Here is a 57671-nt window from a genome sequence, read left to right as displayed (position 1 = left end):
TGACAGCCACTCTGTCAGCCGTTTCGGCAACTACTCCCAAATCATGAGTAATCAAAATGATACCAGACTCTGTCTCTTCTTGAATCTCATTCAGTAAATCAAGAATTTGCGCCTGAATCGTTACGTCAAGTGCAGTCGTTGGTTCATCGGCAATAATAATAGGAGGTTTACAAGAAAGAGCAATAGCAATCACAACCCGTTGACGCATACCTCCAGATAACTCATGAGGAAATTGTTTATAGGTTCTTTGTGGATTAGGGATACCAACCTGTGTCAGTAGTTCTAAGACACGGTCTCTTCTTTCAGATTCATTTAATTGTGTATGATAAACAAGAGCCTCATCAATTTGAGCACCAATTGTCATCAAAGGGTTCAACGATGCCAATGGGTCTTGGAAGATCATCCCAATATCGTTTCCACGAATACGATTATAAAGAGCCTCATTCAGATCATTCAGATTAAGGTCCTTATAAAGGATTTCTCCTTGGATTTTTGTATTTAATTTATTGTGTAAGCCCATAATGGTTGTTGCTAGTGTGGATTTTCCACAACCAGATTCTCCTACGATTGCTAGAATTTCATTTTTCTCTAAGGTCAATGAAACACCATCAACAGCGTCATAGAAGTCATCCCCAATACGAAAACCTACGTGTAAGTCATTAATCTCTAACAGCGGTTTTTCAGTAGCCAAACGTGTTCCTCCTCTTCCTATAATCTAATAAGACTAAGACAAACTTAACCATATCGATTTATAAATGTACTATTTAGTATATGTTTTTTCCTTAATGAATGCAAATTTCTCTTACTATTTTCTTGCATACATGAAGATATTTTACCATGAATTGCAAGTAATTCCTAGAATTAAATCACGATTCTTTTACGTTATCTTCATCTTTTTTTAATAAAAAATAGACCGAACGAAATTCGTCGGCCTATTTTTTATCATCTTCTATAATCGTTTAACTAATAAATTAGTTTGTTGCAGCTTGACCTTTGTCAGCTGTTAATTCTAAATTGTGTAAACTGCTCTTTTCGCTACCAAGGATAGTGTCATAGTATTTCACACGTTTGTTAACAGCTGTCACAGAGTCACCTGTTATTGTTGGAATAGCAAAAGCTTCATCAAAAGCATATTGTTGCCATTCTTTGTAGAATTCTTTGTTTTTCTTTTCGTCAAAGGCTTCTAGTGAAGCAATTTGGTTTAGAAGTCTTGTATTTTCATCACTTACGAAACGAGTCATGTTGAATTGAGCTTCTTCACCATATAAACCAGAAGGATTTGGATCGTAACCTGTAGACCAACCACCTGCATACATATCAATTTCTGGGTCATCAGCTTCAAGTTTGTCATAGAAAGAATTGAATTCTAGAGTTCTACCAGTATAGAGTTTAACATCTAGACCGATTGCTTTCCACCATTCCAAATATTGTTGTACTAGAGCTTCATTAGCATCGTCACGAGTTCTTGCTGCGAAGTTGATAGATAGTTTTTCACCTTTTGGATTTTCACGTAGGCCATCACCATCTACATCTTTATAGCCAGCTTCGTCTAAGATTTTTTTAGCTTCATCTGGTTTATAGCTATAACCCGCTAATTCGGTATCCGTTACATCTTTAAAGAAAGGAATAATTAGAGAGTTGGCATTACGCATTAAACCATTATATAAGGCTTCTCCTACTTGGTCGATATCTAAAGCATATCCCATAGCTTGTCTTAGGCTCTTATCAGCCATCTTGCTGTTTGGATCATAGATATTTTTTCCACTTGCTTTGTCAAACTTACCTAAGTGGAAAGCAACATATTCATATGAACTTGCCAACGCTCCAGCTAATGAGAAGTTATCTGCATCAGCATAAGTTGTGTATTGAGAAGCTGGCATAGAAGCGATATCGTAGTTACCAGCCTTCATCTCACTAACAATGTTCTGTGGTGAAACTACTTCAATGACAGCCCCATCTAACTTAGCAGCACCTTTGTAGTAATATTCATTTCTTTCTACCGTTACAGCTTCACCTGGTGTGATAGCTTTAACTTTGAAGGCACCTAAGCCAACATGTTTAGTTCCACGAACGTACTCACTTGATTCCCATTCTGTAATTGGGATTGATTCAAAAATATGTTTTGGCATAATGTAAGCTGACAAAGCACCACCAGCAAGCTGCATTGAAGGGGTCATTTCTTTATAAGAAATGACAACAGTATAGTCGTCCACTTTCTTCATCCCAGAGATGCTTTCAGCAGTTCCTGCATGGTACTCTTCCATCCCTACAATATTTCTATAATCATCATCATAACGAACACCCGGGTAATCTTTATTCCCAATAGCATGCGTTGCAAAGATATAATCGTCAATGGTTACAGGTTGTCCGTCAGACCACTTGTAATCTTCTTTATTTAATTTTACAGTAATAGTTTTAGCATCAACGTCAATATCAAGAGAAGCTAAACCAGTGTTGACGAGTTTTCGGTTTTCATCCCATTCAAACATAGATTCATCAATGAAGCCAATAACTGCTGAATCTCCAGTATCTTGAGATAGTTCATCGATTAAAACACCTTTATTTGGTGAAGAAGCTACGATAGCATATTTTAATGTCCCCCCAGGGATGACTGTTCCTTCATGTTCAATAACCTCAGGATTCTTTGTTTCGACTTTTGTTTCTGTTTGGTTGCCGCCACAAGCAGCTAACGTTACACTAACTGCTAACGTTGATAGTAATAACCAAGATTTCTTTTTCATAAAAGCCCTCCATTTTTTTCTGTTTCTAATTATTTATCAAATTGTCTGACAAATAACTGATAAGGTTAGTTTAACAGAATTTTCAACAATTGCAATAAAAAAACAATATTATTTAATCTTTTTCTCATGAAAAAATCACAAAATAGACATTTTCTTGAATTTTATAGGATTATCTATTAAAAATAGCCACTCAGTAGTTTCCTAGGGAGTGGCTATCATTTTATTCTTTGCTTAGAATTATTTTATCAAATCGTTCTCAATGTTAAGCCCATTGACGCTAGTTACCTTGTTCAAAATAAATTCTAAAATAGTGCTCTAAGTGACTTATCTCATCTTTTACTCAATTACTGTTTTTTTACCAGCTTTACCATATACTCTTTTTTCATTGATATCCATTTTCTTTAATACTTCTTCCCCCAAATCAACATGGAGCATCTCCGAAATCCCCAAAAGAAAAATCGCGATATCGGCTAACTCTTCTCCCATATTAGCCTCGTCCTTTTTCAAGTACGCTAGAAACAATTCATTCACTTCTCCATATAATAAAAGTAGTTCTACTTTAATGTCAGTAGTATTAAAGCCATGATTTTTTTTATTATCTAAAATACGTTTCTGTAAGCTGTTCAAGTCTAACTCCAAGTTACTTCCTCCTTTAAATCAATAAGTCCATTATACACTAATTCTTCTGCAGAGAATGAATGGGCACGGCAGAAACAATGGAAAACCATGAAAAAGGTCAAAAATCCCACTTTCCGATCTTATGAAAAAAATCATAAAACGACTATTTTTTAGGAGTATAGATCAAAAATAGCCACTCAGTAGTTTCCTAGAGAGTGGCTATCGTTTTTTAGGCTTCTGTTAATTGGGATTCAATATAATCTACTGCGTCTCCAACTGTGATAATTTTTTCCGCATCTTCATCAGAGATTTGCGTACCAAATTCGTCTTCAAGTTCCATCACTAATTCAACAACATCTAAGGAATCTGCTCCCAGATCTGCTTGGAAAGTTAGGTCACGAGTCACTTTATCTTCATCAATTCCAAAACGACTAGCAATCATCTTTGATACTTTTGCTAAGGTTTCTTCTTTAGGCAAAGTAATCTCCTCCTTCTTATCATTTTTATCTTATGCGTCATAAGACTGCTTAATCATTTTACAGAACTTATGCTAAGAAGTCCATTTTTTTATTCTAAAAAATGTAAATGCTTTATTTTAGAATGTACTTGCAACTTGTTTTAAGCGCTCAGCTTCTTGTGGGTTACAGTAAACAAAATGGTTAGGCGTGATTTCTCTTAAGGCGCTATCTGGACTGTCTACTTGCCATTGGTAATGGATTCTCTTGCGTTGTCTTTCGTAATCTGGGTCAGGCAAAGGAATAGCAGACAATAAACTCTTGGTATAGGCATGAAGTGGACGGTTGTAAACATCTTCTGATGTACCTAATTCAACGATTTTACCATGGAACATTACAGCAATGCGATCACTGATATACTTGACCATGGACAAGTCATGGGCAATAAAAAGATAGGTTAGTTTCTTTTCTACTTGCAATTCTTTTAAGAGGTTAACTACTTGGGCTTGAATTGAAACGTCTAAAGCCGATATAGGTTCATCACAGACAATAAACTTAGGATCAACTGCTAGAGCACGGGCGATACCAATCCGTTGTCTTTGTCCACCTGAAAACTCATGAGGGTATCGACTGGAATGGTCTGGGTTTAGCCCTACTGTTTTTAGAAGTTCATCCACCTTATGATTTCTTTCAGCTTTGGAAGACACGAGATGGTGAATGTCCATCCCTTCTGCGATAATATCTTGCACCTTCATCCGCCCATTCAAAGAAGCATAGGGATCTTGGAAAATCATCTGTGCGTCTTTACGAAAGGCTAGCATTTCAGCACCGTTTTTAATTTGGCTAACATCCTTGTCTTCAAAGAGAATTTGCCCTTCTTTTGGGTTGTAAAGTCTTAGCAAGGCACGACCGGTTGTTGATTTTCCGGAACCGGATTCTCCTACCAAGCCAAATGTTTCACCCTCATAGATATCAAAACTGATATCATCAACGGCTCTAACTTCATTCTTAGAGTCTGATGAAAAGTAAACTTTTAAGTTCTTTACCTGAACTAGCTTTTTTGACTCTTCATTGATTAGCATCTACTCTTCACCTCGCTCTTGTAACTTTCTTTTTGCAAACTCTTCTTGTCTGGCTTGAATGGCAGCTGGTGGTACTACTTTTGGTGCTTGTGGATCTAGTAACCAAGTAGCGGCTACATGTGTTGGGCTAACTTGGAAAAGAGGTGGTGCTTTCATCGTATCAATCTTCATAGCATATTGGCTTCGAGGTGCGAATGCGTCTCCTTTTGGTGGGTCTAATAGATCTGGTGGTGTACCGGGGATGGCATAAAGGCTACCATGAGACTCTAAACTTGGCATGGAGCTCAAAAGTCCCCAAGTATAAGGGTGTTGTGGATTGTAAAAGACTTCGTCTACTAATCCCATTTCCACTATTCTACCCGCATACATCACCGCTACCCTATCTGCCACGTTGGCAACCACGCCTAGGTCATGGGTAATGAAGATAATAGACGTATCGACTTGTTTTTGGATATCCTTCATTAATTCTAGAATCTGTGCTTGAATGGTCACATCCAAGGCAGTTGTTGGTTCATCAGCGATTAGGATTTCTGGATTACATCCTAAAGCAATGGCAATAACAATCCGTTGTCTTTGCCCACCAGAAAATTGGTGCGGGTATTGGTTCATCCTAGTTTTAGGGTCAGGAATACCAACCAATTCCAAGAGTTCTTCTACTCGTTTATAGGCTTGAGCCTTGGATAACCCTTGATGCTTTAGAATAGGCTCAGCGATTTGTTTGCCAATTTTCATAGTTGGGTTCAAGGAAGTCATTGGGTCTTGGAAAATCATGGCAATTTCTTTTCCACGAATTTTTTGCATTTGACGGTCTGATTTGTTGACCAAGTCTTCTCCATTAAATAGGATAGAGCCACCATCAATAGAGGCATTATTGGATAAGAGTCGCATGATACTTCTAGTGGTAACCGATTTTCCTGAACCTGATTCACCTACTATGGCAAGTGTTTCTCCCTTTTTCAATTGGAAATCCACTCCACGGATAGCTTGAACTTGTCCAGCGTAGGTTTTAAATGAAATGTGTAAATCTTTGACATCTAATATGACTTCATTCATCAGTTAAAACCTCCTTAATCTTTCATTTTTGGATCAAGTGCATCACGCAATCCATCAGCTAATAGGTTAAACGAAATCATCAAAATACATAGGACTAAGGCTGGGAACCACATCAAATGTGGTAAGAAACGGAAAGTCTTATACCCATCATTAATCAAAGAACCCAGTGAAGCGTTAGGGATTGGAACCCCTATTCCAAGAAAACTTAGAAAGGCTTCAAAGAAAATAGCTGATGGGATAGAAAACATGGTTTGAATAATAACAATCCCAGCTAAGTTTGGTAGTAAATGTTTGATGGAGATGTTTCTAAAGTTTTGTCCTAAGGCTCTGGCAGCTAGAATATACTCTTGGTTTTTTAACTTCATGGTTTGTGCCCGAACGACACGAGCCATGGTCAACCAACCAGTAAATCCTAAAGCTAAGATAATAGAAGAAATCCCTGGGCGTAAGAAGAGTAACATCAACACTAGAATAACTAAGTTAGGAATCCCTGACATAATCTCTAAAATACGTTGCATAACGTTATCCACACGTCCTCCAAACCAACCGGAAACAATCCCATAAGTAACACCAATGGTTAAGTCAAATAGGGCTGCTGCAAAGGCAATTAGTAGAGATAAACGAGTTCCATAAAGAATACGAGATAAAAGGTCACGACCCAAACCATCTGTACCTAAATAGTAATAGGTACCTTCTGGAACTTTAGAAAGGGCATATTGGTCTTGCCCAGCACGGAATCCATTAAACCCGTCAATCGTCCATCCGGGAATTTTTGGCGGTAAGTTAGCAAAGGCTACATTTTGGGTAAATGGGTTATGTGGTGCCAAGACTGGTGCCAATATAGCAATAGTTATCATGATTAAAATAATCACTAATGACACAACAGCTCCCTTATTCTTTTTCAAACGTCTAAAGGAATCTTGTAAGAAACTGAGAGAAGGTGCGGCAATTTTTTCATTATCTTGCATTTCTTCTGTTTGGGCTGGCTCAAACAATGATGGGTCCAACCATTCAACGTCTGTTTTGCTCATTACCCCTCACCTCCTTGTTCCGTTACACGAATACGTGGGTCAATAATTCCATAAAGAATATCTACCACTAAAATAATCACTACCAACATGAAGGAGTAAAGCATAGTAACCCCCATAATCGTAGGATAGTCATTTGTAAAGATTGATTTGACAAACTGTTCACCGATACCTGGGATAGCATAGATATTTTCAATAACCATGGACCCAGTCATCAAACCAACTAACATTGGTCCCATAATAGTAATTAATGGGATAATGGCATTTCGAATCCCATGTTTAAAGGCTACTTCCCATCGGCTAAGTCCCTTAGCTCTGGCTAACTCAATGTAGTCACTACCTAAAACATCGACCATCTCAGTCCGAACGAATCTGGCCGAATCAGCAATTGGAGAAATGGATAAAGCTAGCGTTGGTAAAATAGATGAACGAAAACCTTGGTTCCAAAGCGCTATCGGTAAAATAGGGAAAATTACTCCAAATACCAACTGCAAAACAACCGCAAACACGAAACTAGGTACAGAACGCCCAATAATCGCCACAAAGGTTGCTAGGGTATCCACCCAAGTGTTTTGTTTCATAGCTGCCACAATTCCTAAAATGGTTCCTACTAGGGTACCAAAAACCATGGCTTGTATTCCTAATTGGAAGGATGGCCCAATTCGAGAAGCTAATAATTTGGCAACGGAAGAATTGTATTGAAAACTCATTCCCAAGTCCCCTCGTAATAAACCACCTAAGTAGATTAAATATTGCATGAAGACAGGTTTGTCCAATCCATACCGTGCATTCATAATTTGAAGTTGCGCTTCTGTTAATTTTTCTTCATTGGCATATGGCGACCCTGGCAATAATTTCATTAAAAAGAATGAAATACTTGCAATTAAGAATAAGGTGACCAACATGTAAAATACACGTTTACCAATATACTTCATGTAACTCTTCAAATGATTTCACCTCCACTATTCTATCAAACTGTAAAATTAGCTTGAACTTCTTTCAATTCTTAGTTACATTAGTAAAGACCCTAAAAGAAAGTTGGATACTAATGACTAATAAACTTAAAGAAGTTCTTCTAATAAGCAGTTCAACATGTATACTTGTATTACTTTATCACTTCTTGGCCTTTTCGTCACTCAACAAAACTCAGATTGCAGACACTTTATTTCTAGCGGCGCTCTTCTTTTTAATTCTAGGATTAATTCTTTTTGTTTTATCATCTGGTTTTTTTGACTTCTTCCACTACAGTAGTCTTTATCTGACCGCTTTGCTCAGAAAAAAAGAGCCTAAAACAAAAGCATTCAATCCTAATAAAGGATTATCAAGTGGTTTTGGAAAAAGATATCAAATCTTCCTATTCACTAGCCTTATCCTTGCAGGCATCTCAATAGCTTTGTCATTTCTATAAACAATTTTAGAACTCTACTTAGAAACAGACTGAGAACCGGTTTTGGGTTCCCAGTCTATTTTTTTGTTGTTTATAAAGAATTATTGTGCTGCTTTTGTGAGGTACTTGTAATCATAGTCAGGTCCAACAAGGTATACTGGTAAGGTTCCAATAGATTTGCTCATTAGAGCTGCACGAGCACGTTGGTAAAGCGGTGCGATGCCAGCTTCTTCCATCAAGATTTTTTCTGCTGCTAGTAAGTCAGCCCAACGTTTGTCTAAGTCTTTTGTTTCTTTACGAGCTGCTGCAATGAGAGCATCGTATTCTGCGTTAGAGAATTTACTATCGTTGTTACCGTTTGTAGTTTCAAACAACTCTAGATAGTTGATTGGGTCAGCAAAGTCTGCACTCCAACCTGATAATACCAAGTCAAAATCTTGCTCTTTAGATTTTTGCAAGCGAACTTTGAATGGGACATTTTCTAAGTTAATAGTTAAACCAGGAAGATTATCTTGAAGTTGTGCTTGGATAAATTCAGAAGAACGTTTAGCATTTTCTGAGTCATCTGATAAGAAACGTAAGGTTAAACCAGTAATTCCTAATTCTTTTAGCCCGGTTTCCCAATAGGTTTTTGCTTGAGCTGCATCAAATTTGAGTAAATCTCCATTTTCAGCTCGGAAGTCTTCTTTTGTTTTTGGATTAGCCGCTAAGTTTGCTGGCACTAAACCGTTAGCAACAAATGAACCGTTTTGTAAAACATTTTCAGTATACAAAGTCTTATCGATAGACATTGCCAAGGCTTTACGGATATTTTTGTTTTTAAGTGCTTCGATTGCTCGGTCAGAAACATTTTGACGGATAAAGAAGACTGCAGATGTTCCTTCAGTTACAAAATTTGGGTCTGCTTTACGTTGAACAACATATTCACCAGTCAAGACAACACGTTCAAGAGCACCAGTATCAAATAAGTTCAAACCGGTTGATACTTCTTTGACAACTTGAACATTGATTTCGTCTGCTTTAACAACATCTGCATCCCAGTAATCAGGGTTCTTAACGTAAGTCCAAGATAGACCTGTTCCATCCCACTTGGTTAATAAATAAGGACCGATATAAAGAAGGTGGTCACTATCAGAAGCGTATTTATCACCTTGTTCTTCTACGTAAGCTTTATTAAGTGGGTATAGTGGTGCCATAGCCAATAAACTTTCTAGATATGGAACACTGGTTTCAAGTTTTACTTCTAAAGTTTTATCATCAATCGCTTTTACGCCCAACTCACTTGGCTGTTTTTCGCCTTTAATGATGGCATCTGCGTTTTCAATAACTCCACCAATTAGATAGCTGTACTCAGCTGCGGTTGCTGGATCTACTAAACGTTGCCAAGCATAGACAAAGTCATTGGCTGTTAATGGATCTCCATTAGACCATTTTGTATCACGTAACTTGTATGTGACAGTCAAGCCATCTTCACTAACGGTTGGTTTTTCAGCTGCTAAGGCTACGTCATAGCCTTTTCCATCAGGTGCATTACGATACAATCCTTCTGCGGTTGACCCTAGTGCTTGGAATCCTTCTACGTCTGTTACTTTAGTAGAGTCCATCGTTGGAATTTCAGCCCCCGCTGGTAAATTGAAAACGACCTTCTCTCCTGCTGGGGTTGATTCTGTAGATGATGAAGAACTTTCCCCACCATTACCACATGCAACCAAGGCAACAACTGCTGACAGTGTCACTAATCCTACTTTAATCTTTTTCCAATCCATACTACCCCTCCTGTTTTATCAATTTCCTGCATTTCTTACTAATTCTATAGTGATAATCTTTTTTCATTATTCACTGAAGAACTAGAAAGTTGAGTTTTTAAGTTACCATCTCTTAAAAGTTAAGAATACGATAATTTATACTTAGAATGCTATCATGGAATTTTAAATAAATCAAACTAAATTCTCATTTTTATCATTAAAAATTTAAAAAACAGCATTATCTGACTTTTTTTAGACAAATTTAAGACTGTTTAAAGAGTTGAATAAGAGGTCATTCGAGTAAAACAAAAGAGTTTCCGAGAAATATATTCGAAATAACGGTGCAAAGCATAGCTGCCGCACAGTGGATGTTTCGGCTTCAGCCGATTACAGCCACGTAGACAGCTAAGCCAGTGAGACCTTGGCTCACGGCGGTGCCACCGTTTCAATTTCGGATATATTTCTCGGAAACTCTTTTGTTTTATTAAGTTAGAAGGTCTTTTGCCCTATCCTATTTAATGACTTGCTTCATTAGAATTTTGTTCAGTAGTTTCAAAATAGGTAACTAAATCCTTAATAACTGATGAAGACACAATCGTTTCTATTTGTTTTAAGGCATGATAAACACTGGTTTTATCAGAAGAACCATGTGCTTTGACAAGAGGTGCCTTTAGCCCAAAGAGTACAGCTCCACCAAACTGAGAATAATCTAAGGTATTTCTAAGTCCCTTAAAGGTATTCTTAAGCAGTAATGCTCCGATTTTTCCAGAAAGTCCTTGTGCTAAAATATTAGTTTTTAATAACTTTAAAAGTGTACCAGCTGTTCCCTCAATTGTTTTTAAGACAGCATTACCAGTAAATCCATCCGTTACAATTACGTCGCTAACACCATTTAATATATCACGAGCTTCGACATTACCTGTAAAATTTAGACTAGTATCCTCTTCTAATAAAGGATAGACAGCTTTCATCAGTTCGTTCCCTTTTGTCGCTTCAGTCCCGTTGTTCAAAAGGCCAACAGTTGGTTGGTCGATATGGAGAACATACTTGGCATAGTAAGAGCCTAAAATAGCAAACTGGTGAATATTTTTTGGTTTACAGTCAGCATTGGCACCGACATCCATCAAGATGAATTGGCGATTTTCTTGACCGATAACAGGTAAAATTGGCATTAACCCTGGGCGGTCAATCCCTTTAATCCTGCCAATAATCAAGAGCCCTGCTGTTAGAAGTCCACCTGTATTCCCCGCAGAAAATAAAGCATCAGCCTTCCCTTCTTTCACAGCTTTAGCTGCAACAACCATTGAGGCATCTTTCTTTTGTCTAATGGCTTTTACTGGTTCATCATCCGACTCAATCTTTTCCGATGTGTGAATGACCACTATATTATCTATGTCTTCTGTTAGGCATGCCTTGACTTTTTCTTGGTCTCCATAAAGTTGGAATTGTACTTGTGAATTTTCTTTAGCAGCTTGGATAACACCTTCTACAATGGCTTGTGGTGCATTATCTCCACCCATTGCATCTACAGCTATTTTAATCATTTCAAATCCTCCATTACACTTGTTTAATTGCTAGTCTGCTGATACTTGTGCGTGTGCTCCATAAAATCATGGAGCGGCAAATAATCAGGATTGCTCTCAAAATCTTCTTGTGCGACTAGGTATATGGCATCTTGATTGGCCATTTCTAGTATATCATAATCTCGAATAATATCGGCTACGGCAAACTCAGGTAAACCAGATTGCTTGGTTCCAAAAATATCTCCGGACCCTCTTAGCTCCAAATCTCTTTGGCTTAGATAAAAGCCATCTGTTGACTCAACCATGGTTTGCATGCGTAAGATACCATTTTCTGTTCTAGGTGATGCGATTAGAATACAGGTTGAAGCGTGAGCTCCCCGCCCTACTCGTCCTCTTAGCTGATGAAGTTGTGCTAACCCAAAGCGGTCAGCATCCAAGATAACCATAACGGTGGCATTAGGCACATCTACCCCTACTTCTATAACAGTTGTAGATACCAAGACTTGAATGTCGTTAGTTTTAAAAGCTTGCATCACGGCTTCTTTGTCGTCATTTTTCATACGTCCATGTAGGAGTCCAACTTGGATATTGTCCTTAAAGCGTTGACTAACCATGGCATAGACCTCTTGAGCATTTTGAACATCGAGATTTTCAGACTCCTCAATCAAAGGAGAGATGATATAGGCTTGTCGGCCTGATTTAACTTGATGTTTTACATAATCAAATACCTTATCCAGTTCTGACTCCTTGACCCATCTAGTCTTGATGGGGATTCGTCCCATAGGCGCTTGACTGATGATGGATGTATCCATCTCGCCAAATGTGGTAATGGCTAGTGTTCTTGGAATTGGTGTAGCCGTCATGTGTAGAACATTGATCCCTTGACCTTTTTCAACTAGTTTTCTGCGTTGATTGACCCCAAAACGGTGTTGTTCATCAATAACAGCTAACCCTAGTTGCTTAAAGATAACATCTTCTTGCAAGAGTGCATGTGTTCCAATGAGAATATCGATTTCTTGATTGGCTAACTGTTCCAGCAGTTGATTTCTAGCTTTTGTCGGCATGGCACCTGTTAATAGAGCAACTTCGACACCACTTTGTTCCATCATGCCAGAAATAGTTTGATAATGTTGCTGGGCTAGGAGCTCAGTCGGCACCATCAAGGCCCCTTGATAACCAGCCAGTGCTGTCGCCATAAGGGCTATGGTCGCCACCACCGTTTTCCCACTACCAACATCTCCTTGCAGCAGACGGTTCATTTCATAGGGGGCTAGTAGGTCATAACAAATCTCATTAACAACCTTTTTCTGCGAGTCAGTTAGCTCGAATGGTAGACTGCCAATATATTCCCTTAACCGTTGATTGTCATACTTAATAGATGGTGCGATTTTATTGGAACGCCTTTTTTTACGTAAGGTTTGCAAGCGAACTTGATACGTAAACAATTCCTGATAGATAATCTCCTGCCTAGCTTGATGGCTCAAGTCATGATTGGTGGGAAAATGCATTTGCTCAACGGCTTGCGGATGGCTTACTAAGTGTCGCTTGGTTCTTAAAAATTCAGGTATAGGATTAGGAATGAGTGACTTGTACCTATCAAGTGCTTGCTTAATCAAGGTCAAAAGTGTGGCTTGCTTGATGGATTTAGACACATGGTAGACCGCTTCAAAATTCTGCTCATCATTTAAGGAAGATGACCCTAATATCTTCATCCCTAAGAGTGCCTGACGTTTGGCATCCCATTTGCCGAAAAAGGCCATCTCATCTCCTAGAATAATCTTCTGCTTGAGATAAGCTTGATTAAAGAATGACACGGAAATAACTTGTTCTCCGCTTGCCAATCGAAAAGAAAGGCGGCTTTTTTTATAGCCATAATGGCTGACTAAAGGTTCTGTAACAACCGTTCCCTTAATCGAAACTTTCTCTTGGTCTTGAATTTCTGTTAAGTCTCTGACTTGGATGTCTTCATAGCGAAATGGAAAATGGGTCAAGAGTTGGTAGATATTTTGAATACCCAAGTCTTGTAAAGCTTGTAGACGTTTGGGACCAACGTGCTCCAAAACTGCAACATCATCCCAAATTGACAGGTTAGGTACCAACTCTTCTTTCACTTTAGCCAATCAAATTCCCTCCCTTCTCAAAAAAATAACCATAACCCTCAGCATTGGCACCAATAGACGATTGGGCATAGACTATAAGGGCTATGGTTCTTAATCTTTTATTCTGCAGAAAGTAAGTAAGCATAGACTGGTTGCTTACCATCGTGCAATTCAATATCAATATCTGGGTACTTCTCTTCTACCAAATCAACCAAGGTTTGAGCTTGATCTTCTTTGACATCCTCACCAAAGATAATGGTGATAATTTCAGTTTCGTCGGTAGCCATTTTACTGATAGTATCTAGGACAGTTTCTTGAAGGTCCGGTTTGCTAACAACAATCTTGCCAGAAACAATGCCCATGAAGTCATCTTTTTTAATGTCTACTCCGTCGATAGCTGTATCACGCACGGCGTTAGTAATCTGACCACTGGTAACCAAGCCCATTTCCTCAGACATGGCTTCTTGGTTTTCTTCTATCGTAGCATCTGCATTAAAAGCTAAAAGTGCGGTTAATCCTTCTGAAATGGTAGCACTAGCAACAACAGCTACTTGAGCATCTTCACAGACCTCAGCGGCTTGGTTTGCTGCCATGAAGATATTTTTGTTGTTTGGCAATACGATAACATGATCAGCATTGGTTTCTTTAATGGCAGCCAAAATGTCTTCTGTACTTGGGTTCATGGTTTGTCCACCATTGATAATGGTTGTAACCCCTAGACTCTTAAACAATTCATGAATTCCTTGACCTGCACAAACCGCTACAATACCATATTTTTCTCGTTTAGTAGGACTAGCTGCTGCAGCTACTTTAGCAGTGTAGTCGTTCTTTAAGACTTCTTCGTGCTGCATACGCATGTTGTCTACTTTGATTTTCATTAAAGACCCGAATTTTTGACCATAATCCAATACGTGTCCTGGGTATTCGGTATGCACGTGAACCTTAATAATTTCGTCATCGGCAACTACTAGTAGAGAATCACCTAATTCGTTTAGATAGTTACGGAATGTTTCATAATCGAATTCATCCGTAACTGTTTCTCCTTGACCTATAGCAACCATGATTTCCGTACAATAGCCAAATTCGATATTACCAGTAGAGACATGTTCTAAGTCAATTTGGTTGTCATAGTGAGCTAATGAAGACAAATCTGCAAATGAATCAGCTAGAGTAGAAGTTGGAACAGCTTCGCCTGTTAGGGCTTCGTAGAAACCTTCATAGATATAAACCAAGCCTTGACCGCCTGAGTCAACCACACCGACCTCTTTTAAAACAGGCAATAATTCTGGTGTGATGGCTAATGATTTTTGTGAACCACGCAAAACAGAACCCATCACTTCAATAATATCAGTTGATTTGTTGAGTTTACGCACACCACGTTTAGCAGATTCACGAGAAACGGTCAGGATAGTCCCTTCAACTGGCTTCATAACGGCATTATAAGCAGTTTCTACTCCTTTTGAAAAGGCATGGGCCAATTCAGTGCCATCGATTGTTTCCTTGCCCTCTACAGCTTTAGAAAAGCCACGGAATAATTGTGACAGGATAACTCCTGAATTTCCACGAGCACCCATTAATAAGCCCTTAGCTAAATCAGTAGCCAATTCACCTACAGTTTGTGCCTTTGAATTTGCAACTCGTTGTGCACCCGATTTGAATGACAGGCTCATATTCGTTCCGGTATCGCCATCTGGTACTGGGAAAACATTTAATGAGTTCACATATTCTGCGTGGTCACTAAGACGTTTTTCTCCGATTTCTACCATTGCACGAAAATCTTGTGCATCTATAAAACTTTTATTCGTTACCATTGATATCCTCCCTGAATGGACAAGCTTCTGGCTTATGCCCCTATAACTTTCACACCTTGAACATACACATTAACTGTATTGGCAGAAAAGCCCAGCATAGATTCAAGATTGTATTTGACTTGTTCTTGCACGTTACGACATATAGCAGAAATCTTTGTTCCATAACCTACTACAATGTAGACATCAACAGCAATTCCTTGGTTCTCTTGGCGCACAACGACGCCACGAGAAAAGTTTTCTCTTTTCAAAATATCATTTAAATTATCACGAATTTGATTACGACTAGCCATTCCTACGACTCCGTAATTATCTGTTGCGGCTCCACCAACTACAGTTGCGATAACTTCATTACTTAATTCAATCATTCCATTGTCAGTTTGAATTTTTACAGTCATTTAAAAGCCTCCTTAAAATTTCTCGTTTCGATGAAAGAGTTTTCTTGACTACCTCTTTTATATCCATTGTCTATCATAGCATATTCTAGCTTATTCACCTAGTTTTTTCAAACTTTCCAACAGATTTTTATAAATTATCTTGCATTCTATTAGTAACTGTGTTAAATTATTCAAGTATATGATTTGATATTAATAGGTTGAACTTAATTGATTTTTCTTTCAGCTCTATTCGTCATTTTCATGAAAAGGAGGAAAGAATTCATGGCTAAAGTATGTTATTTTACTGGTCGTCGTGCTGAAACAGGTAACGCTCGTTCTCACGCGATGAATGCTTCTCGTCGTACTTGGAAACCAAACTTACAAAAAGTACGCGTTTTAATCGACGGAAAACCTAAAAAAGTATGGGTGTCAACTCGTGCTCTAAAATCTGGGAAAATTGAACGTGTTTAATTGACCCACCCTAACCTCGGACTCTGTGTTCGAGGTTTTTTTGTTTTCGCATACTATATCCGACTCTCCAAGTCATCTACCAGAGAGCAGAGAGGCTGGGCAAAAAGGCCAAATGGGAACCAAATAAAATAGTTCCCCAAAAATCTATCAGAAATGGGAACGGTGGCACCGCCGTGAGCCAAGGTCTCACCGGCTTAGCTGTCTACGTGGCTGTATATCGACTAAAGCCGAAACATCCACTGTTCGTCAGCTATGCTTTAAACCATTATTTCTGATAGATTTTTGGGGAACTATTTTATGATTTAGAATGCTTTTATTTTATTACAGACTTTTTGACCAGCTCCTATTTTTGACATATGGGCTAGAGACTCAATTTATCAAATAAAAAAACTTACATACTGCTCCAACACTAATCCTTAGTTTGCGCCACCATCAGTAACCCCTCTTCAAAAGACACTTTCATAGTGGTCTGCCCTGCTTTGAATTCATTACTAATTAAGGCAATTGGATAGGCGTAATCTACTCTATTTAGAGGATATTTTACCCCCTCCAAGGTTAATGCTTTGATGGAACTATAGGAAATGAAAGACAAATAGTTTGCACCTTTCAGTTTATCAATTTCATAGGAAGCTGGGCTTAAAAATCGACAGTCATTCTTAGCATTCTCTATGATTAGATAAGGGATAAGGTCCTTAAAGGTTGGGTTCAATATCAACCAGACATTGGACAACTGATGGTCTATTCGTCCACCAAAAGCACCGATAAGATGTACCCTCTCCTTAGGATAATGTTTCATCACCCATTTCAATGCGGCTTCTGTATCAGTATCATCTTTTTCTGCTTGCAACTCAATCATTTGTTTGGCTAGTTGACGAATCATTTCTTTTTCGGATACATTAATGGAATCAAAGTCACCAATAGCCAGTTCAATCGGCAAAGAGGCATCAAGTAGTTGCAGGCAGCCACCATCGACTCCGATAAAGATTTGTTGGTTGCGATTCATTTGCGCATATTTGTTTTCAAGAATTTCTCTCAACTGGGGTTCTGGCCCACCAAGTACTACGAAAATATCCATTATCAAGCCCTTTTAATTGATTGGATAGCTTTTTCAATGTCGCTTGAATTATAAACATAGGATCCTGCCACAGCAACATCTACGCCAACCGCAGCACATTCAGCAGCAGTCTGTTCATTGATACCACCATCCACTTCAATCAGATAATGGTAGTCATGTTTTTCTCTCAAAGCAGCCAATTCTTTCATTTTTCCTAAAGTAGAAGGAATGAATTTTTGTCCGCCAAAACCTGGATTAACTGTCATAACCAATACCAAATCAACCATGTCTAAAACCGGTTCGATGGCTGAAACAGGTGTCCCTGGATTAATCACAACCCCTGCCTTGACACCCAACTCCTTGATTTGTTGGATTAGACGGTGAATGTGTTGTGTCGCTTCAACATGAACAGAAATGTAGTCCGCCCCTGCAGTTGCGAAAGCTTCTACCAAGTTTTCAGGGTCTTTGACCATCAAATGACAATCCAAGGGTAATTTAGTCACCGGTCTTAATGCACTAACGATATTGGCTCCCAAGGTTAAGTTTGGCACGAATTGGCCGTCCATAGCATCGATATGAATCCAATCTGCTCCTAGTGATTCCACTAATTTAACATCTCTTTCTAAATTGGCAAAGTCTGCGCTCAAAATTGATGGTGCTACTTTCATGTGTTTTCCTCCGCTCTTATGATTTTCTTTGGTATTTTGGTTTACGGTCAATAATCTCATCCATAAATTGACAGTAGTGATCATAGCGACTTTGATAAATCTTCCCCTCTACTAAAGCCGCTTTAACAGCACAATCAGGCTCGTGTCGGTGAGAACACTCCCTAAATTTACAATTAGGACTATACTTTCTAAACTCTGGGAATAGATAGGGCAAGTCTTCTTTTTCAATTTGGTCCAATTCAACCGAGCTAAACCCCGGCGTATCAGCAATTAAAGCCTGTTTAACTTGATGCAAAGCAACATGACGAGTTGTATGCTTCCCACGTCCCAAAGACTTGGAAATGGCAGCCGTCTCTAGATCTAAGCTGGGTAAGAGTTGATTTAAGAGTGTTGATTTTCCTACGCCAGATTGCCCCATAAATAGAACAACTTGATTGGCTAGGCTATCTATAAAGTCACTAGAGTCAACATCCCCTTCTTGGCTCAACCAGACGGGATAGCCAATGGATTGGTACATGGTTTGGTAGGCCTTTATTTGTGCCGTCTCCACTTCATTCAATAAATCCATTTTTGTAATATAAATAACGGGCTTAATATCTTTAGCTTCTAAATAAACTAGGAAACGATCGACTAAAAGAGTTGAAAACGAAGGTTCAAGAGCTGACATGACTAAAACGGCACTGTCGATATTGGCCATTGGTGGTCTGATTAATTCATTTTTTCGTTTCTCAATCTTAGTCAAGACGCCTTCTTGTAAGGTTTGACTTTCAAATTCAACGTAGTCGCCTACTAAAGGAGACTGCCCTCTCTTGCGAAAAATTCCTCTTGCTCGTGTCTGATAAACTTTATTGTCTGAAGCTATATAATAAAATCCACTCAAAGCTTTGATGATTTGTCCTTTTGACATAAGTCCCTCCTTTTGGTCAATTTATTCTTGTCAATAAAGTAAGGCTCTGAGAAAAATATTGGTAACTAATAACGTTAGTTTCTGAAATACAAAAAAATCTCCAACTCATCTGTTCGAAATAACAGTGAAAAGCATAGCTAACCTACAGTGGCTTTTCAACCACCTAGGCAGCTAATTCATAAGACCAAAGCTTACGAAGTTGCCACCGCTTTTATTTCTGATGGATGAGTTGGAGACTCAGATACAGGCAAAAAACTTTTTTCTAGCCCTACTCAATCAATAAACAGTAGCCTCCTCAATTGTCACACCATCTCGAACAATTTTGTATTTTCCAACCTTGTCTCCTTGTAGGGTGAAGGTCAAGTCAACTGTTGTGGTTTCTGTAATCTGCATGGTGCGATATGCTGAATTGAAAGTTGATTTAGAATCTTCTACATAAATTTCAATATTATTAGGTTTTGGTGCTGAGCTTACCTGAGATGAGCTTGAACTACTTGAGCCACTTGATGATGAGTGACTTGATGAATTAGATTCAGCTGCTAAATAAGGAATGGTCACCTCTCTTGTTTCAACTCTTTGGTTGATACCTGTTGATAAAACAACAGAGAAACTTCCGCCACGCTCAATAGTGGTTCCTGCAACTGGTGTTTGGCTAATGAGGTTGCCTGGTTCTACTGAACTAGAAGCTTCTTCAGTAAAATGAACCGTTAATCCATTATCCTTAGCATAATCTTGAATAGCACTTCTATTGTAACCAGATAAGTCTTTCAAGGTGATTGGTCCTAGGCCTTTGCTGACTGTCAACTTAATCGTTTGTTTAGCTGGGTCAACCGATTGTCCTGCTGCTATACTTTGAGAAATAATCTTACCACTAGTAATGGTTTGGCTAAACTCTTCAGCTTTTTCCACTGTAAAGCCTAAATCTCTTAATTGGTCACGAACCGCTTCATAATCCTTGTTGCTATAGTCCTCAAGTTTGACTAACTTAGTGCCAGTACTTATCTTCAAGCTCACCGTGGCTCCCTCTTTGACTTTAGCTCCAGCTTTTGGGTCTGTCTCAATAACTTTCCCTTTTTCAACGGTATCCGATTCAGTAAGAATGGAATCCCCAACAGTTAGTTTCACATCTTTTAACCGACTACTAGCGTCTGCTTCTATCAAAGTAGATACATCTGGTACTATTATCTCCTTAGGTGTGGTCATATATAAAGCCCCAACAATACCTACTAAAGCTAGCAGTAATAACAAAAGAATCCATGGCCATTTACGTTTTTTCTTAGGCTTAGGTTTTTCTTTTTTATTTTTAGGGGTAACTGGTGGTGGTTCTAAGTCACTCTCATCAATTTGAACGTAAGGGACATCTGTTACCTTAGGAACTTCTCGTTTAAGTGGTGGTCGTTTGCTAGTGATTGGTTGTAGAACTTTTGTCTCACCGGTAAAACTTTGTGGGATGAATTTTGCTTCTTGTAGCCTTTCAGGGTTTAAAGCTGTTGACAAATCCTCTTGCATCTCTTGACAGCTTGCATAGCGAACGAGTGGTTCTTTGGCAGTAGCTTTCAAGACGATATTTTCTAGACTTTGTGGAATAGTCGGCATAATCTTTGTCAGTTCAGGCAAAGGCTCTTGGAAATGTTTTAAAGCGATGGACACAGCAGATTCGCCATCAAACGGAACATGTCCCGTCAATAATTCAAAAAACACTACTCCAAGGGCATAAATATCCGAACGAATGGTTGCCATCCCCCCACGAGCTTGTTCTGGAGACAAATAATGTACTGAGCCCAATAAGGTGTTGGTCTGTGTCAAAGAAGTTTCTGATAAGGCAACAGCGATTCCAAAGTCGGTAATTTTAACGACACCATTTTGGTCAATCAAAATATTTTGCGGTTTAATATCCCGGTGAATAATGCGATTTCGATGGGCAATATCAATGGCCGACAGAATTTGCTGCATGATAACAACTGATTCTCTAGGCGAAATAGGCCCTTTTTGTTGAATGTATTCTTTTAAATCAGTGCCTTTGACATATTCCATAACAATATAATTGGAGCCATTTTCTTCTCCAACATCATAGACACCTACAATATTTGGGTGTGTTAGTTGCGTTGCAGATAAGGCTTCTCGTTGGAAACGTCTCATAGCATCCGTATTCTCATGAAAATCATATCGTAGAACTTTTACGGCAACATCGCGTTCAAGAATTAAATCACGTGCTAAATAGACAGTCGCCATCCCACCACTACCTAGTAAGGACAGGATTTTATAACGTTCTCCTAATTTTTTCCCTATTTCAATCATTGTTATTGTCCTCCTGACTAATTGGCAAGGCTATCTTAGCCAAGGCTATTGTGATATTATCTCTGCCGCCTGCCTGATTAGCAGCATTAATGGCTTCTTGAGCTTGTTGTTCTAGTCCTGAAACATTTGTAAGAATGGTTTGGATTTCTTCAATGGAGAGCATATTAGAAAGTCCATCTGAACATAATAGTACAATATCTTGGTCTTTTAAAGTCACTCGTAAGAAATCAATATTGACATCAAAAGATACCCCCACTGACCTTGTGACATAGTTGCGTTTTGGATGATTCTGAGCCTCATCAGGCGTAATTTCACCACTTTTTATGAGCTCATTGACTAAAGAATGGTCTTCGGTCAGTTGTTTCAAATGGTAAGCTCTATAAAGGTAGGCTCTACTATCACCTACATTAGCCACAAGAAGTTGATCTCCTATAATGACAGAAGCCACTAAGGTTGTGCCCATGCCATCCAAATCACGGAATGTTCTGGCTTTTTCATAGATACGGTCATTTTCTTGACGAATATGGTCCACTAACCAGAGATGGATATCTGAGAATTGCGTTAGTGATGATTTTTCCCAATCGGCACCTAGGTGAGAAACGGCCATTGAACTAGCCACATCACCAGCATTATGCCCACCAATCCCATCGCATACTATCAGCAAAGGTATTTGAGCTTGGTTATAAAAATATCCAACAGAATCTTCATTCAAGTTCCGACGAAGACCTTGATCACTATTCACTGCTATTTTCATCAATTCACCTCTATTTCAATCTATTGAGTTCCGACTAGTCACGTCGTTTTAAGCGACAAATGTAGAATCCATCCGTACCAAAATCTTGCGGTAATAACTGGATACTTCCATCTGCTTGAATACATTTTTCTAAATGCGGCCATTCAATGATTGGCTCTATTGTAAAGTCTGGATGAGCTTGTAGAAATCGTGAAACCGTTCTACTATTCTCTTCACTTGTTAGTGTACACGTTGAGTAGATTAGTCGTCCACCTTTTTTTACCAAATCAGCAAGAGAATTTAAAATTTCTACTTGAATGTCTTGTAGTTTAGTAATATCCTCAGCTTTCTTGCTATATTTTATATCTGGTTTTCTTCTCATCAAGCCTAACCCTGAGCAAGGAGCATCAACAAAGATTTTGTCAAAACTTTGTGGTTCGAATATTTCATAAGCTTTTCTAGCATCTAGCACCTGAGCTTGAATGTTTTGATTGACATGTAGTCGTTCAGCATTTTCCTCAATCAACTTTACTTTATGTTTGTGAATATCTAATGCTATTATTTTACCATTTTTTTCTTCTGAAATAAAACTAGCCATATGTGTTGTTTTCCCACCTGGCGCTGCACAGGCATCTAAAACTAGGTCTTGTGGTTCAATAGCACCTAAAGCAGCCACTAACATGGAAGATTCGTCTTGGATGGTGATTCTTCCTTGTTCAAACAATTTGGAAGTCACAACAGAACGGGACGCAATACGAATCCCTCTATCATAGACCTCACTTGGCCACGCCTTAAACCCTTCTGCTTCCAAATCAGCAATGACCTGTTCACGTGACTCACTCAGGTCTTGGATACGCGCTGCCATAAAGGGTGGGTTTAGCAAGGAACTTAAGATCGCTTCCGTTTTGTCCAAACCATAATCCTCTAAAAATCGATCTACCAACCAAACTGGCATACTATATTGAATGCTCAAACCTTGGTTGACTGGTTCGATTTCTTCAAGTTTTGGTCTTGGATTCCTTAAAAAGGCTCTAAGAATACCATTAACTAAGTTGCCTAACCCTTTATGACCTCTTTTCTTAGCAATTTCAACGGTTTCAAAGAGAACAGCATGATCCGGTATACGGTCCAGATAGATTAACTGGTAAAAAGCTGTTCTAAGAAGATTACGCACCCATGATTGAAGTTTGCCTTTAACATAGGGTTGCATATAATAATCCAAGGTTAATTTTCTTTGCAAGGTTCCATAAACTAATTCAGTCATGAGTCCACGGTCCAAATCGTCCAAGCCTAACTCTTTAACTCGACGATTAAATAAGATGGTCGAATAGGCCCCACCTTTGTCAATCTCTTCTACAATTTCCATTGCAGCTAAACGTACTTTATCCATTGTTGTCACTTACTTTCCGATTGGGGATGTCAAAAACAACCTTTTGTTGAAGTAGATTTTTAAAACCATTAGTAAATTCTTTGTCGGTTAAACGTCCCTTTCCAGCAGGTTGAATTTCTAAAATTTGTAGCAGTGACTGATTTCCACATACCACTAGCAGTCGATTATTAGCATCGAGATAAAAACTTCCTATCGGCAAATCACTCTTATTTCCTTGAGGTAAAGGTTTCACCTGCCAGAGTTTGTAACGAATACCCTCAAAAACAGTATGGGCGCTTGGCCAAGGTCTAAGTCCTCTTACAAAATAGTCCACTTCTTGGGCGCTTAAGCTCCAATCAATTTGTTCCTCTTCACGCTGAATATTGGGAGAGAAAGTAACTAAATTTGGATCTTGAGCGATTGGCTGTAATTGACCAGCAAATAACCTAGGCAGAGTTTCTTTTAAGAGATCACGACCAACCACGCTTAACTTATCAAACATGCTGGCAACATCATCATCCTCCTCAATAGGAATAGCTTTTTGCGATAATATATCGCCTGCATCCATCTTAGCTATCATTCTCATAATGGTAACCCCTGTTTCTTTATCCCCATTCATGATGGCATAATGAATTGGTGCCCCACCACGGTATTTAGGCAATAAGGATGCATGGACATTCACAGCACCATATTTAGGGAATTCTAAAAATTTGGTCGGTAAAAATTGACCATAAGCAGCCGTCACAATCAGGTCTGCGTCTAAGGCCATTAATTCTTCTAATTCCTTTGACCCGGATAACTTTTCTGGTTGATAAACAGGAATATCATAATCCAGTGCTAGAACTTTAACTGGGCTCGGTGTCAAAACTTTTTTTCTACCAACAGGTTTATCGGGTTGGGTCACAACAGCTAACACTTGATAACCACTATCAACAAGCATGCTTAAAATGGCTGTAGAAAATTGTGGTGTCCCCATAAAAATGATTTTTTTCATTCAGTAGATTCCTTTCCATTATCATCTCTTATACATTTGAATCAATTACAAGAATTGCATTGGCTCGACATCAATTTGAATAGATAATTTTTTGGCATTTTGTCGACTAGCATCATGCATCAACTCGTTCAATAGGAGTGATAAAGCTGGTTCTTTTTTATATTTAATGAGTATTTGAAAGTAGTAACGCTTATTAACTCGTGCAATTGATTTGGCGGTTGGGCCTAGGACGACTGTGGTTTTTGATAAGCGCTCTGTTAAAAATTTACGAATTTCCACTGCTTTTTTCATTGCAAGAGCTTCCGTTTCACTGCTGACCGTTACCATGGTAGTAAAGAAATATGGTGGGTAGTTTCCCATGTGACGAATGCTCATTTCTTTACGGAAAAAGCCTTCATAGTCGTGATTTTTGGAATATTCAATGGCATAGTGGTCTGGATTAAAGGACTGGATAATGACCTGTCCCGGTAAATCAGCACGACCTGCTCGTCCAGCAACCTGAGTTAAGAGTTGAAAGGTTCGCTCGAAAGAACGAAAATCTGGTAAATTCAATGATGTGTCTGCATTGATAACCCCAACTAAGGTTACTTTCGGGAAATCCAAACCCTTAGCAATCATCTGAGTACCTAGTAAAATATCAGCTTCATGGTTGCCAAATTCTTTCAAGAGCTTTTCATGCTGACCTTTTTTTCTAGTTGTATCCACATCCATACGAATAATTCTAGCAGTAGGAAATAAATCTTGTAGCTCTTCCTCCACCTTTTGTGTACCTGTTCCATAATAGCGAATTTTCTCACTCAAACATTTGGGACAGCGATTAGGAATAGCTTCTTCATGACCACAATAATGGCATTTCATTGATTTTGTATCCATATGCATGGTCAAAGAAATATCACAGTTAGGGCATTGAACCACATGCCCGCAGTCCCGGCACAAGACAAAGGAAGAATAGCCTCTTCGATTAAGCAGCAGAACAGTCTGTTCCTTGCGCTCTAAGCGTTGGGCAATTGCTTCCTTTAAAGCACCAGAGAAATTCCCACGATTCGTCTGGAACTCCTGTCTCATATCCACAATTTGAATCTGTGGTAAGTTTTGTTGTTTAGCACGTTTGTTTAATTTGAGCAGTTTATAAACATTTTTTTGTGCTCTAGCTCTAGAATCTAAGGAAGGTGTTGCACTCCCCAAAATCACTGAGCAATCATGGTATTTGGCTCGCCACAGCGCTATATCTCTAGCATGGTAGCGTGGAGATTCATCCTGCTTATAAGTCGTCTCATGCTCTTCATCCAGAATAATAATGCCAATATTTTTCAAAGGAGCAAAAATAGATGAGCGAGCCCCCACCACAATATCAGCTTGCCCTTGATGAATTTTGCGCCACTCATCGTATTTCTCTCCAGCACTCAAGCCACTATGCAAAATGGCTACCCGATCGCCGAAACGTGATTTAAAACGATGAACCATCTGAGGCGTTAGAGCAATTTCAGGGACCAACATAATAGCAGACTTGCCTTCATGGATAGCTTTAGCAATCCATTGCAAATAAAGCTCTGTCTTCCCACTACCAGTCACCCCTTCTAACAAATAGGTTCTGGACCCCTTATCCCAATTAGCAACCACCTCTTGAAAAGCCAATTCCTGTTCATCATTCAAGGCTAAGTGCTGACTAGGTTCCACAAAACGATTGGCAAATGGGTCACGATTGACTTGACGTTCCTCCTCACCGATCCAATCTTTTTTTATAGCTGTGGAAATATCTGAGGACGTGAGAGCAAACTTCTCTATAAAGTCCGTTTTCTTAACAGTTTGGTTAATCTTTAAAAGAGCATGCAAGACAGCTTTTTGCCGTACTGAACGACTAGGCAAGTCTTCTATTATTTCAATGATTTCTTCCTTTGATAACTGTGGTAGCAACCATTTCTCTTTTTTAACCCGGACTTTATCACCAACAATTGTTCTTACAGCAATTTTCCCTTCCACCTTAAGACGGAGCAATTTTGCTAAAAGAGTATCTGACGTCTTGGAATCCACGGTAATATAAGCTTGACCAGCAAAAAGTTTTTGCTCCTCAGCTGGTAGCAAAGCACCATTTACCGGATAAAAGCGTTTCTCGTAGGTGGTCTTTAACATCGGTGGCAGCATAGTTTGGTAACAGTTGATCTGGAAGGCGAACACTTCTTGCGACATGTAATTGCCTAGTGCCACCAATTCTTTGGTCAAGACTGGCTCCAAATCCATGGGGCGATAAAACTCCAGTATTTCCCCTTGATAGTCAGATTCCTCGGTCAAGTCAACAATATAACCTTGAATCGTTCTAGGTCCAAATGGTGCTTCAACACGCATACCAATCTCTACCACGTCCTTAAAGTCTTCGGGAACACGGTAGAGAAATGGTCGATTTACTGGATTTGCTGATACATCTACAATCACTTTTGCATACATAGACTCACCTTCTTTAAAAACTGACGAAAAACACGAACAAACCACAGGCACCAAGTACCCAATTATCCAGCCATGAAAATGGCTACTTCTCATTACAAGCAGGTAGGGATAAGGTTTTGTTCGTGTTTACAAATATTATGGCTAATTATTGATCTTTCTTAGACTTCTACAGGCACACTATCGTCTCTAATCCACAAATCGCCCGCCACTACTTCTTCTAGAGCACGGCCAACATTCTTATATGATTTGTAAGATTCTAACATAGTTGGTGCATGGTGGTGTAATTCATGGGCTCTCTTGCTGGATAAGATAACCAATGAATATTTTGAATCAATTTCTACTAATAATTTATCTATTGAAGGATATAACATCATGATGGTTTGCCTCTTTCTATTTTTGGATTAATCAAGCATTGCTTCTAGTTCTTCTTCTATCTCCTCTATTGTATCGATAGAACGTTGAACACGCAAATGTTCTGATGCAATAATGCACTCTATTTTAGCAACCGCTAAATCAACTTGGTCATTTCTAACAGCATAATCATAGTGCTTCATTAAATTCAATTCTTCTCTTGCTTTTTTCATCCGTTGTTGGATAACATCATCTGAATCAGTCCCACGATTAACAATACGGGATTGCAATACGGACAAATCAGGTGGTGTTAAGAAAATATACACACCCTCAGGCATCTTTTCTCTAACTTGAATAGCCCCTTGGACTTCTATCTCTAAGAAAACATCTTTACCTTCTGCTAATGTTTTTTCAACATAGTCAATTGGAGTTCCATAATAGTTACCAACGTATTCTGCATATTCTAATAATTGTCCTTGCTCGATCATCTTTTCGAATTCTTCACGTGTTTTAAAAAAATAATCCTTGCCATCTACCTCACCCGGTCTTGCGGCTCTGGTCGTAGCAGAAACAGAATAGACAAACTTTTGATCTGTTTTATTAAAGATTGCCGCTCGGACCGTTCCCTTTCCAACACCAGATGGACCTGATAGAACAATTAATAAGCCTCTTCTTTTCATTTTTAATAGAATCTCCAATCTCTTCAATTACATCTAAAGATTATAGTATCATAAATTACGTAATGAAAACAGTAGTAAGTATAGAAAACCTTCAATGGCGGTTTCATTTTAAGAGCTAAACAAGAAGCCTAAAACCATATGATTGTTTCTATGCACTAAAGACTTGCCAAGAAAGGTATCAAAAATATAAACGGTGCCACCGAAATAATTCCAAAGAAAATATTCCGAGAACCTTAGGACTTCAAAAGGTTCTCGGAATATTTTTAGTTGCTTGTTTAAGCTAGTTTTTAATAAAACACATTTGGCTTACCCTTGCCCCATATCCTTGACTTTCATAATTCTCGTAATACTTGCTCTTTCATTCTCTTCTAGCTTCATCTCAATATAGTAAATGGTCTCTTCTAGTTGAGGAATCATGCGGTATTCAAGGGCATTAACCCGTCGTCTAGTTTTTTCGATTTCATCTGCCATTAGTTGACAAGTTTTTTCGATTTCTGTTAATGCCAATAAGTCGGGCAGAACTTGCGAGATTTGATTGATAGAATCATCGATTTCACTGTTGGAATTTAAGTAACCATATTTAAAGTCAGATTCTTTGCTTTGTTCTTGGACTGTAAAATTCATTTCTGGAACAAAAACACTCATAATGTTCTTTTCTCTTACTTCTAAGCTAACGTTTTGAGGTGGGATAGCAACTAATTCTTCAATAAAGGCTTCATTCAAAGAGGCTTTTGCCAATACGAAACTTTGCATGCCAAGAATTAGTCGTTCTTCAACATTGGTACGTAGCTCATTGTTTTTACGGATTAGATCGATAAACTGTCTCATCAATTCATCTTGCTTGTCTTTCAACAACTTGTGACCTCTTTTAGCAACTGTTAATCGTTGCTTTAGGGCTCTTAACTCCATTCGTGTTGGCTTTACATTCAAGCGTACCATGAAGATCACTCTCCTTTTGGTAAGAATTCATCGAGCATGTCATCCTTAATACGTTTCAATTCGGTTCTTGGTAGAATAGACAGCAATTCCCATCCTAAGTCAAGTGTTTCTTCAATCGTTCTATTGGTATTAAAGCCTTGATTGATGTATTCATTTTCAAATCGTTCGGTAAATTCTACATAGAGTTTGTCTGTTTTGGATAGAGCAGATTCACCTAGGATTACAGCTAATTCTTTGGCTTGCTTACCAGTCGCATAGGCAGCAAATAATTGGTTCATAGTTGCTGCATGGTCTTTACGTGTTTTGCCCTCACCTGACCCCTTATCTTTTAGACGAGACAAGGATGGCAAAACGTTGATTGGAGGTTTGATTCCTGAATTATCTAGGTTTCGATCTAAAATAATTTGCCCTTCAGTAATGTAACCAGTCAAATCTGGAATTGGATGAGTGATATCATCTTCTGGCATAGATAAGATTGGTATTTGTGTTACTGAACCCTTATGGCCAATTAATCGTCCAGCACGCTCATACAAGGTGGATAAATTGGTATAGAGGTAACCTGGATAGCCACGGCGTCCCGGAACCTCACGGCGAGCAGCTGACACCTCACGTAAGGCTTCACAGTAGTTGGTCATATCTGTCATGATAACCAAGACATGCATATCTTTTTCATAAGCTAGATATTCAGCAGTGGTTAAAGCAATTTTTGGCGTGGCGATCCGTTCAATGGCAGGGTCATTTGCCAAGTTGATAAACATTACAGAACGGTCGATAGCTCCTGTTTTACGGAAATCTTCCATAAAGTATTCTGCTTCATCAAAGGTAATCCCCATAGCAGCAAAGACTACGGCAAATTTTTCGTCACTATTCAATACGGTTGCTTGACGAGCGATTTGAGCTGCTAATTCTTTATGAGGTAACCCAGATCCAGAGAAGACAGGAAGCTTTTGTCCGCGAACCAAGGTGTTTAAATGGTCGATGGCTGAAATACCCGTTTGGATAAACTCATCGGGATAATCTCTAGAGACAGGGTTGATGGCTTGACCATTCACATCTAAAGAGGCTTCAGGAATGATGTCTGGTCCATCATCAATAGCATTTCCCATACCATCAAAAATTCTTCCGACCATATCCTCTGACACATTGACCGATAAAGGACGACCACGAAAACGAACTTTAGAATCTCTCAAGTTAATACCACTTGGGCCTTCAAAAATCTGAACCATAGCCTTATCGTTTTCAACTTCTAGAACTTGACCGTGGCGAATTTCACCATCTTGCATTTGGATTTCAACCAACTCATCAAATTTTACACCTTCGACGCCTTCAACAATCATCAGTGGTCCTACTACTTCGCTAATTGTACGATATTCTTTAAGCATTTTCAGACATTCCTCCTTCCTTGACAGTCTCTAAGATAGCTTCTTTCACATTTTCTTTAATATGACCAATCTGCGCAATATTATCTTCTGAAATATATTTAGAACGTGCGATTTGGTCACGTACTTCTTCCGTTCCATCCATAATTTCATTGTAATAAGCGCCTAGTTTCATGGCTTTACGAGCTTCTTCTTCAAAGCTCAGGATAAGATCCAACATACGGTATTGCTTCTCACGTGAGGTAAAGGTATCTACATCATCAAAAGCATTTTGCTGTAAGTAGTCTTCACGTAAAGATTTTGCGATAGTCATGGTTAAACGGTCTTTTTCAGATAGAGATTCTAGACCAACTAAACGAACGATCTCTTCTAAACTAGCTTCTTCTTGTAGAATATTCATGGCGTGTTGTACCATATTAGACCAATTTTCATGGATATGTTGATCCAAATATTGCCCAACTTCCGTGTTGTATAAAGAATAAGAAGTTAACCAGTTCATTGATGGAAAATGACGACGTTGTGCCAGAGCAGCATCTAGTGCCCAGAAAACTTTAACCACTCGTAACGTATTTTGGGTTACTGGTTCTGATGTATCTCCCCCTGGAGGTGATACAGCTCCAATAGCCGTAATAGTTCCTTCACGCTCTTCACTACCCAAGGTTACCACACGTCCAGCACGTTCATAATACTCGGCGATACGACTACCTAGATAGGCTGGATAACCTTCGTCACCTGGCATCTCTTCCAATCGTCCAGACATCTCTCTTAAAGCTTCTGCCCATCTAGAGGTTGAATCAGCCATAATAGCGACAGAATAGCCCATATCTCTAAAATACTCAGCAATAGTGATACCTGTATAGATAGAGGCTTCACGGGCCGCTACAGGCATATTAGAGGTGTTGGCAATCAATACAGTACGGTTCATGATGGATTGCCCCGTATTTGGGTCAATCAACTCAGGAAACTCATTCAAAACATCCGTCATTTCATTACCACGTTCACCACATCCAACGTAAACGACAATATCAACATCAGCCCATTTTGCAATTTGGTGTTGCACAACTGTCTTACCAGCTCCAAATGGCCCTGGAACAGCAGCAGCTCCCCCTTTAGTAACTGGGAAAAAGGTATCAATAACCCGTTGACCAGTTAACATCGGAACAGTCGTATTCTTTTTCGTTTTAAATGGACGGCCCCTACGGACTGGCCAGCGTTGAATCAGGTCAAACTCTCTTACACCTTTATCGGTCTCAATCTTATACACGATATCAGCAATTCTGTAACGTCCACTTTCAATCGCAACAATCTTACCTGAGACACCATAAGGTACCATAATACGGTGTTCAATAACTGGAGTTTCTTGGACAGTTCCAACAATATCTCCTGCTTGAACAGTATCTCCAACTTTAGCTGTTGCTACAAAATCCCATTCTTTCTCACGGTCTAACGGTGGAACACTAGTCCCTCTGACAAGAAAATCACTTTTAGAAACGTCTCTAAAGGTGTTCAAAGGACGTTGAATCCCATCAAACATTTGTGAAATGATACCCGGTGCTAATTCGACAGATAAGGCAAGTCCTGTTGTCGTTACCGGTTCATTTGGGCCAAGCCCAGAGGTTTCTTCATATACTTGGATTGAAGCAAGGTCTTTTCTCATTTCAATAATCTCACCAATCAATCCAAGATTCCCAACTTTACAGATATCTTGAATATTTGCGTCTTCCATTCCCTTTGCAGTAACAAGTGGTCCAGAAACTTTGACGATTTGTCCGCTTTTCAATAGGCTACCTCCTTGATAATTGAATTTTCTATTTGACACTAAGGTCATAATAGAAATTTGTTACAGAATATTTTGGCCAACTGCTTTTTCCACATTCTCTTGAATTCTAGCTTTACCAATATTCAAGGTGCCTAAATGGTTTGGAATAAGAATAACAGCTGGTGAAATTTCTGCATCATAACGCTTGATAGTATCCGGAATTTCTTTAGCAATAGCCTCAGTTAAATAAATAATTCCATAAGATTGACTGGCTAGCCCATCAATAATTGTTCTTGCTTGTGCCGGATCACTAGTAGGAAAGACATCAAAACCCAATAATTTAAAAGGAAGTACGGAATCTTTGTCTCCAACTACTGCTATGTTATGAGCCATAAATAGGTCGCATCCTTTCTCTTATTTGTTGTTCTGAAAAACCATTATCTTTTCCAACTAATAGTAAGCGTAAGTTTTTAACTTCCATTTCCTTTGCATGAATATACGCTAAAGAAGGAAATGGTCCAAAAGGTTCAAAGGTCGCATCTTTTAAGAGATTATAAATGGTGCGGTCTTTTAACAATTCCAATTGGATAATTTCAATATCCATGGTGTCATGATTGAGAATTTCTGCCAACTCATCTTTGATGGATAAAGCTTCAAACAGTTCTAACACTTGTGACCAGTTCTCATTTTGACTGGTATCAATCATTTTTGTTTTTGAGGCTGTACCAGCACTTGAGAGCACTGTTTGCATAAATGAACGCGATTGTTTTTGCTTAATCCCTCGAATCAGAGTAGCTATATTTTCTAAATCAATGGTACAGGTAATAATCTGATGAACGATTGGATTGTCCAAAAGCTTATCCAAGTATTTTAAGTGCCTAAAATAATAGGTATCCATGATAATATCAGCCGTTTCGAAACGTTTAAAGTTTTCAAATTCTTCAAAAGCCTCGCTAACAGCTTTAACCATGACTTGAGGTAAATTATCATTCTTGGCACTTTCTACTAAAGCTCTTAAGGTATCTAGTGGATAAGCTCCAATATCAATCAATAGGGAATCAAAATCTTTTCCTGAGAATTTTTCTTTTAAAAGAACTTTTAGATTGTGATAGGTATAAAGGGTTGAAAAAACTTCCAAAAGCCCTTTTGTTGGAACTATCTCAATTAATTCTTGGTGGGCATCTTGAAGTCCTTTCATTAAAAAGGATTCAAAGTCTTTTGACTGTAGTACTTCTTCAGCATTAAAGTCATAAGCTGATTTTGATAATAAGTCTAGGGCACTAGCCAGTGAAGGTGCTTTAAGCATAGCTTCAAAGTCATCTCTTTTTAATAGCTGTCCTTCCATGATTCGAACAGTGGTATTTACTCCAGAATAAGCTAAATCATTCATTGACTCACTCCTTCCTATTGTTCAAATGCTAGTTTAGCTAGAGTTGGTGAAAAATCATTTTTCAAGTCTTCCACTAATTCATCAAAAAAGTAATTATAGTCAATCCCATCTTTCTTTACGATAAAGCCGGCTTTTTTAGCAACCGGTTCCTGTTCAATAACCATAGAAGGATAGTTTTGAGCAAGCTTACTTTTTTGGCTGTCATTTAATTTGTCTATACTTTCTTGCCCAAATTGCAAATGGAATTGCCCTTCAATCTTTAGGTTGTTCAAGACACCTTCGATATATTGAAGAAAGGTTTCTCCACTCCATGACGACAAAATAGTGATGGCTTCTGAATAGACTTGATTTAGTAGATTTCTTTTGACTTGCAGAACATCCTTATTACTCTTATTGAGGATAGCTTGTTCCTGTCTTTCTAATTGACTCTTAGCTGCTTTCTTTAAAGAAATCTTACTAGCCATTTCTTGTTCAGAAAAGCGTGCATTTGCATGACTTAAACGCTCTTCTTCTACTTTAGTGGCAACAGCTAATTTTTGTGAAAATTCATCATGAATTTCTTGTAAAATTCTTTCTTTAAGTTGCTCTAAATCTTTCAAGCGTTTCAACTCCTATCCCATACGTAAGATGATTAATATTGAAACCAATAACCCCAAGATGGCATAAGTTTCTACCATTGCAGAAAAGATAATTCCTTTTGTAGCCTCTTCAGGTTTTTTAGCTAAAATTTGAATACCAGCAGCAGCTACTTTTCCTTGAGAGATGGCAGAGAATAAACCAGTAAAAGCAACAGGTAATGACGCCATTAATAAATACAAACCATTTTGCAAACTTAAATCAGCTGTCATTCTACCCATGATGAAGAAGGCAATGATAAATCCGTAAATCCCTTGCGTACCAGGTAGTAGTTGTAGAATTAAGGCTTGAGCAAATTTTTCTGGTTGTTCCTTAATTAGAGCTGCAGCTGCTTCACCAGCAATCCCAACCCCTCTAGAAGAACCGATACCTCCAAAGATAATTGCAATTCCCATTCCTAAAGCAGCGAACATTACTCCACCGCCATTTTCACTTAAAAACGTTAACCAGTTTGTCATCTTATTTTTCCTCCATTTTTTCTGTTTTATTTGCATTAATATAAATATATTTTTCGTAGGTCTTAAAAGGATTAAAGGCACGTCCGCCACCTTCGTAGAATTTACCGAAGAATTCGACAAACTGAAGTCTCATACCATGTACATAGGCCCCTAAGAAAGATAAGAAGATATTCAAAGCGTGTAGAGCGATGAATAATAGAAGACCAACAGTAAACCTAGCAATCGGCGGTAAGAATCCGACTAGCAAGTTAAAGGCTGATGCAATACTTCCTCCAGAAACTGCTAGTGCCATCAAACGTGTATAACTGACCATATCCCCAACATAACCACTGACACCATAAAGATTGTACAAACCTGATGCCAAACCTGCCGCCTTATTCTTAGAGGCAAAGACAGAAACGAGCACAATCACAACAGCCGCCACAATAGCTAACCACATACCCACTTGTGCAAGAAGTGGTTGGTGAATCACCATTGAACCTAGTACATAAGAGATACCACCAATAAAAATCAGTAACCAGCCGATATGGTTGAGATAGGCATTGACATAATCTTTTTTCTTCACATTGGTATAAGCTCCCAGCGCCAGACTAAGCATAATCTGAATGACCCCGAATATGATTGACATAAGCATTAAGGTCGTCATATCTGTTGATAAGGACAAAATCCTAAATGGCAGATCAAAACCAAGGAATGAACCAAAAACCAAGCCCCAGATAATAGTTGGATACGATAGGGCATGGAAAAATTGTATATTTTTCTTAAAGCCCTTGTCCAAGTGCAAGAAACGCAACATAGCATAAGTTCCTAGCCACAAAAGAATTCCATAGCCAACGTCTGCTGCCATAAGCCCAAAAAAGGTCATATAAAATGGCATCATAAACGGTGTCGGATCCAATTCACCATACTTAGGTAACCCATACATGCCGACCAGAGATTCAAATGGTGCCACAAATTTGTGGTTTTCCAGAGAAATTGGAACCTTATCGAACTCTTCTTGGTCAATTTCTTGCTCAAAAAAGGCATATTCAGCTGAAGGAATACGATTGCTAAGTTGGTTTCTGACCTGTTCAACATCTTTTTCCTTTAGCCAACCTTCCATAATAAACAAATGGTTAGTCGTTAAAAATAGTTCTTTACTTCTTTCTTTTTCCAATTCATTATAAGCAACTTCACTAGCTAGCTGTAATTGATAAGCTGTATCTTGGTCCTTAGCGATCTCTTTTTTCACATCACTCAACTCAAGAGCTAATGATTTTTGACGGTCTAAAACTGACCTCAGTTCAACTTTAGGGGATTGTTTAAAGGGATAACGGAAACGCGTAAAGTGAGCTTGTATAAGGTCTTCCTTAATTAGTTCTCTATCTTTACGAGAATAGGTCAAAAGAACCCCCACTTCATCCCGAGTATGAAAAATTTCATTAACGAATATTAATTCGCTATTGTCTAGCACCTTACGATACTGATTGTCCACGGTTTGAGGAATAGTCCCCAAGATGGTTTTAGTGTATTGTTGGTGCGCCAACTCGTTAGGGTGGAAATAAAGACCTTCCCATTTTCTAAGCAGCTCTTCCTTGTCCAACAAATCTTTGCGTTCATTTTCAAGGTCAGTTGTTCGTTTTTGGTAATCTTTTACCAATTGTAATTTTTCATCAATGGTAAAATCTGCTACTTTTGAGGAGAGTTCATCTAAACGATACTCTTCTCGAGGGTTTTTATATTTTTGAATAAACGATACTTGTGGTTGATTCCTTTTTAAGAAGGATAGTGAGTCTTCCAATAAGGTATGAAAATCCTCCTTTTCTTTGATCAGATCTTGCCTTTCATCACTAGAAGAAAGAAAAATCGTTTCATCCATGTCTTCCTCAATAGGAGATTCAATAAATTCTAAATTTTGCAATTCTTGAATAGCATTTAGCAATTCATCCTTCAATTGATTAGGGGCCACAAGCATGACTTTTTTCATTTTAGCTATTGCCATATCGCTTTAAGACCTCCTTAATTGTTTCTTGAATCAATTCTTCTTTTCTTTGAGAAAAACCATCACTTAACTGATTGATTAAGTCTTGGGCCTCTTGGGAAGTCTTCTGTAAAAATTGATCATTTTTTTCTTGATTCTTTTTATCTAGCTCATTTTTATATTCCGCTAAGGATTGCTCCATATTGCTCTCAGCATCTTTAATCTTATTGCTAGTTTCCGTTTCAATATCTTTTATCTTCTTTTGATAGTCTTGTTGAATGTCAAGAGCAACCTGTTCAATATCTTGGACAGACTCTAAAATTTTTGTAGTCATCTTTCCACCTCCAATCAAGAAAACATCTTGAATACCATAGGACTTACTCTAACCATTATAGACTTATTTTTTCAAGGTATCAAATCTCTTTATCCCTACTAGGGCAATAAGTTTGAATACTAGCTCTTATAAATTGAAAACTTATATATAGGAAGAAAAGAGATTATGGACTAAAAAATATTTTTTTATTTTTTTGATTTTTCCTCTTGCATTATAGAACAATTGTTCGTATAATAAGAATACAAACAAACGTTCGAGGAGGAACTAACCATGGAATTACGCAAACATCCACTAACATCAATCTTTCAACCTTTTATCCAATCTTTACAGTCTAGCAATGATGAATTTTATAGTTTTGATGAAACTGAAACTCGTATTGCTTACTTCATGCCCTTGGTTGACCTTGTTGAAACTATCCACCAAGCCTATTATTTTAAGAAAGCTATTTGCTTAGAATTCGAACAAAAAGATGAGGATGGTTTTGTCTATAAAGTTGTTGCTAACGGAACCATTCAAACCCCTATCTTAGAAAATAATCGTGTTGCCTTTACAGACCAGTCCAACATCACTCACCTTTTAAGCCTAGAACAATTACTAACTGCTAAAATCTAGTTCAAAATTCGCCATTTATTAAACAAAGTGTATACATAAAAACCACTTAAATCAAATAATGTTGATTTAAGTGGTTTTTAGTTTGCATTAGTAGTAAGTGTTCCAGTCTAAAGAATTGGAGAAAATAATCTTGAGAATGTCTGTTTGAATTTGAGCCATGATGATTGTTTCTCGAAATAAGATTTAGTTGCTTCGGTACAATCCTTAATATCTTCCATAAAAGTAGCTTCCATTTTTTTGGCAAACTCAGCATCGTAGATAAAAGCATTGACTTCAAAATTCAGTTTAAAGCTACGAACATCAAAGTTAGATGTCCCCACCGTTGCGGCTTGGCTATCAACGACCATGGTTTTAGCATGCAAAAAGCCATTCTGATAGATATAGACTTTGACACCTGATTCAATAATTGTTTTTGAATAAAATTCCGTAGCTCTATAGACAAATGGGTGATCCGGCTTTGATGGAATCATAATTCGCACATCAACACCAGATAAAGCAGCGATAGACAAGGCTTCTAGCACACTCTCGTCAGGAATAAAATAAGGAGATTGAATATAGATAGACTCCTTAGCCATAGAAATCATCTTAATAAAGCCCATTTTAATTTTTTGAAAATCACTGTCTGGTCCATTTGACACAATTTGCATTGAGCTAGGACCTAAAGATTTTGAAATCGGAAAATAACTTTCTGAATATTCTCTGCCGTGTGTTTCAGAAACAACTGCATTCCAATCGATAAAGAAACGAGATTGTAAGGTTAATACCGCATTTCCTTGAATCCTTAAATGTGAATCTCTCCAGTAGCCCATTTTTGAGATACCTAGATACTCATTACCAATATTGAAGCCACCAACATATCCAATGACACCATCGATGACTACAATCTTTCTATGGTTACGGTAGTTGATTCGAAAGTTAATAAAGGCAAATGATTGTGAGAAGAAGGAGACTGCTTTTCCACCAGCTTCTTCTAGTTTCTTCCAAAATTTTCTAGATGTTGTTCTCGAACCCATGGCATCATAGATAACCAGAACCTCAATACCTTGACTTGCTTTTTCAATCAGAGCGTCCATAACTCGTCGACCTAAGTCATCATCTTTAAAAATATAATAAATCATATGGATATGGTGCTTAGCATTCAAGATATCTTCCATCAACTGGGCAAATTTCTCTTCCCCATCAATAATTAGCTCAACTTTGTTGCCTTTAGTAATAATTGACTCATCACTTTCCAAAAATAAGGTCGCTAAATCTTTTAAATAGATATTATTTTCAAATACAGGTAAAACAGTACCTTCTCCTAATAATTCCAATTGTGAGTTGGCAATTTCTGAAATCCCTAGAGTTTCTTGTGATTTTAAATCAAATATATTCTGCTTGCTTAATTTTTTTCCGAAAAATAAGTACATGATGAACCCTACGACTGGCAATAAAAACAATACCAAAAGCCAAGCCCAGGTTGCAGATATTTCTCGAGTGTCTTTAAAAACAGTGATGATTGCAGCAACCGTATTGATAAAGATAACAAGTGTAATAATCGCTACAGTTATATTCATCCCTCTCAGCTCCCTTTTTTGACTGGCTATCAGTCATTTAATAAATGAGATTGCTCTCTCCTTGTAAGGAAACGAGTTTGTTTTGGAATAAGCGCTGTTGGAAGTAGATAGGCCAGCAAGACAAATATTAGGATAGCTAATCCAGCAGTCAAACACCAAGTCAACCATGTATTTGATAAAGTTGACATAATATCTGCTTGTTGTTGAGATAAAAAGGTGTTTGCTGTAAGCGAGCTAGCTAAGACATGTGTCACCCAGGAAAGGAGACTAGCTAAAAGTGTTCCTGTGGTGACGTTTAAAACAGTGGAAGACTTTCTGCGATTAAAAGCCGTGCGTACCGTATTACGAGCAAAAATACCTGCTACACCAATTAATGTGTAAGCTAAAATGGAATCTAGTCCTAGACGAAGCCAGTCAAGGTTGCCTGCCCCAACAATCAAGCCGTTTACTAGCCCAAAAATCAAGCCACTAAGCAATCCTGGAAGTAAACCTTGTCTAAAGGCTAAAAATAATAAGGGTAAAATGGCTAAATCAATGGCATGTCCCATAATTTGGAGGGGCACAAAAGATAAGGCAACAGAAACAATAATAGCGATTGCTGCTTCACCAGTAATTCTAATTAATTTTGAATTCATATAAATCTCCTTTAAATCCTATAAGAGTAAAGCCAGCCATGACGATTGGACTGGCTTTGCTCTTTTTAATTTTAGTTATTTTTTTGATAGTTGGATGCTTCCATAATAATTGGAAGGATTACCGGTCTACGTTTGGTTTTATCAAACAAGTATCGGCTTAGGGAATCCCTAACCTCTTGTTTTAGCCTTGGCCACTCAAAGTCGCTTTGAGCTAGATTGGCTTCGACTACCTCACGAACAATGTCAGAAGACTCTTGTAAGAGGTCCTCACTGGTTTTCATGTAGACAAAACCACGGGATACAATTTGAGGGCCAGTCAAAATTTTTCCAAGACGGCGAGAAATGGTGACCACAGCCACAAAAATACCATCTTCGGATAGAATTTTACGGTCTTTCAGGACAATATTTCCAATGTCACCCACACCAATTCCATCCACCAATACATTACCAGCTGGCACTTGTCCAGCAGCATTCATTCTACCATTTTTAATCTCGATAATATCTCCCTTACCAGGAATGTAGATATTTTTATAAGGGATACCTAATTCGTTTGCCAACTCAGCATGAGCGAGTAGGTTGCGGTATTCTCCTTGAACCGGGATAAAGAATGTTGGTTGCAGGAAGTTGATCATAAGTTTTAAATCATTAGGTGTTGCATGCCCACTTGCCTTACTCATACTAGCCATTTCGAAAACTTCTGCTTCCGCTCGATAAATCATATCCTTGGTACGAGCTAAAGCTGTTTCCATGGCGATAGAAGGAGTTGTGGCAATATAAACCAAGTCTCCTTGATGTAGGTTAATCTGTTTATGACGTCCTAGTGCCATTTTTTGTAAGGCTTTGATTGGCTCACCGGCGTTACCCGTTTCTAAGACAACCAATTTTTCATCTGGTAAGTTTTTCATTTCCTTAGCAGTAACAATCAAATCTGGTGATGGAACGGTTAGTTTGTGCAATCTGATAGCGATATCCACAATTTCTTCCAATTCAACACCTGTTAGGAAAATCTTGCGACCTGACTCTTGTGCAGCATTGAAGACTTGCTGAATCCGCAAAATGTTGCTAGCAACACAGGCAACAATAATACGACCTGACGCATTTCTAAAAGTATCTAGCATCCCTTCAGCAATTCGACGGTCACTAATATTTTCAACAGGGCTTTCAGCGTCACTAGAATCACTCAAGAGGGCTAAAACATAGTCCTCACCGATATCGGTAATTTTCCCAAAATTACTTTGATACTCAATAGTCGCACTTTGATCAAATTTAAAGTCACCAGTGTATACAATATTGCCATCATCCGTTTTAATGACAATAGCTACTGAATCAGGGATAGTATGGGTAGTTTTAAAAAAACGAACCATCGTTTTCCCAAAATCAATTTCCGTATTTTCATTAATGACATGGTAATCATCAAAATTTTTGACTAAACCTGATGACTCCACAAACAATTTGGCCAGAGCAATGGTTAACTCAGTCCCAAAAACTGGCGCATCAATATTTTGTAGGAAGTAAGGTAGTGCTCCTACAGCATCCGCATGTCCATGAGATAAAAACACCCCAGCAATGCGATTTTTATTTTCTTCTAAGTAAGTGAAGTCAGGAATGACCACATCAATTCCTAATAATTCATCTTCTGGATAGACCAGACCACAATCCAATACAAAGATGTCTTCATCTACTTCTACTACATACAAACTTTTTCCATTTTCTCTTACCCCACCAAGGGCAATAATTTTAATTGAACTCATGGTTCACCTCGTTTTTCTTATCTAGTCTTATATGTAAGACTGTTTATTTGAATATAAAATTGTTTGGAGACACTAATTGGCTCCATGTACTAAATCTAGTTTGATTAAACTTTCAGCTATTTGAATACTGTTGCTGGCAGCCCCTTTTAAGAGATTGTCTGAAACAATCCACATATGGAAGCCTGTTTCCACATCTAAGTCTTTACGAATTCTACCAACAAAGGTTTCCGTTTTTCCTATCGATGTCAACGCTGTTGGATAGACTTGTTGGCTAGGGTCGTCTTGTAAAATAACACCCGGTGCATTTGATAAAACCTGCTGGATCTCCTTAACAGTGATACCTGCCTTCTCCAACTCAATATAAACTGACTCAGAATGTCCTGATGCAACGGGAATTCTAACACAAGTCGCAGCAACACTTAACGTTGGATCCTCTAAGATTTTCTTAGATTCATTGATCATTTTCCATTCCTCAAATGTGTAACCGTCCTGGTCAAAGAGATCTATTTGCGGTAAGGCATTAAAGGCAATAGGGTAATGTTTTTTATCTGAACTCGAAGGTAAGATATTTGCTACTAAGTCCTCCCCATTCAAATAGGCTTTGGTTTGGTCTTCCAATTCTTTCACTGCTTGAAGTCCTGCACCACTAACAGCTTGGTAAGTTGAGACAATAATTCTCTTTAAGCCAAACGCTTGCCTGATAGGCTCTAGTGCCACCATCATCTGTATGGTTGAACAATTTGGGTTGGCAATAATACCGTTGTGATGTTTGAGGGCGTGTTCATTCACCTCTGGAACGACTAAAGGCACATCTGGGTCCATACGAAAGGCACTGGTGTTATCGATAACAACCGCACCAGCTCTAGCAGCGATAGGCGCAAATTTCTTAGAAACACTTCCACCAGCACTAAAAATAGCAATGTCTACATTATCAAAGGATGACTCAACCAGTTCTTCAATGACAATCTCTTGCCCTTTAAACGTAATTGACTTGCCCGCTGAGCGTTTTGATGCTAATGGCCGTAAGTTTTTGATTTGGAAGTTAACGGCTTCTAAACCTTCAATTACCTTCTGTCCAACTGCTCCACTTGCACCAACAAGAGCAATAGTATATTCACTTTTCATTGTTTACCTCCATGGTTAGAATTCATTATTCATCTATTAAGTTAACCCTTATCTAAACAAACTATACAATTTGAATATTCTTCTAATAAGGATACCATATTATGACGTCATTTGCTCATTATAAAGGAGTATGAACATGAAAATATTTGTCTTATGAAAATTTTGCATCTGCAAATGGTCAAATAAGGGGGACAAAAAGTCTGTAATAATATAAAAGCATTCAAAACATAAAATAGTTCCCCAGAAATCTATCCGAAATATCGGTGTAAAGCATAGCTGACGCACAGTGGATGATTCGGCTTCAGCCGATTACAGCCACGTAGACAGCTAAGCCAGTGAGAGCTAGGCTCACGGCAATGCCACCGTTCCCATTTCTGTTAGATTTCTGGGGAACTATTTTATTTGGTTACCATTTGGACATTTTGCCCAGCCCCATCTCCATGGCTTACATGAACAAAAAATGCTACAAATCAAAACTGATTCGTAGCACTCTTATCGTTTTCTATTATTTTGCTTCAGGCTTTTCAATCAATACTGTAGCAGACAGATTGATACGGCCTTGGCGGTCGATTTCGATGACTTTCACCTTGATAGTATCCCCAAGTTTTAGAACATCTTCTACTTTGGCAATTCTTTCGTGAGCAATTTCAGAAATGTGCAGTAATCCATCTTTTCCTTTGCTGATTTCTACGAAAGCTCCGAATTTTTCGATACGTTTAACGGTACCTTGGTAAACTTGGCCAACTTCGATGTCACGAGTTAAATCTTCAATAATGGTCTTAGCACGTTGAATCATATCGTAGTCCGTTGAGGCAATTGAGATATTTCCATCTTGGTCGATGTCAATCTTAACACCTGTTTCGTCAATGATACTGTTAATGGTGTCTCCACCACGACCGATAACCACTTTAATCTTGTCAGGAGCAATATGAATCATTTCAATCTTAGGTGCATATGGGCTCAATTCTGGGCGTGGTTGCGCTAAGGTTGACGTTAATTGGTCTAGGATTTCGAAACGAGCTTTTTTAGCTTGGCTTAGAGCTTCAGTTAAGATTTGTTCTGTAATTCCTTGAATCTTGATATCCATTTGAAGTGCAGTGATACCTTCTTTGGTTCCAGCAACTTTAAAGTCCATATCACCTAAATGGTCTTCCAACCCTTGAATGTCTGTCAAAACAGTATAGTTTTCACCATCTGAAACCAATCCCATAGCAATCCCAGCTACTGGTGCTTTAATAGGCACACCAGCATCCATCAATGCTAGCGTTCCAGCACAGATACTTGCTTGAGAAGAAGAACCGTTAGATTCTAGTACTTCAGAAACCAAGCGAATAGTATAAGGGAAAGCCTCTGGATCAGGAATAACTTGTTTTAAGGCTCTTTCTCCAAGAGCTCCATGACCAATTTCACGACGACCTGGACTACCTGCACGACCTGTTGAGCCGACAGAGAATTGTGGGAAATTGTAGTGGTGGATGAATCGTTTGCCATCTTCAATCCCTAAGCCGTCAATGACTTGAGACTCACCTAATGGAGCTAGAGTTGCTGCTGTAAGAGCTTGTGTTTGTCCTCTAGTAAATAATCCAGATCCATGAACACGTGGCAATAAGCCTACTTCAGAAGCCAATGGACGAATTTCGTCGATTTGACGGCCATCAGGTCTGATTTTTTCAACGGTGATTAAACGACGAACTTCATCTTTTTCTAGATTTTCTACTAATTGAGCAACTTGTTTCATCAAGTTTGCTGCATTTTCTTCTTCAGCTAAAACTGTTTCAAAATGCAATTTAGCAGCATCTTTCACTTTTTCAATGTTTTCTTCACGAGCTAATTTTTCTTCTGTTTGAATAGCATGAACCATGGCTTGACTGAATAAGTCTTTTACTTGCAATTCAATCTCTGAATCAAAAGTTAATAGTTCAATATCCATTTTAGGTTTGCCAACTTGTGCCGCAATCTCATTTTGGAAAGCTACTAATCGTTTGATCTCTTCGTGACCAAATAACAAAGCCCCTAGCATATCTTCTTCAGAAACTTCTTGTGCTGAACTTTCCACCATATTGATAGCTGTCGCAGTACCTGCCACTGTCAAGTCAATATCAGATAACTCTCTTTGTTCAACAGTTGGGTTAATCACATATTCGCCATTAACACGACCAACATCTACTCCAGCAATTGGTCCATCAAATGGAATATCTGAAATACATAAAGCTAGAGAAGAACCAAACATTGCTGCCATTTCTGGAGAACAATCTTGCTCAACAGACATAACGGTGTTGGTGATTTGGACTTCATTTCTAAATCCTTCTGCAAACATTGGACGGATTGGGCGGTCAATCAAACGAGCTGTTAAAGTTGCACGTTCACTTGGACGACCTTCACGTTTGATAAAGCCTCCTGGGATTTTACCAACAGAATACATTTTTTCTTCATAGTTAACGGTTAGTGGGAAAAAGTCTGTATCTTTTGGTTTCTTAGAGCCTACTGCTGCTGTTAAGACAACTGTATCGCCGTAACGAACCAATACGGCTCCATTTGCTTGCTTAGCAAGTTGGCCGATTTCGACTTGAAGAAGTCTTCCGCCCCATTCATATGAGTATACTTTTTTCTCTGACATATATTGCTCCTTTTCTTTTGAGAAATCTTTTAAACCTACTATTACAAATGTTAATCGATAAAAAACGGCTTTTACAAACTAACATTTGTAAAGTAAGTGTGATTAAAAGTTCCCAAGGGTATTTTTTGTCGTTAGATTTCATCAAAAAAGGCGAGACCCATAGCATAGTGTATGAATCCCGCTTTAATGGCATTAGGATTAACGACGTAAACCTAAACGTTGAATTAGGTCACGGTAACGTTGAACGTCTTTTTCACGTAAGTAAACTAATAAGTTACGACGGTGACCAATTTTCTTCATCAATCCACGTTGTGAATGATGGTCTTTTTTGTGAACACGGATATGTTCATTCAAATGGTTGATTTCATAAGTTAATACAGCAATTTGTACTTCTGGAGAACCAGTATCTCCTTCGTGTGTTGCGTATTCGCTGATGATTTCGTTTTTCTTTTCTTTAGAAATTGCCATCTCTAAAACACCTCTCTTTCTTTAATATGCCCTATACTGAGTAAAACGTTGGTGACTCGCAAAACCGAGTGTAGGGTCTATGCACTAATGCACATTAAAAGATTATCTTAAATGGCTGCAAAAAGCAAGCTATTTCTCTGAAAAACTTAGAAAAGTAAGTACTTATTGCGGCTGCTCTTTTACAACTTATATTGTGCTCGCAATTCTAAGATGAAATCTCTCATCTCGGCTGCTCGTTCAAAATTCAAATCTTTAGCAGCGGCACGCATCTCTAATTCCATATGTTCAATCACTTCACGACGTTTTGGTGTCGTCATAGATTTGAAGTCATACATGTTATCCACTTCGGCTACTTTTTCAACGGCATGGGTAATGGAAATCAAATCTCGAATGTCTTTCAAGATAGTCGTTGGCGTAATGCCATGCTCTTGGTTGTAGGCTTCTTGAATTTCTCTACGACGATTGGTTTCATCAATCGCTCGCTGCATAGAATCTGTAATGTGGTCAGCGTACATAATAACCCGACCATTAGCATTCCGAGCTGCACGTCCGATAGTTTGAACCAAGGAACGTTCACTACGTAAGAAACCTTCCTTATCCGCATCCAAAATAGCTACTAGAGAGACTTCTGGTACGTCTAATCCTTCACGCAAAAGGTTAATCCCTACCAAGACATCAAACTCACCTAATCGCAGATTCCGAATGATTTCGGTACGTTCCAGTGTTTTAATATCACTATGCAGGTACTTAACCTTGATACCTACTTCTTTCAAATAATCCGTTAAGTCCTCTGACATCTTCTTGGTCAAGGTTGTGATAAAGACACGTTCATTCTTTTCAGTTCGTATATTAATCTCACTAACCAGATCATCAATTTGTCCCTTGATAGGACGAACTTCAATTGGTGGATCTAACAAACCAGTTGGTCGAATGATTTGTTGAGTTACTTGCGGTGTGCGCTCCAATTCATATGGACCCGGAGTAGCAGAGATATAGATAATCTGAGGAACGTGTTCTTCAAATTCTTCTAATCGCAGAGGACGATTGTCCAAAGCACTTGGCAAACGGAAGCCATATTCGATTAGACGTTCTTTTCTAGCCCTATCCCCATTGTACATGCCTCGAATTTGTGACATGGTGATATGGGACTCATCGATAACAAAGAGTGCATCCTCAGGGAAGAAGTCCAACAAGGTATACGGTGCTTGTCCCGGAGCTCTACCATCCATGTGTCTAGAGTAGTTCTCGATACCGTTACAATAGCCCATCTCCAACAACATTTCCAAGTCATAGTTAGTTCTTTGTTCAAGTCGTTGGGCTTCTAGTAGTTTATTGTCTGCCCGCAATTCAGCCAAGCGTGTGACTAACTCTGCTCGAATAGTTTCAACCGCTTGACGAGTTTGAACCTCGTTTGCCACAAAGTGAGTCGCTGGGAAAATGGGCACGTGTTCTACATCGGCTTTGATCTCTCCAGTTAGTACATCCACTTCACGAATTCGATCAATCTCATCTCCAAAAAATTCTACACGAATAGCAGAAGAGTCATGCGCTGCCAAGAAAATCTCAACCACATCTCCCCTAACCCGGAAGGTTCCCCGTCTGAAGTCAATATCATTCCGTTCAAATTGCATTTCGACCAGGCGATGTAACAATTGATTGCGTTCCATGGTCATTCCCTGACGAATAGATAACACATGATCACGGTAATCTTCTGGATTTACCAATCCATAAATACATGAAACCGAAGCCACTACAATGACATCTCTTCTTTCAAGTAATGAACTAGTGGCGGAATGACGCAATTTATCTATCTCATCATTGACACTGGATTCTTTTTCAATGTAAGTATCGCTAGATGGAACATAAGCTTCGGGTTGGTAGTAATCATAATAGGACACAAAATACTCAACAGCATTATCCGGAAAGAACTCTTTTAATTCCCCATAGAGTTGCCCTGCCAATGTTTTATTGTGTGCCAGAACCAAGGTAGGTTTATTGACCTCTTGAATAACATTGGCGATAGTAAAGGTCTTCCCCGTACCAGTCGCTCCAAGTAGGGTTTGGTCACGCCTGCCTTCTTCAAGACCAGCAACCAACTCCTTAATGGCTTGTGGTTGGTCACCTTGAGGACTATATTCCGATTGCAGATGAAATTGTTTTTCTAACATAAAACCATCCACTCCTCTTCTAATTCGTAATCGTTCATTAAGCTTCCTTCAACAGATTCAAGTATACCACTCGAACACATTTTCGCAAAAAAAATTGCACTAATAGTCAGGACAAATAAAGAAAGAAGAAATTTTTAAAAAAATACAACTGAATCAACATCAATTTTTTCTTTTTATTGCAAATGGCTATCTATTTCTGTATAATAACTCGTGTTGGAAACAACTGATCAGTGATAAAAAAGTGTCGATTGAAAGAGGGGTGAACCCATTGCCAAATATTGAATCACAAATTAAACGTGTTCGTACTAACGCTAAAGCAACTTTAGCTAACAATTCTCAAACTTCTGCTATGCGTACAGCTATCAAAAAATTTGAAACTGCTGTAGCTGAAGGCGCTGAAAACGTTGAAGAATTATTACGTGCTGCTCACAAAGCTATTGATGGAGCTGCATCTAAAGGTCTAATTCACAAAAACAAGGCTTCACGTGACAAATCTCGTTTAGCTGCTAAATTAAGCAAATAATGAATGACCATAAAATCTGTCTCACTAAATAGTGAGGCTTTTTTTATGGTCAATTTTTTTATTTACTATTAAGTTGTATGAAGCTATCTTACCTCTGCTAATTGTTGGCAGAATTTCAGAATGAAAATTTCAAACTGAATTTCCTTAATCCCACGGCCTGTTTTCATCTCATACTCAATCTCTACCAAACCAGCATAGGCACCCTCCAAAAGTTTAACCGGGTATTTACGAACTTGTTGCATAGCCAACTTGATTCGGTAAGGATGAATCCCTAATTTTTTCTGTATATCCCCTTCATGAAAACCTTGTTTGGACAAATAGGCAAGTTGTAAGAGTAGGCGAATTTGATTCAGGAGGATAGCATTTAACTTAATTGGATCTTCTTTTTGTAGCAAGAGGTCTCTGTAAATAGAAATAGCTCTGTAACCATTTCTATCCAGAACTGCCTGATTGAGTTCAAAAATATTCTGTTCCAGCGTTTTAGATACTAAGTCCTCCATCATCTGAACCGAAATCTCTTTGGAATCATAGGCAGCTAGTGCTAATTTATCCAGTTCATTCATGAGGATAGATAGGTTATAGTCGGTTTTTTCTAGAAGAAGTTCTTTGTTTTGGCTAGTCATATGAATCTCTTCTTCTTGCAGACGATCATTCAAGATATGTTTTAGTTCGGCTGGTGTTGGTGCTTGAACATCAATAACAGTTGCAACCTTTTTAAGAATCTTAACTACTTTTTTTCTTGAGTCTAATTTTTCATATGGCGCAAACATAACCAAAATAGTCGTCTCAGATGGGTTGGTTAAATAGTCTTGAAGGCTGTCTATATTGTGTTCCAATCGTGCTTTGTCACGCTCACCAGTTAAAAAATAAGGTTGGTCAACGAAAACTAGTCGTTTATCCCCAAAGAAGGGCAGTGATTCTGCATCTGCTAAGGCTGTTTGCAGCAAAACTTCTTCCATATTGTAGATTCCAACATTCAAGTCTTGATCTTCCTCAGCAATCATCTCATTCAAAAGAAAATTACGAACTTTTTTTTGTAAATACTGTTCTTTCCCCAGAACTAGATAGATCTTAGCTATATTTCCATTCTTTATGACCTTTAGCGATTCTTCTACTTTCATACCATCCCCCATTTCCATTCCATTTTATCACTTTACTTATACTTTGTCTTTTTATTCTTCATCTTTAAGGGTGGTTTTTATTTCTATTTGTCCATTTTTCACTTCCATGATGACTGCTCCATCAGAGTCGGTACGAAAATACGGTATAGCTAATTCTTCCAATCGCATGACCACGCTTGGATGAGGATGACCGTACCGGTTGTTTTTGCCCAAGGAGATTAAAGCCACTTGGGGTGCCAAACTTTCCAACCAGTCCTGACAAGAGGAAGTCTGGCTGCCATGATGAGCTAACTTAAGAACGTCAATCTTTAAATGAGGATAATCTGCCAACAGTTGATTCTCCCTGGCACAATCAATGTCCCCTGCTACCAACCAGCTTATTCCTTTTTCTTCCACAATAGTAACCAGAGAATCCTCATTAGAGCCTCTGGATATATTCTTAGGAGGGATAAAAGTTAGACTTAGGTCTATTAAAGTAAAATGACTCGGTTGGTCAATCAAAATGAGTTTCGGCTTACTCTTAAGAACATCAAGTTGTTGAAAAATTTCAAGCATAATCGGGTGCTCCTCCATCCCTTTTGACATGACCAAATAATCGGTAGGAATACTTTGCAACAAATCAGAAAGATTACCAATATGGTCTGCATCAGCATGGGTTAAAACTAGATAGCGTAAGGAGGAAATGCCTTGTGCCTTCAGAGCAGGAATCAGCGTTTTTGAGGCATGTGATGCTCTTGTTAGGTTGGTTTTCCATGCTGCTTTTTGGGAATAGTCAAACGTCACTTGCCCTCCTGTATCGATGAGAACAGCTTGGTTAAACCCTTTTTGCTGAAAGAGTGTTGCATCCCCTTGACCTACATCCACCATAATAACTTGTGAGTTTCCTTGATATTTAACAAGAACAAGACAAAGAATTAAGGAAAGTGATAAGCCAGCAAGTTTCTTTATGTTTGCATTGTTAGATTCTAGTTTCATAACCAAAGCAATAAGAATGACCATATAAACTGACCACTCTAGGACGTTTCCGTGTCCTGTAATCCACGTTGTCCAAGTCATCTTTGATAGATATGCCACAAAATTCTCTAAGATAGTTAAAATGGGATTAATCAAAGCAAAAAGTATTTGAGAAACAAAGGATATAGATAACCAAATAGACAGACAATAGCTAAACAAGCAAGGAATGATTAACTTTTTTAACAGCCATGACAAGACGATACTTAATAAAATACTCAACCAATTCCATTGATAAAAATTCATGCTGAGAAGTGGGACGGCAAAGAGAAAGACTAAAACTGACAAAAAAAGGCCTTCCATTTTGCTAGAAAGCGAACGACCTTTTATGGCCTTTGAACACAAGATGATGGCAGCAGTTAACCCGTAAGATAAGCAAAATCCTGCTGACAATAGACTATAGGGCTGAACCAATAAGGCAAGCACAAGAATAAAGGCATACACATCTACAGTGGATAGTCGTAACCATTTTATCTTCTTAGTAATAAGGGTTAGAATTGTCGTCAGTATGGCTCGACTTGCTCCGACCGGCCATGACAAGAGAAACCCATAAGCGATTAAGATAAGTGGCACTAATAGATAGGTTTTCTCTCGCGTAATACCCACTCGCCACATGAGACGAATCATCCAATCAGATAGAATAGCAATATGAAGCCCCGAAATAGCTAAAACATGCATGATACCTAAGACTTTGTAGTCTTCCAAACGTTCAGGATCAACGTATGAACGAATCCCTAGAATCAGGCCTAAACTGTAGTCTCGGATAAGACCTTGTTGACTTGATTTTATTTTACTGATGTGTCTATTTTTGAAAAAAATGAATTGTGATACCCAGTCATTGTTACGCTTATAATCAGAGATTCTTTCAATCTGCACCTGTTTAAAGATTCCCCTACTTTTTAAATAGTCAGCATAGTCAAAACCGTATGGATTGCGTTCGTGTTCTGGTTTCAGCACCAGCCCTTCAATCTTTAAGCTTATGACATGGTTTTCCTCTTGAAAAAAATATTTCTCTTCTTCGGATTTAATACGGTAAAAAAATGCCACTTCCTCACTTGGAGCTTTCTCTTGAAGAGTCAGCTTTCCATAGCCAGAAAGAGAGTCCCCATCTATTTTCAACTGACTTGGGTCTACACTTAACCAAGAGTTTTGTATGACTTCTTCTGCCAGATTGTTTTGCTGGACCTGATGAACAGACCAGATTCTAATAGCAAAAATTGCCACCAAAGATAAACTAACTAGCATTAATACTAGATTTCTTTCAAGTAACATTCGATAGGAAATCACCATTAGAAGTAGGCTTGGCAGTAATATAGGAGTGCCATTTAGAAACATGGCAAGAAATACTAAGATTAGTCCGCAGAATATCCAGAGGTTGTGCATCTCGTTTATCAAGCGTCTCATATCAATCTCCAACCGTAATCTGGTCTTTCAAGCTTTCAAAGGTTTTGTCACCTATTCCAGAGACATTTTTCAAGTCGTCAATCTGTTTAAAAGACCCCTTATCTTGTCGGTACTCAATGATTTTTTCAGCTTTCTTTTGTCCAATACCAGATAGTTGAGTCAAGTCACCAACACTGGCTGTATTGATATTAATCTTCCCACTATTTTTGTCGTTTTCTTGAGCGACCGGTTCAGTGATAAGCTCTTGGTCGGAAGTTTCCTGACTTTCTGTAACCTGGTTTTTATTAGGCACTATAATCATCATCTGGTCGGTCAGTTTTTGAGCTAGGTTAATCTGATCAACCTTAGCATCAGCAGTAAAGCCTTGTGCTTTATCAATTAAATCTTGCAATCGGTCCCCCTCGCTAAGTTGATAGACACCCGGTTTTTTGACCTCACCTTTGATGTCCACAAAAATATCTTGCTGCTGACTACTTTGACTTGTCTCTTCTATTGAAGTCACCTCAGAAGAAAGAATGCCTATGGAAGAAGATTCTGATAATAAGGTCAGTCCTTGAGGAACTTGGTCGGACTGACCTTTCCCCAAAGTCCAACCGATGATTCCTACAAAGCAAACTAAAAACACCCCTACTCCTCCAAAAACGATCAGTTTCTTTTCTTTCATTCCATCCAAAAATTCTTGAAATATTTCCAAACTATTCACCCCTCATAAATAGATAATGACCCCTCTATCTATAGATACGCAAAAAAACACCAAATTATTTTTATTGGTGTAATTTTTTTGGTATTTTTTTAGGTAACATAAAAGCTATAAAGAATGAAATTTATTTCTAAATCAAAAAAGTTTCCAAGGGATTTGGCAAAAAGTCAATCATGACTAATATTTTTTTTAAGCACAAAAGAGTTTTGCGAAAATCTTATCAGAAATAACGGTGTAAAGCATAGCTGGCGTACAGTGGATGTTTCGGCTTTAGCCGATTACAGCCACGTAGACAGCTAAGCCAGTGAGACCTTGGCTCACGGCAGTGCCACCGTTCTCATTTCTGATAAGATTTTCGCAAAACTCTTTTGTTTAAATAGCAGCATAGTTTTTTTGCCAAATCCCTTGGAAACATTTTTTGTTATAACCAATACTTTTATTCCCTTTCACCCACCAGTAAACTACAAGTAAAATATTCGGTAAAAATTTACTAAAACCTATTGATTATTTTATAGTAAAGCGTTATCATTACAATTAGGAGAAGAATATAAACAATTTTTAGGAGGAAACAGGATGACAAGTATTCAAACAAGTTTAGAAAGTACATTTATCAAGGTTTTTGGGCATGGAAAATTCAAACATTTTTTTGCACCAGGTCGTATTAATTTAATTGGAGAACATACTGATTACAACGGTGGCTTTGTCTTTCCATGTGCTATCACTTTAGGCACTTATGGTCTAGCAAGTCTGCGTGAAGACGACAAGTTACGTCTTTATTCTGAAAACTTTAAAGCAGACGGTATCCGTGAATTATCCATTAATGATCTGTCCTACAAGGAAGAAGATGGCTGGGCAAACTATGTCAAAGGTGTCCTACTCTATCTACAAGAAGATGGCTATGTATTAGATAAGGGCTTAGATATCTTATTTTACGGCAATATTCCAAATGGTGCTGGTCTATCCTCATCAGCTTCTATCGAACTACTAGTCGGTGTTATTGCACAAAACCTCTTCCAATTAGATGTGACTACTTTAGATTTAGTAAAAATAGGTAAACGAGTTGAAAATAACTTTATCGGTGTTAACTCAGGTATTATGGATCAGTTTGCCATTGGAATGGGTAAAAAAGACCATGCTATTCGTTTGGACACCAATACCTTAGTTTATGAATTGGTACCGGTAGAATTGGGCGACAATGTCATTGTCATCATGAACACCAACAAACGCCGTGAATTGGCAGACTCTAAGTACAATGAACGCTTTACAGAAACACGTCAAGCCCTGAAAGAACTACAAGCAGAATGTGACATTGAATCATTAGGCGAACTGGACTTAGAAACTTTTGAAAAACATCAACATCTACTTTCTTCAGAAACTCTAGTCAAACGTGCTCGACACGCAGTTACCGAAAACCAACGTACCATCGCAGCTAGCGAATTATTGCGTAATGGTGACCTAGAAGGCTTTGGTAAGCTAATGAAAGAATCTCATCTGTCAACTGAACTTGACTATGAGGTGACAGGTAGAGAGCTTGATACACTGGTTCATTCCGCTTGGGAAGTAGATGGCGTATTAGGCGCACGTATGACTGGAGCCGGATTCGGTGGTTGTGCTATTGCCATCGTTGCAAAAGACCAAGTAGATCAGTTTAAAGAAACTGTAGAAAACAACTATCTAAAAGAAATTGGTTATGCACCTTCCTTCTATATCGCTGAGATTAGTGATGGCGCCAAATTAGCATAAGCTTCACCATTTCTCAAAATATCTATTAGGAGGTCACTATGATTGATCAAACCATTCGTGATTTTGTTGAACTTGCCATAGAAAAAGAGCTTGTTGACCAGATGGATGCCATCCTTATCACGAACCAACTCTTGCACATCTTGCAAAAAGACGATCTTAACAAAAGCTTAAAAGCCAACCATGACCACGAGTCCCTCTTACCCTTGTTGGACCAAATGGTGAGCTATGCCATAAACCAAGGCATCATTGATAATAGTCAGAAAGAGCTATTAAAAGCAGAAATCATGGCTTTAGTTACTCCGCTTCCTTCTCAACTAAATAAAAAATTCTGGACTCACTATCAAGAAAACCCAGAAAAAGCGACAGATTATTTCTACCAATTGAGCCAAGACAATGACTACATCAAAACTAGAGCCATCGCCAATAACATTGAGTTTAGTCATGATAGCGAGTATGGTCCCTTGCAAATCACTATCAACTTATCTAAACCGGAAAAGGACCCAAAAGAAATTGCCAAAGCAAAATTGGCTAAAAGCTCTAATTATCCAGCTTCACAATTGACTATGACTAACGAGGGTTATTATGGACGACTAAATCACCCAGCACGATACAACCACCGTATTGTCCGGCTGCACCTAGAAGAGGACCCTTGGGGATTCCAATATTCACCTTACTCCTACTTCAATGAGCATTCCATTTTCCTTAGTCAGGAAGTCAGACCAATGCAGATTACTGAAAAAAGTATCCGCAATCTGCTCCTTATTATTCAACAATTTCCGCACTACTTTGTCGGGTCAAATGCAGATTTGCCAATCGTTGGAGGCTCAATCCTGTCACATGACCATTACCAAGCTGGCAGATATACCTTCCCAATGGAACTAGCCCCAGCAATCGAAGCTTTTAAGACGGATAAAGAAAGTGTAGAGATGACTATCGTCAAATGGCCCATGTCTGTTATTCGCCTTAGAAGCCAAAATATCGAAGATCTTAGTCAAGTAGCCGGACATATCCTAGAAAAATGGATTGACTACTCAGACCCAAGTCAAGATATAGTTGCATACACAGACGGAGTAAGGCATAACACTATTACCCCGATTGCTCGCTATAAGGACAATGCTTATGAACTAGATCTAGTCTTACGAAATAACCGGACTAGTGACCAGTACCCAGATGGCATTTTCCACCCACATCAAAACGTCCAACACATCAAAAAAGAAAATATTGGACTCATCGAAGTTATGGGCCTAGCTATTCTACCTCCAAGGCTAAAAGACGAACTACAAGAAGTTGAAAAATACTTACTTGACCAACCAAATCAATTAGCTCCAATGCACAAAGACTGGGCAGATAAGATAAAGGAAAGTCAAAGTATTAACCCAGAAAATGTGCATCAGGAAGTAGAATACGCAGTTGGAGAAGTCTTTAAACAAGTACTAGAAAACTCTGGTGTCTTTAAGCAGACTAAAGAAGGACAAGAAGCCTTTAAACGGTTTGTGGAAAGTTTGTAGACAAGCTAAAAATAGTGCAATTCCCGACTTTTACACTTGTAGAAAATTTTATCTCGAAAATACCCTGTAACCTCAAGGGATTTCGAGATTTCTTTTAGTTTAACGTTGTATATCTATAGTATTTATGTTATGATGGAATAACAAAGGTCATGGAGGGTTAAGACTATGAGCAGCATTCAAGTTTACAATAGTAGAGGCAACCGTTATGTTCGAATTGTAGAATCTTATCGAGATCCCATCACCAAGAAACCCAAAGTAAAAGTATTGAAAACTCTTGGTAGAGAAGATGAGCTAGAAGCCAGAGAACCCGGAATTGTTGAACGATTAAAGAGGGAATTTCAAGAATCAAGATCTTTGAGTAGCTCTATCAAAAATGACGCTATATTTGATAAAATTAAATCACAGCTAAACCGAGAGACTGAGATAGAAACCGAAGGGTTTCCGTTGATAAACTATGGTGTTAAAGTCTATGAAAAAATTTGGACTGATTTAAACCTCGACTATTTTTTTGACTATAGACAAAAGAAAGACTCTAAGATCACCTATAAGGTAAAAGAACTAGCCTCTCTTCTAGTCTATTCTAGATTGCTAGATCCAGGTTCTAAAAAGAAAACTTTTGAGCACCGTAATCAATTTTTACATGATATATCTGTTAGTTTTGAACATATTTATCGTGTATTACCATTTTTATCTGAACAAAAAATAAACCTAGAAAAGCATTTAAATCGACAGTTATCTAAAAAAATAGATCGAAATTTAAGCGTTGCTTTCTACGATGTCACGACTTACTATTTTGAATCTGTTCGAGCAGATGAATTAAAAAAATTTGGCTATTCCAAAGATAATAAAGTCAATCAAGTCCAAGTAGTTATGGGACTTTTGATTGATGATCATGGGATTCCAATTAGCTACGAAATATTCCCTGGTAATACCAATGATTTTAAAACGTTGGAACCAGTAATGAGACGATTGAAAGAAGAATATGGAATCAATAAAGTCATCGTAACAGCTGATAGAGGTTTGAACTCAAAACAAAATCTTGCATTTTTAAAATCCATTGGATTTGACTATGTTATGGCTTATAAGATTCGTTCTAGCAGTAAACAAGTAAAAAATCTAGTACTAGAAAATGGAGATTATACAAGTGTTTCCCAACAATTTAAATGGAAAGTATCTGATTTCAGTACTCAAGTTGTATACAACGGGCAGAAAATCCAATTAGATGACCAAATGGTCATTACGTGGAGTTCCTCTCGAGAAGCAAAAGATAAACAAGACAGAGAGAGACTGATTGAAAAGTCTTTAAAACTAGTAGAATCAAAGTCTGCCTTAAAAGCAGAACTGAAAAAGGGTGGGAAAAAATACGTTCAATTGAACTTATTGGAAGATGAGCAAATCAGCTTTAATCAAGAACGCTTAGCTCAAGATGAGCTGTTCGATGGCTACTATGGTATTCAGTTCTCAGATAAAACATTAGCACCAGAAAAAGTAGTGGATATTTATCACGGTCTATGGAAAATTGAAGAAAGTTTTCGAGTGATGAAAAGCAATTTTGAAGCTCGTCCTATCTTTGTTTGGACGGAAGATAGTATTAAAGGTCATTTTATCGTGTGTTACTTATCGCTGGTCATTCAACGATATTTAGAGTACCTTTTGAAACAAGAAGGGATTTCAATGTCAACTGAACGCATCCAGGACGCCTTACGACAAGCACAAGTTACTATCATCAAAGATAAAGAAACAAATGAAGCATTTTATGTCAAGAATGAATCTAACAAAGACCTATCCGTAATACTACAAGCATTAAAAATAAAAGAAATCCCTCAATTTGGGAAGTTGAAAGATTTAAAACGTTAGTATATATACACTACCCATAGTGCTAGTTGATTAACCACCCAAACATTCAAGACCAATGGAAAATTTTAATGTCCCATACTCTCTTTTATGAGCTTCAATCAACAATAGATTATAAAGAAGCACCGTTAATTGTA

49 protein-coding genes and 1 pseudogene (1 of these 50 running past the window's edge) are annotated in these 57671 nt (G+C 38.3%); 7 read left to right on the top strand and 43 right to left on the bottom strand.

All coding sequences use genetic code 11. The annotated features are described in order from the left end of the window. From NPA36_RS04200 to opp3b, 8 genes are all read right to left on the bottom strand, one after another. Positions 1-691, bottom strand: partial view of an ABC transporter ATP-binding protein gene (locus NPA36_RS04200; RefSeq protein WP_256944857.1) — the 5' portion only. It extends 326 nt beyond the left edge of the window; only the first 691 of its 1017 coding nucleotides appear in the window; its start codon is at positions 689-691; the stop codon falls past the left edge of the window. Positions 692-971: 280 nt separating this feature from the next. Continuing rightward, positions 972-2741, bottom strand: coding sequence for an oligopeptide ABC transporter substrate-binding protein (locus tag NPA36_RS04195; RefSeq protein ID WP_256944856.1), 1770 nt, complete (start codon positions 2739-2741; stop codon positions 972-974). A 336-nt stretch (positions 2742-3077) separates the two neighbouring features. Continuing rightward, positions 3078-3380 carry a nucleoside triphosphate pyrophosphohydrolase family protein gene (locus NPA36_RS04190; RefSeq protein ID WP_256944855.1) on the bottom strand — a complete coding sequence of 101 codons (303 nt, stop codon included), beginning with the start codon at positions 3378-3380 and terminating at the stop codon, positions 3078-3080. Positions 3381-3588: 208 nt separating this feature from the next. Then, positions 3589-3837 (bottom strand): acyl carrier protein, encoded by a 249-nt coding sequence (acpP, locus tag NPA36_RS04185; RefSeq protein WP_256944854.1) that lies wholly within the window; start codon positions 3835-3837, stop codon positions 3589-3591. A gap of 117 nt (positions 3838-3954) precedes the next feature. Then, positions 3955-4890 carry an ABC transporter ATP-binding protein gene (locus NPA36_RS04180; RefSeq protein ID WP_256945047.1) on the bottom strand — a complete coding sequence of 312 codons (936 nt, stop codon included), beginning with the start codon at positions 4888-4890 and terminating at the stop codon, positions 3955-3957. A gap of 6 nt (positions 4891-4896) precedes the next feature. Further along, positions 4897-5949: an ABC transporter ATP-binding protein gene (locus NPA36_RS04175; RefSeq protein ID WP_256944853.1), complete on the bottom strand. Its 1053-nt coding sequence runs from the start codon at positions 5947-5949 to the stop codon at positions 4897-4899. Between the two features lie 14 nt (positions 5950-5963). Beyond that, entirely contained in the window at positions 5964-6980 is a 1017-nt protein-coding gene (opp3C, locus tag NPA36_RS04170; protein WP_256944852.1) for an oligopeptide ABC transporter permease, read from the bottom strand. Further along, positions 6980-7924 (bottom strand): oligopeptide ABC transporter permease, encoded by a 945-nt coding sequence (gene opp3b, locus NPA36_RS04165; RefSeq protein ID WP_256944851.1) that lies wholly within the window; start codon positions 7922-7924, stop codon positions 6980-6982. Before opp3b ends, opp3C begins: the two co-directional genes overlap by 1 nt. 101 nt (positions 7925-8025) lie before the next feature. On the opposite strand from opp3b, the gene NPA36_RS04160 reads away from it, so the two are divergent. Further along, positions 8026-8385 carry a DUF3899 domain-containing protein gene (locus NPA36_RS04160; protein ID WP_256944850.1) on the top strand — a complete coding sequence of 120 codons (360 nt, stop codon included), beginning with the start codon at positions 8026-8028 and terminating at the stop codon, positions 8383-8385. Between the two features lie 80 nt (positions 8386-8465). On the opposite strand, the gene NPA36_RS04155 is transcribed toward NPA36_RS04160, so the two are convergent. From NPA36_RS04155 to NPA36_RS04135, 5 genes are all read right to left on the bottom strand, one after another. Further along, positions 8466-10130, bottom strand: coding sequence for a peptide ABC transporter substrate-binding protein (locus tag NPA36_RS04155; RefSeq protein WP_256944849.1), 1665 nt, complete (start codon positions 10128-10130; stop codon positions 8466-8468). 494 nt (positions 10131-10624) lie between these two features. Next, on the bottom strand, positions 10625-11650 hold the full coding sequence (gene plsX, locus NPA36_RS04150) for a phosphate acyltransferase PlsX (protein WP_256945046.1): 1026 nt from the start codon (positions 11648-11650) through the stop codon (positions 10625-10627). Between the two features lie 26 nt (positions 11651-11676). Continuing rightward, a complete protein-coding gene (gene recG / locus NPA36_RS04145; RefSeq protein ID WP_269076750.1) occupies positions 11677-13719 on the bottom strand; it encodes an ATP-dependent DNA helicase RecG in 2043 nt (680 codons plus the stop codon). A gap of 131 nt (positions 13720-13850) precedes the next feature. Beyond that, positions 13851-15542: a DAK2 domain-containing protein gene (locus NPA36_RS04140; protein WP_256944848.1), complete on the bottom strand. Its 1692-nt coding sequence runs from the start codon at positions 15540-15542 to the stop codon at positions 13851-13853. A 32-nt stretch (positions 15543-15574) separates the two neighbouring features. Next, positions 15575-15937, bottom strand: a complete 363-nt coding sequence (locus tag NPA36_RS04135; RefSeq protein WP_256944847.1) for an Asp23/Gls24 family envelope stress response protein — start codon at positions 15935-15937, stop codon at positions 15575-15577. Positions 15938-16198: 261 nt separating this feature from the next. Between NPA36_RS04135 and rpmB the strand changes: the two genes are divergently transcribed. Next, entirely contained in the window at positions 16199-16387 is a 189-nt protein-coding gene (gene rpmB, locus NPA36_RS04130) for a 50S ribosomal protein L28 (RefSeq protein WP_256944846.1), read from the top strand. 409 nt (positions 16388-16796) lie between these two features. On the opposite strand, the gene NPA36_RS04125 is transcribed toward rpmB, so the two are convergent. The 19 genes from NPA36_RS04125 to NPA36_RS04035 all read right to left on the bottom strand — a co-directional run bounded on the left by NPA36_RS04125 (position 16797) and on the right by NPA36_RS04035 (position 36738). Continuing rightward, on the bottom strand, positions 16797-17462 hold the full coding sequence (locus NPA36_RS04125) for a thiamine diphosphokinase (protein ID WP_256944845.1): 666 nt from the start codon (positions 17460-17462) through the stop codon (positions 16797-16799). 2 nt (positions 17463-17464) lie between these two features. After that, on the bottom strand, positions 17465-18109 hold the full coding sequence (rpe, locus tag NPA36_RS04120) for a ribulose-phosphate 3-epimerase (RefSeq protein WP_256944844.1): 645 nt from the start codon (positions 18107-18109) through the stop codon (positions 17465-17467). 16 nt (positions 18110-18125) lie between these two features. Further along, positions 18126-19016, bottom strand: coding sequence for a ribosome small subunit-dependent GTPase A (gene rsgA, locus NPA36_RS04115; RefSeq protein WP_256944843.1), 891 nt, complete (start codon positions 19014-19016; stop codon positions 18126-18128). Between the two features lie 276 nt (positions 19017-19292). Beyond that, positions 19293-21314 carry a Stk1 family PASTA domain-containing Ser/Thr kinase gene (gene pknB, locus NPA36_RS04110; RefSeq protein WP_256944842.1) on the bottom strand — a complete coding sequence of 674 codons (2022 nt, stop codon included), beginning with the start codon at positions 21312-21314 and terminating at the stop codon, positions 19293-19295. After that, the gene (locus tag NPA36_RS04105) at positions 21307-22068 is read right to left on the bottom strand and encodes a Stp1/IreP family PP2C-type Ser/Thr phosphatase (RefSeq protein ID WP_256944841.1); all 762 of its coding nucleotides are present in this window, start codon (positions 22066-22068) and stop codon (positions 21307-21309) included. The genes pknB and NPA36_RS04105 overlap by 8 nt, the downstream gene beginning before the upstream one ends. Before the next feature lie 34 nt (positions 22069-22102). Further along, positions 22103-23437, bottom strand: coding sequence for a 16S rRNA (cytosine(967)-C(5))-methyltransferase RsmB (gene rsmB, locus NPA36_RS04100; RefSeq protein WP_256944840.1), 1335 nt, complete (start codon positions 23435-23437; stop codon positions 22103-22105). Next, positions 23430-24410, bottom strand: coding sequence for a methionyl-tRNA formyltransferase (gene fmt, locus NPA36_RS04095; RefSeq protein ID WP_256944839.1), 981 nt, complete (start codon positions 24408-24410; stop codon positions 23430-23432). Before fmt ends, rsmB begins: the two co-directional genes overlap by 8 nt. Before the next feature lie 45 nt (positions 24411-24455). Next, complete coding sequence (priA, locus tag NPA36_RS04090) at positions 24456-26852, bottom strand: primosomal protein N' (protein WP_256944838.1); 2397 nt, start codon at positions 26850-26852, stop codon at positions 24456-24458. Positions 26853-27010: 158 nt separating this feature from the next. Then, positions 27011-27226: a DNA-directed RNA polymerase subunit omega gene (gene rpoZ, locus NPA36_RS04085; RefSeq protein WP_275978139.1), complete on the bottom strand. Its 216-nt coding sequence runs from the start codon at positions 27224-27226 to the stop codon at positions 27011-27013. A gap of 27 nt (positions 27227-27253) precedes the next feature. Next, entirely contained in the window at positions 27254-27883 is a 630-nt protein-coding gene (gmk, locus tag NPA36_RS04080; protein WP_256944837.1) for a guanylate kinase, read from the bottom strand. 306 nt (positions 27884-28189) lie between these two features. Then, the gene (locus NPA36_RS04075; protein WP_256944836.1) at positions 28190-28822 is read right to left on the bottom strand and encodes a V-type ATP synthase subunit D; all 633 of its coding nucleotides are present in this window, start codon (positions 28820-28822) and stop codon (positions 28190-28192) included. A gap of 5 nt (positions 28823-28827) precedes the next feature. Next, complete coding sequence (locus NPA36_RS04070) at positions 28828-30210, bottom strand: V-type ATP synthase subunit B (RefSeq protein WP_256945043.1); 1383 nt, start codon at positions 30208-30210, stop codon at positions 28828-28830. Beyond that, positions 30197-32029 carry a V-type ATP synthase subunit A gene (locus NPA36_RS04065; RefSeq protein WP_407932774.1) on the bottom strand — a complete coding sequence of 611 codons (1833 nt, stop codon included), beginning with the start codon at positions 32027-32029 and terminating at the stop codon, positions 30197-30199. Before NPA36_RS04065 ends, NPA36_RS04070 begins: the two co-directional genes overlap by 14 nt. Positions 32030-32041: 12 nt before the next feature. Continuing rightward, positions 32042-32353 (bottom strand): V-type ATP synthase subunit F, encoded by a 312-nt coding sequence (locus NPA36_RS04060; RefSeq protein WP_256944834.1) that lies wholly within the window; start codon positions 32351-32353, stop codon positions 32042-32044. Next, positions 32343-33350, bottom strand: coding sequence for a V-type ATPase subunit (locus NPA36_RS04055; protein WP_256944833.1), 1008 nt, complete (start codon positions 33348-33350; stop codon positions 32343-32345). The genes NPA36_RS04060 and NPA36_RS04055 overlap by 11 nt, the downstream gene beginning before the upstream one ends. A gap of 14 nt (positions 33351-33364) precedes the next feature. Continuing rightward, positions 33365-33949, bottom strand: coding sequence for a hypothetical protein (locus NPA36_RS04050; RefSeq protein WP_256944832.1), 585 nt, complete (start codon positions 33947-33949; stop codon positions 33365-33367). 12 nt (positions 33950-33961) lie between these two features. Beyond that, the gene (locus tag NPA36_RS04045) at positions 33962-34444 is read right to left on the bottom strand and encodes a V-type ATP synthase subunit K (RefSeq protein WP_256944831.1); all 483 of its coding nucleotides are present in this window, start codon (positions 34442-34444) and stop codon (positions 33962-33964) included. 1 nt (position 34445) lies between these two features. Then, on the bottom strand, positions 34446-36425 hold the full coding sequence (locus NPA36_RS04040; RefSeq protein WP_256944830.1) for a V-type ATP synthase subunit I: 1980 nt from the start codon (positions 36423-36425) through the stop codon (positions 34446-34448). Next, a complete protein-coding gene (locus NPA36_RS04035; RefSeq protein WP_256944829.1) occupies positions 36412-36738 on the bottom strand; it encodes a hypothetical protein in 327 nt (108 codons plus the stop codon). The genes NPA36_RS04040 and NPA36_RS04035 overlap by 14 nt, the downstream gene beginning before the upstream one ends. A 270-nt stretch (positions 36739-37008) precedes the next feature. Here NPA36_RS04035 and NPA36_RS04030 point away from each other — a divergent pair, with 270 nt between their 5' ends. Then, positions 37009-37350 (top strand): hypothetical protein, encoded by a 342-nt coding sequence (locus NPA36_RS04030; protein ID WP_256944828.1) that lies wholly within the window; start codon positions 37009-37011, stop codon positions 37348-37350. A gap of 107 nt (positions 37351-37457) precedes the next feature. On the opposite strand, the gene cls is transcribed toward NPA36_RS04030, so the two are convergent. The 7 genes from cls to uvrB form a co-directional block, all read right to left on the bottom strand. Then, positions 37458-38906, bottom strand: a complete 1449-nt coding sequence (gene cls, locus NPA36_RS04025; protein WP_256944827.1) for a cardiolipin synthase — start codon at positions 38904-38906, stop codon at positions 37458-37460. Between the two features lie 29 nt (positions 38907-38935). Next, positions 38936-39541: an energy-coupled thiamine transporter ThiT gene (locus NPA36_RS04020; RefSeq protein ID WP_256944826.1), complete on the bottom strand. Its 606-nt coding sequence runs from the start codon at positions 39539-39541 to the stop codon at positions 38936-38938. Between the two features lie 71 nt (positions 39542-39612). Next, the gene (locus tag NPA36_RS04015) at positions 39613-41292 is read right to left on the bottom strand and encodes a ribonuclease J (RefSeq protein ID WP_256944825.1); all 1680 of its coding nucleotides are present in this window, start codon (positions 41290-41292) and stop codon (positions 39613-39615) included. Between the two features lie 72 nt (positions 41293-41364). Further along, positions 41365-42417: an aspartate-semialdehyde dehydrogenase gene (locus NPA36_RS04010; protein WP_256944824.1), complete on the bottom strand. Its 1053-nt coding sequence runs from the start codon at positions 42415-42417 to the stop codon at positions 41365-41367. Positions 42418-42922: 505 nt separating this feature from the next. After that, positions 42923-45034, bottom strand: a complete 2112-nt coding sequence (gene pnp / locus NPA36_RS04005) for a polyribonucleotide nucleotidyltransferase (RefSeq protein WP_256944823.1) — start codon at positions 45032-45034, stop codon at positions 42923-42925. A gap of 198 nt (positions 45035-45232) precedes the next feature. Beyond that, the gene (gene rpsO / locus NPA36_RS04000) at positions 45233-45502 is read right to left on the bottom strand and encodes a 30S ribosomal protein S15 (RefSeq protein WP_256944822.1); all 270 of its coding nucleotides are present in this window, start codon (positions 45500-45502) and stop codon (positions 45233-45235) included. A gap of 179 nt (positions 45503-45681) precedes the next feature. Beyond that, a complete protein-coding gene (gene uvrB, locus NPA36_RS03995) occupies positions 45682-47670 on the bottom strand; it encodes an excinuclease ABC subunit UvrB (RefSeq protein WP_256944821.1) in 1989 nt (662 codons plus the stop codon). 268 nt (positions 47671-47938) lie between these two features. Between uvrB and rpsT the strand changes: the two genes are divergently transcribed. After that, positions 47939-48193 carry a 30S ribosomal protein S20 gene (gene rpsT / locus NPA36_RS03990; RefSeq protein WP_256944820.1) on the top strand — a complete coding sequence of 85 codons (255 nt, stop codon included), beginning with the start codon at positions 47939-47941 and terminating at the stop codon, positions 48191-48193. An 83-nt stretch (positions 48194-48276) separates the two neighbouring features. On the opposite strand, the gene holA is transcribed toward rpsT, so the two are convergent. The 3 genes from holA to NPA36_RS03975 are packed head-to-tail and all read right to left on the bottom strand — an operon-like array spanning position 48277 to position 52423. After that, positions 48277-49314 carry a DNA polymerase III subunit delta gene (gene holA, locus NPA36_RS03985; protein WP_256944819.1) on the bottom strand — a complete coding sequence of 346 codons (1038 nt, stop codon included), beginning with the start codon at positions 49312-49314 and terminating at the stop codon, positions 48277-48279. A gap of 51 nt (positions 49315-49365) precedes the next feature. Beyond that, positions 49366-51729, bottom strand: a complete 2364-nt coding sequence (locus NPA36_RS03980; protein WP_256944818.1) for a DNA internalization-related competence protein ComEC/Rec2 — start codon at positions 51727-51729, stop codon at positions 49366-49368. A 1-nt stretch (position 51730) separates the two neighbouring features. Continuing rightward, entirely contained in the window at positions 51731-52423 is a 693-nt protein-coding gene (locus tag NPA36_RS03975; RefSeq protein ID WP_256944817.1) for a ComEA family DNA-binding protein, read from the bottom strand. 579 nt (positions 52424-53002) lie between these two features. Between NPA36_RS03975 and NPA36_RS03970 the strand changes: the two genes are divergently transcribed. From NPA36_RS03970 to NPA36_RS03960, 3 genes are all read left to right on the top strand, one after another. Continuing rightward, the gene (locus tag NPA36_RS03970; RefSeq protein WP_256944816.1) at positions 53003-54172 is read left to right on the top strand and encodes a galactokinase; all 1170 of its coding nucleotides are present in this window, start codon (positions 53003-53005) and stop codon (positions 54170-54172) included. A gap of 38 nt (positions 54173-54210) precedes the next feature. Next, positions 54211-55680, top strand: a complete 1470-nt coding sequence (gene galT, locus NPA36_RS03965) for a UDP-glucose--hexose-1-phosphate uridylyltransferase (RefSeq protein WP_256944815.1) — start codon at positions 54211-54213, stop codon at positions 55678-55680. 165 nt (positions 55681-55845) lie between these two features. Beyond that, positions 55846-57537, top strand: coding sequence for an IS1634 family transposase (locus NPA36_RS03960; RefSeq protein ID WP_256944814.1), 1692 nt, complete (start codon positions 55846-55848; stop codon positions 57535-57537). Between the two features lie 30 nt (positions 57538-57567). Here NPA36_RS03960 and NPA36_RS03955 read toward each other — a convergent pair. Next, positions 57568-57671, bottom strand: a pseudogene (locus NPA36_RS03955) (IS982 family transposase); the annotation flags it as partial.

Origin of the sequence: Granulicatella seriolae (genome assembly GCF_024543085.1) — a bacterium.
GTDB lineage: Bacteria > Bacillota > Bacilli > Lactobacillales > Aerococcaceae > Granulicatella > Granulicatella seriolae.
Note: the sequence above shows the minus strand (reverse complement) of the source record. Positions and strands in the feature narration are given on the sequence as shown.

Bases quoted from the DNA above. Each gene is read 5' to 3' on its own strand.
- rpmB (WP_256944846.1), top strand. From the start codon at position 16,199: ATGGCTAAAGTATGTTATTTTACTGGTCGTCGTGCTGAAACAGGTAAC.
- gmk (WP_256944837.1), bottom strand. From the start codon at position 27,883: ATGAAAAGAAGAGGCTTATTAATTGTTCTATCAGGTCCATCTGGTGTT.
- uvrB (WP_256944821.1), bottom strand. From the start codon at position 47,670: ATGTTAGAAAAACAATTTCATCTGCAATCGGAATATAGTCCTCAAGGT.
- NPA36_RS04105 (WP_256944841.1), bottom strand. From the start codon at position 22,068: ATGAAAATAGCAGTGAATAGTGATCAAGGTCTTCGTCGGAACTTGAAT.
- rpe (WP_256944844.1), bottom strand. From the start codon at position 18,109: ATGAAAGTAGCACCATCAATTTTGAGCGCAGACTTTGCCAATTTAGAA.
- galT (WP_256944815.1), top strand. From the start codon at position 54,211: ATGATTGATCAAACCATTCGTGATTTTGTTGAACTTGCCATAGAAAAA.
- NPA36_RS04020 (WP_256944826.1), bottom strand. From the start codon at position 39,541: ATGAATTCAAAATTAATTAGAATTACTGGTGAAGCAGCAATCGCTATT.
- NPA36_RS04045 (WP_256944831.1), bottom strand. From the start codon at position 34,444: ATGACAAACTGGTTAACGTTTTTAAGTGAAAATGGCGGTGGAGTAATG.
- NPA36_RS03970 (WP_256944816.1), top strand. From the start codon at position 53,003: ATGACAAGTATTCAAACAAGTTTAGAAAGTACATTTATCAAGGTTTTT.
- NPA36_RS04140 (WP_256944848.1), bottom strand. From the start codon at position 15,542: ATGGTAACGAATAAAAGTTTTATAGATGCACAAGATTTTCGTGCAATG.
- NPA36_RS04195 (WP_256944856.1), bottom strand. From the start codon at position 2,741: ATGAAAAAGAAATCTTGGTTATTACTATCAACGTTAGCAGTTAGTGTA.
- rpoZ (WP_275978139.1), bottom strand. From the start codon at position 27,226: ATGATGTTATATCCTTCAATAGATAAATTATTAGTAGAAATTGATTCA.
- NPA36_RS04135 (WP_256944847.1), bottom strand. From the start codon at position 15,937: ATGACTGTAAAAATTCAAACTGACAATGGAATGATTGAATTAAGTAAT.
- NPA36_RS04075 (WP_256944836.1), bottom strand. From the start codon at position 28,822: ATGGTACGCTTGAATGTAAAGCCAACACGAATGGAGTTAAGAGCCCTA.
- priA (WP_256944838.1), bottom strand. From the start codon at position 26,852: ATGTATGCAAAAGTGATTGTAGATGTATCAGCAAATCCAGTAAATCGA.
- NPA36_RS04035 (WP_256944829.1), bottom strand. From the start codon at position 36,738: ATGACTACAAAAATTTTAGAGTCTGTCCAAGATATTGAACAGGTTGCT.
- NPA36_RS04030 (WP_256944828.1), top strand. From the start codon at position 37,009: ATGGAATTACGCAAACATCCACTAACATCAATCTTTCAACCTTTTATC.
- NPA36_RS03960 (WP_256944814.1), top strand. From the start codon at position 55,846: ATGAGCAGCATTCAAGTTTACAATAGTAGAGGCAACCGTTATGTTCGA.
- NPA36_RS04010 (WP_256944824.1), bottom strand. From the start codon at position 42,417: ATGAAAAGTGAATATACTATTGCTCTTGTTGGTGCAAGTGGAGCAGTT.
- cls (WP_256944827.1), bottom strand. From the start codon at position 38,906: ATGAATATAACTGTAGCGATTATTACACTTGTTATCTTTATCAATACG.
- NPA36_RS04160 (WP_256944850.1), top strand. From the start codon at position 8,026: ATGACTAATAAACTTAAAGAAGTTCTTCTAATAAGCAGTTCAACATGT.
- NPA36_RS04060 (WP_256944834.1), bottom strand. From the start codon at position 32,353: ATGGCTCATAACATAGCAGTAGTTGGAGACAAAGATTCCGTACTTCCT.
- NPA36_RS04155 (WP_256944849.1), bottom strand. From the start codon at position 10,130: ATGGATTGGAAAAAGATTAAAGTAGGATTAGTGACACTGTCAGCAGTT.
- NPA36_RS03980 (WP_256944818.1), bottom strand. From the start codon at position 51,729: ATGAGACGCTTGATAAACGAGATGCACAACCTCTGGATATTCTGCGGA.
- holA (WP_256944819.1), bottom strand. From the start codon at position 49,314: ATGAAAGTAGAAGAATCGCTAAAGGTCATAAAGAATGGAAATATAGCT.
- opp3C (WP_256944852.1), bottom strand. From the start codon at position 6,980: ATGAGCAAAACAGACGTTGAATGGTTGGACCCATCATTGTTTGAGCCA.
- rsgA (WP_256944843.1), bottom strand. From the start codon at position 19,016: ATGTCAAAAGGACAAATCATCAAAGCTTTGAGTGGATTTTATTATATA.
- NPA36_RS04015 (WP_256944825.1), bottom strand. From the start codon at position 41,292: ATGAGTTCAATTAAAATTATTGCCCTTGGTGGGGTAAGAGAAAATGGA.
- NPA36_RS04055 (WP_256944833.1), bottom strand. From the start codon at position 33,350: ATGAATGATTTAGCTTATTCTGGAGTAAATACCACTGTTCGAATCATG.
- pknB (WP_256944842.1), bottom strand. From the start codon at position 21,314: ATGATTGAAATAGGGAAAAAATTAGGAGAACGTTATAAAATCCTGTCC.
- fmt (WP_256944839.1), bottom strand. From the start codon at position 24,410: ATGAAAAAAATCATTTTTATGGGGACACCACAATTTTCTACAGCCATT.
- NPA36_RS04040 (WP_256944830.1), bottom strand. From the start codon at position 36,425: ATGGCAATAGCTAAAATGAAAAAAGTCATGCTTGTGGCCCCTAATCAA.
- rpsO (WP_256944822.1), bottom strand. From the start codon at position 45,502: ATGGCAATTTCTAAAGAAAAGAAAAACGAAATCATCAGCGAATACGCA.
- rsmB (WP_256944840.1), bottom strand. From the start codon at position 23,437: ATGGATAAAGTACGTTTAGCTGCAATGGAAATTGTAGAAGAGATTGAC.
- NPA36_RS04175 (WP_256944853.1), bottom strand. From the start codon at position 5,949: ATGAATGAAGTCATATTAGATGTCAAAGATTTACACATTTCATTTAAA.
- NPA36_RS04065 (WP_407932774.1), bottom strand. From the start codon at position 32,029: ATGACCTTAGTGTCAAATAGAAAATTCAATTATCAAGGAGGTAGCCTA.
- NPA36_RS04125 (WP_256944845.1), bottom strand. From the start codon at position 17,462: ATGGATATTTTCGTAGTACTTGGTGGGCCAGAACCCCAGTTGAGAGAA.
- pnp (WP_256944823.1), bottom strand. From the start codon at position 45,034: ATGTCAGAGAAAAAAGTATACTCATATGAATGGGGCGGAAGACTTCTT.